This window comes from Dokdonella koreensis DS-123 (genome assembly GCF_001632775.1).
Classification (GTDB): domain Bacteria; phylum Pseudomonadota; class Gammaproteobacteria; order Xanthomonadales; family Rhodanobacteraceae; genus Dokdonella; species Dokdonella koreensis.
In genome coordinates this window covers 460,793-516,857 of sequence record NZ_CP015249.1, presented here as the reverse complement: position 1 = coordinate 516,857, position 56,065 = coordinate 460,793, and the positions used below count along the sequence as shown (strand labels likewise).

The following is a 56,065-nucleotide window of genomic DNA, read 5'->3' as shown; positions in this document are numbered from 1 at the left end:
CCAGGATCGCCAGCAGCGGCACGTGATGGCGCGCGCTGACGCGCCCGAACGCGGACGGCAGCCAGCCGTCGCGGCCGAGCGCGAACAGCAACCGCGACGAGCCGAGCAGGTTGCCCATCAGGAACCCCGCCATCGATACGCAGGCGGTCGCCAGCAGCAGGCCGTAGCCGGGCGTCCACAACGTACCGGCCGCCGCCGCGATCGGTGCCGTGCTGCCGGCCAGATCGCCGCCGAGCACGCCCTGGCAGACCACCTGGATGCCGACGTAGAGCAGCACCACCAGCACGATCGCGGCCAGTGTGGCGCGCGGCACGTGGCGCGCCGGATCGCGCACCTCGCCGGACGGGATCAAGGCCGTCTCCATGCCCGAGTACGCGAACATCACCAGCACCATCGACGTGCCGAGCGCGCTCCATGACGGAATCGCGATCCAGTCCACCCCGTCGACGCCGACCAGCAGCAGGCCGATCGCGGCCAGCACGAACAGCGGCGTCAGCTTGAGCGTGGCCAGCGCCAGGATCGCCCGTGCGCCCAGGCGGATGCCGAAGGCATTGAGCGCGACCAGCAGTCCGTAGACCAGCACCAGTACGGCCGCGCGCGGCACCGGCGCCGCCAGCGACGGCACGAAGTGCGCGAGCTGGCCGAGCAGCGCCGCGGCGACGCCGGCGCTGGAGGCGAGGTTGCAGATCCAGGCCAGCGCGCCGGCCAGGAAACCGGCGAACGGGCCGAAGGCGACGCCGACATAGGTATAGGGTCCGCCGGTCGCGAGCGCGCGGCTGCCGATCGCGGCGAAGCACAGCGCGATCGGCACGATCGCCACCGCGCCGGCCAGGAACGCCAGCGGCGCGGCGCTGCCCATCCGCGTGAACAGCAGGGCCGGCAGCATGAAGATGCCGGCGCCGACGATGATGTTGACGATCGCCGCGGTCAGCACGACCGGCCCCATCGCCCGGACCAGGGCGCCTTCGCCGTGCAGCGGACCGGGGGAACCGGGAGCGGATGCGGACATCGGCGAGGGACGTGCGGGACGGGCCGCTAGCGTCGCATGCGCCGGCACCGGTGACGAGGGGGACGGTCGGAACCGGCAGCGGGACTTACCAAGGCAGGCGCCAGGCGCTAGAATCCCCGCCCCGTACGCGGTGCGATTTCCTCCGGGGTCGTGCTTCGGCGGTGCCAAGGATGTTCCGTTTCATTGTCTCCAGGGTCTGCCGCCGTGAATGCCGTCTCCGTCCTGCGTGTCGAAACGACGCCGGGTTCCTCTCTGCAGCCGGCGCTGCGCGAATGTGTCGCGCGTGCCGTGCGACGCTACCTCTCCGATGTCGATGCCCAGCCCAGTGAAGGGCTGCACGAGCTGGTGCTGCGCGAGGTGGAGATTCCGCTGCTGCACGAGGTCATGGCCTGCTACGGCGGCAACCAGAGCAAGGCGGCCGCCGCGCTCGGCATCAACCGCGCGACCCTGCGCAAGAAGCTGCAGCAGTACGGCATGAGCTGAGCGGCCCTCGGGCCGCACGCAGCGGGAGACGCGCCGCTATAATGCGCGCCCCCTTTTCCGCCCGGGATGCTGCCGTGTCCGACCCTTCCGCCGCGCCCGTACGGCGCGCGCTGCTCAGCGTTTCCGACAAGACCGGCCTGATCGATCTCGCCCGCGGCCTGGCCGCGCGCGGCGTCGAGCTGCTGTCCACCGGCGGCACCGCCCGTGCGCTGCGCGAGGCGGGACTTGCGGTGCGCGACGTCAGCGAACTCACCGGCTTCCCGGAAATCATGGACGGCCGCGTCAAGACGCTGCACCCGAAAGTCCACGGCGGCCTGCTCGGACGCCGCGGCACCGACGATGCGGTGATGGCCGAGCACGGCATCGCCCCGATCGACCTGCTGGTGCTGAACCTCTATCCGTTCGAGCGCGTCTCGGCCGATCCGGCCAGCAGCTTCGAGACGGTCGTCGAGAACATCGACATCGGCGGCCCGGCGATGCTGCGCGCGGCGGCGAAGAACTTCGCGCACGTCGCGGTGGCCACCGACCCGGCGCAATACCCCGCCCTGCTCGCCGAACTCGACGCCGCCGGCGGCGCGCTGTCGGCCGGGACGCGCTTCGCGCTCGCGGTGGCTGCGTTCAATCGCGTCGCGCAGTACGACGCGGCGATCGCCAACCACCTGTCCTCGATCAACGAGGCCGGCGGCCGCGACGCCTTCCCGACGCAGCAGAACGGCAATTTCGTCAAGGTCATGGACCTGCGCTACGGCGAGAACCCGCACCAGCAGGCGGCGTTCTACCGCGACCTGTGGCCGGTGCCGGGCACGCTGGCGACGCTGCGGCAGCTGCAGGGCAAGGAACTGAGCTACAACAACCTCGCCGATGCCGACGCCGCCTGGGAATGCGTGCGCCAGTTCGAGGCGCCGGCCTGCGTCATCGTCAAGCACGCCAATCCCTGTGGCGTCGCCCAGGCGCCGTCGATCGGCGAGGCCTACGAACAGGCCTATGCCACCGACGCGACGTCCGCCTTCGGCGGCATCATCGCGTTCAACCGGCCGCTCGACGCAGCCACCGCCAAGACGATCCTCGACCGCCAGTTCGTCGAAGTGCTGATCGCGCCGGCGGTGGACGCCGCCGCGCTCGCGCTCTGCGCGAAGAAGCCGAACGTGCGCGTCATCACCATCGCCCACGGCGAGGGCCGCAACAACGTCGACGTCAAGCGCGTGGGCTCGGGCCTGCTGATGCAGACCGCCGACGTGCGCGAGGTGCAGCGCAGCGAGCTGCGCACGGTCACGCGGCGCGCGCCGACGGCGGCCGAGACCGACGACCTGCTGTTCGCCTGGCGCGTCGCCAAGTTCGTCAAGTCCAATGCGATCGTCTACGCGCGCGGGCAGCACACCGTCGGCATCGGCGCCGGCCAGATGAGCCGCGTCGTCAGCGCCCGCATCGCCGCGCTCAAGGCCGAGGAGGCCGGCATCGCGGTACCCGGCAGCGTCATGGCCAGCGATGCGTTCTTCCCGTTCCGCGACGGCATCGACGCCGCGGCCGCGGCCGGCATCGTGGCGGTGATCCAGCCGGGTGGCTCGATGCGCGACGAGGAAGTGATCGCCGCGGCCGACGAGGCCGGCATCGCGATGGTGTTCACCGGCGTGCGCCACTTCCGCCACTGACACTTCCGCCACTGCGGCGCGGCGCCCCGGCGAGGGGCGCCACGCACGCGGCGCCAGGTCCCGTGCGGCGCGAGCGATCCACGCGCACGTGAGAGCCCTGCGGCGGTAGCGCCGGCCGCACCATCACCGCCGCGGTGATCCGCGCCGTCGCGTATCGCCCGGCATTCCACCGCCGTCCCCGCGCGGGCGCATCGGTTACGCCGAATTTACGGCGCGGCGCCGGCACCGGCATGGTGCCTTTACGGGCCTCGCACCGACACTGACGCCGTGGCCATCCGGCCATGTCGACTGCGATCGGTCCATGTCCTTTTCTCTACTCCGGCGGCAGCGCGTACTGGCCGCCGTCCTGCTCGTCCCGGCGTCGGCCCCGGCCCTGGCCTTCACGTTCGGTGGCAACGCGGCGCTGACCAGCGACTACGTCTGGCGCGGAACCTCGCAGACCCAGGGCGACCCGGCCGTGCAGGCCGGCTTGCGCCTGGCCGGCGACGGCGGCTGGTACGCCTCGCTGTGGGGTTCCAACGTCGAGTTCGCCCCGGAAACCCATGCCAGCAGCGAGTTCGACGCCGTCGTCGGCTGGAGCGGCGCACTGGCCGCGGACTGGGCGCTGGACGTCAACCTGACCCACTACCGCTACCCCTCGACCACGCTCGACCTGAACTGGACCGAGGCCAATGCGACGCTGACCTGGCGCGGGATCGGGTGGCTGCAGGTGGCGCGCTCGAACGACGCGCTGGCGAGCGGCGACGCCGGCACCTACCTGCAGCTCGGCGCGCGCTGGCCGCTGGCCGAGACCTTCCGCCTGGAGGCGGCCGCGGGCTGGTACGACCTGGACGCCTACGACGACGGCTACGCGCACGGCCTGCTGAGCGCGGTGTGGGCGTTCAAGGCGCCGTTCGAGCTGCGCCTCAGCGCGCACGCCACCGACACGGCGGCCAAGCGCCTGTTTCCCGACCTTGCCGGCACGCGCATCGAAGCGGCCGTGCAGGCCACCTTCTGAAGGACACGACGATGGCCGACTGGCTGGCGGTTGTCTGCGGCATCGCGGTGATCCTGGCGGCGACCTATCTGCTGCTGGTGATCCTGCGACCCCACACGTTCTGAGCGAGATCCGATCATGATCGAAGCCCTGCTCGTCTTCGCGCTCGCGCTTGGCCTCGGCTGGCCGCTCGGGCGCTACCTCGCCGCCGTGATGCGCGGCGGCCCGCTGCCCGGCGACCGCGTGTTCGGCTGGATCGAGCGGCCGCTCTACGCGGCGCTCGGCACCGACCCGCGCCACGGTATGAGCTGGCGCGGCTACGCGCTCGCGTTCCTGGTCAGCAACCTGGCGGTCGGCCTGCCGACCTGGCTGATCTTCATGACCCAGGCGTGGCTGCCGCTCAACCCGGACGGCATTCCCAACCTGCGCTGGGACACGGCGCTGCACACGATGGTGTCGTTCCTGACCAACACCAACCAGCAGCACTACTCGGGCCAGGCGCAGCTGTCGTACCTGTCGCAGATGACCGGCATCGTCGGCCTGCAGGTGGTGACGCCGATGATGGGCCTGGCCCTGGTGGCGGCGACGCTGCGCGCCCTGTTCGGCGGCCGTGCGGCCGATGGCGCGGCGCGCGGCGGGAATGCCGGCGACCGTCCCGAGGTCGACGTCGGCAACTACTGGGCCGACGTGATCCGCCCGACGGTGCGCTTCATGCTGCCGCTGTGCCTGGCCTGGTCGCTGCTGCTGACCAGCCAGGGCGTGCCGTCGACCCTGGCGGCCGGGCCGGTCGCGACGCCGATCGACGCCAGCGCCGGCATGGCCGCCCAGAAGATACCGCTCGGCCCGGTGGCGCCGATGGTCGCCGCCAAGCAGCTCGGCTCCAACGGCGGCGGCTGGTACGGCCCCAACAGCGCGTTCCCGCTGGAGAACCCGACACCGCTGTCGAACCTGATCGAGCTGCTCGGCATCGTGCTGATCCCGGTCTCGATCGTCTTCATGGTCGGTCCGTTCACCGGCCGGCGGAAATTCACCGGCCTGGTGCTCGGCTGCATGCTGCTGATGTCGGCCGCCTCCACCGGCGCCGCGTTCTGGTCCGAGGCGCACTCGGCCACGCGCGCCGATGCCGCACTGATGGAAGGCAAGGAAACGCGGCTGGGCGCCGAATCCTCGGCGCTGTGGTCCACGCTGACGACCCAGGTCAACAACGGCTCGGTCGACGCCATGCACGACTCGCTGGCGCCGCTGACCGGGCTGGTGGCGCTGGCCAACATGCTGGTCAACGCGATCTGGGGCGGCGTCGGCTGCGGCCTGCAGCAGTTCCTGGTCTACCTGCTGCTCAGCGTGTTCCTGGCCGGCCTGATGACCGGGCGCACACCGGAGCTGTTCGGCCGCAAGATCGAGGCCGGCGAAGTCCGCCTGCTGGCGCTGCTGATCCTGCTGCAGCCGCTGGTGGTGCTCGGCCTGACCGCGCTGACGCTGGCGGTGCCGGCGATCACCGGCAATTCCAATCCCGGCTTCCACGGCGTCAGCCAGGTGCTCTACGAGTACGCCTCGGCGTTCGCCAACAACGGCTCGGGCTTCGAGGGCCTGGGCGATGCGACGCCCTGGTGGAACCTCAGCTGCGTGCTGGTGCTGCTGCTCGGCCGCTATCCGGCACTGATCGTGCCGCTGGTGGTGGCCGCCCGCCTCGCCCGCAAGCGGCCCTCGCCCGAGTCGGCCGGCACGCTGCAGGTGGAGACCCCCACCTTCGCGCTGACCGTGGTGGCGGTGATCGTCATTCTCACGCTGCTGCAGTTCATGCCGGCCCTGGTGCTGGGACCGATCGCCGACCACCTGGCGCTCGCCCCCGCCTGACCACGCCCGCAGCACGCCCCCCGAGCCCCTCATCCGTTACCGAGCCCCGCAGCCATGACCGGCCTTTCCTCCTCCGCCATACCTCCCCGCCGCCACCGGGCCCTGCTCGACGCGGCCGGCCTGCGCGCCGCCGTGCGTGATGCCTTCGTCAAGCTGTCGCCGCAGCACCTGGTCAGGAGCCCGGTGATGGCGATCGTCTTCGCCGGCACGCTGCTGGCGGCGCTGATCACGCTCGGCGGCCAGGCGACGCCCGGCTTCGGCTGGGCGGTGACCGCGATCCTGTTCGTCACGGTGCTGTTCGGCAACTTCGCCGAGGCGGTCGCCGAAGCACGCGGCCGCGGCCAGGCCGCCGCGCTGCGGCGCGCGCGCAGCGACCTGATCGCACGCCGCATCGGCCCGGCCGGCGAGGAGACACGCATCGCCGCCGCCGCGCTGCGGCCCGGCGATGCGGTGATCGTCAGCGCCGGCGAGTTCATCCCGGCCGACGGCGAGATCGTCGAGGGCGTCGCGACGATCAACGAATCGGCCGTCACCGGCGAATCGGCACCGGTACTGCGCGAGGCCGGCACCGACCGCTCGGGCGTGATCGGCGGCACCAAGGTGCTGTCCGACCGGATCGTCGTGCGCATCACCGCCGAGCCCGGCCACAGCTTCCTCGACCGCATGATCGCGCTGGTCGAGGGCGCCAACCGGCAGAAGACGCCGAACGAGGTCGCGCTGACGATGCTGCTGGCGGCGATGACGCTGACGTTCCTGATCGTCGTGGCCACCCTGCCGGCGATCGGCGCCTTCGTCGGCGTGAAGGTGGACGTGCTGCTGCTGATCGCGCTGCTGGTCTGCCTGATCCCGACCACGATCGGCGGCCTGCTGCCGGCCATCGGCATCGCCGGCATGAACCGGGCGCTGGCGGCCAACGTGCTGGCCAAGTCCGGCAAGGCGGTGGAGGTGGCCGGCGACGTCGACGTGCTGCTGCTCGACAAGACCGGCACGATCACCTTCGGCGACCGCCAGGCCACCGCGTTCCATCCGCTGGCCGGCGTGGAGCTGCGCACGCTGCGTGATGCGGCCCTGCTCGCCTCGCTGGCCGACCCGACGCCCGAGGGCAAGTCGATCGTGCGGCTGGCGCGCCAGCAGGGCAGCGCGATCGACGAACCGGCGCAGGCGCACTACCTCGCGTTCAGTGCGGCCACGCGCATGTCCGGCGTCGACATCGCCGGTGCCGACGGCGCGCGCGCGATCCGCAAGGGCGCCGCCGACGCGATCGCGCGCAACGTCGCCGCGTTCGGCGGCAGCGCGCCGAACGAACTGGACGCCCGCGTCGCGCAGGTCGCGCGTGGCGGCGCCACGCCGCTGGTCGTCTCCGAGGGCCGCCACGTGCTCGGCGTGGTCGAGCTGTCGGACGTGGTCAAGCACGGCATCCGCGAGCGCTTCGCCCAGCTGCGTGCGATGGGCGTGCGCACCGTCATGATCACCGGCGACAACCCGCTGACCGCGGCGGCGATCGCCGCCGAGGCCGGCGTCGACGACTTCATCGCCGAGGCGCGGCCGGAGGACAAGCTGGCGCGGATCCGTGCCGAGCAGGCCGCCGGGCGCCTGGTCGCGATGGTCGGCGACGGCACCAACGACGCGCCCGCGCTGGCGCAGGCGGACGTCGGCCTGGCGATGAACTCCGGCACGCAGGCGGCCAAGGAGGCCGGCAACATGGTCGATCTGGATTCCGATCCGGCCAAGCTGCTGGCCGTGGTCGAGGTCGGCAAGCAGCAGCTGATCACGCGCGGCGCGCTGACCACGTTCTCGCTCGCCAACGACGTCGCCAAGTATTTCGCGATCCTGCCGGCGCTGTTCGCCGCGGCGATCCCGCAGATGGCCGTGCTGGACGTCATGCGCCTGTCCAGCCCGGCCAACGCGGTGCTGGCCGCACTGATCTTCAACGCGCTGATCATCCCGGCGCTGATCCCGCTGGCGCTGCGCGGCGTGCGCTTCCATCCGGCCGGCGCCACCGCGCTGCTGCGCCGGAACCTGCTGATCTACGGTGCCGGCGGCGTGCTGCTGCCGTTCGCCGGCATCAAGCTGATCGACCTGCTGCTCGCCGCCACCGTCGGCGCCTGAGGATCCCACGATGAATGCCGCTTCCCCTACCGCCTTCCCAGCCGACCACGGCCTCGTCCGTGCCGGCGTGGTGCTCGCCGTCATCATCCTGCTCGGCCTGGGCCTGGCCTATGCGCTGGCCGGCGCGGCGCTCGGCCGCCTGGCGTTCCCCGAGGCCGCCGGCGGCAGCCCGGTCGTGCGTGACGGCCATGTCGTCGGCTCGGCACTGCTGGCGCAGCCGTTCGCCGACCCACGCTACTTCAGCCCGCGCCCGTCCGCTGCCGGCTACGACCCGATGGCCGCCGCCGGCAGCAACCAGGCGCGCACGAATCCGGACCTGCGCCGGCGCCTGGCCGAGGCCACCGCCGCCGTCGCGGCGCGCGAGGGCGTGGCCGCCGCCGAGGTGCCGCCGGAACTCGTGACCCAGTCCGGCAGCGGCCTGGACCCGCACATCAGCCCGGCAGCGGCGCGGATCCAGATGGCGCGCGTCGCCGCCGCGCGCGGCCTGGACCCGGCCATCGTCGCGCGCCTGCTCGCCGAACGGACCGAGGCGCCGCAGTTCGGCCTGCTCGGCCAGCCGCGGATCAACGTGCTGCAGCTGAACCTGGCCCTCGATGCCCTCCCGGCGCGCATACCCGCCGGCAGCGCGCCGCCACCGCGAAGCGGCGCACAATAGCCCGATGGGTGACCCGCGCAACCGACGCGCCGACGCGCTGATCGGCGAACTGCGCCGCGAAGGCGGCGGCCGGCTGACCGTGTTCCTGGGCGCGGCGCCCGGCGTCGGCAAGACCTACGCGATGCTGTCACGTGCGCGCGAACTGCGCCGGCGCGGCGTGGACCTGGTGGTCGGCCTGGTCGAGACGCACGGCCGCAGCGAGACCGCGGCGCTGACCGAAGGGCTGGAAGTGCTGCCGCGGCGGCAGGCCCCGTACCAGGGCCGGCTGATCGAGGAGATGGATCTGGACGCCCTGCTCGCGCGGCGGCCGCAGCTGGCCCTGGTCGACGAGCTGGCGCACCGCAACGCGCCGGGCAGCCGCCACGAGCGGCGCTGGCAGGACGTCGCCGAACTGCTCGACGCCGGCATCGACGTCTACACCACGGTCAACATCCAGCACCTGGAAAGCCTCAACGACCTGGTCCACGGCATCACCGGCGTGCGCGTCGCCGAGACCGTTCCCGATGCCGTGTTCGACCGCCTGCGCGACATCGTGCTGGTGGACCTGCCGCCGCGCGAGCTGATCGAGCGCCTCAAGCAGGGCAAGGTCTACGTGCCCGAGCAGGCGGCGCAGGCGCTGCAGGCGTTCTTCTCGCCGTCCAACCTGACTGCATTGCGCGAGCTGGCGATGCAGACCGCCGCCGACCGCGTCGACAGCGACCTGCGCGAGACGCAGGCGGCACGCGGCCTGCCCGGCATCGCGCTGCGCCGGCGCGTGCTGGTCGCGATCGACGGCCACGGCCGCTCCGAGTACCTGGTCCGCATCGGGCGCCGCCTGGCCGAACGCCGCGATGCGCCGTGGTCGGTCGTCAACGTGCAGGCCGGGCCGGTGGCCGATCCGGCGGTGCAGCTGGAGCTGGACCGCGCGTTCGCGCTGGCGCGCACGCTCGGCGCCGAGACCCAGGTGCTGCACGGGCCCGGCATCGTCGATGCCCTGCTCGACCATGCCGCGCACAACGGCGTGTCCTCGATCGTGCTGGGCCGCACGCGCGAGCGGCCGGTCGCGCGGCTGTTCAATCGCACGCTGACGCAACAGTTGCTGCAGCACGGCGCGCACTACGACCTGACCATCATCAATGCCCCAGGGGCACGCGCGCGTTCGCGCCGGCGCGCGCGGACGGCCGGCGCCGGTCTGGCCAGGACCGAGCCGCTGCTGGTCGCGATCGCGACCGCGCTGGCGGTGGCGATCGCCGCCGTCGCCGAGCGCTGGCTGGGCCTGGAAGACCTGTCGATGGTCTTCATCGTCGCCGTGGTGCTGGTCGCCTCGCGCACGCGGATGATCGCCGCGGTCGCCACCGCGGTGCTGTGCTTCCTCGCCTACAACCTGTTCTTCATCGAGCCGCGTTTCACGCTGTACATCGGCGCGCGCCAGGGCATCGTGACGGTGCTGCTGTTCCTCGGCGCCGCGCTGATCGCCGGCCGGCTGGCCTCGCGGCTGCGCATGCAGGTCCTGGCGCTGCGCGCCGCCAATGCGCATGCGACGGTGCTGCAGGCGTTCGGACGGCAGCTGGCGGCCGCCACCGACCTGGACGGCGTCGTGCGCGCCGGGCGCCAGGCACTGGAGAGCGCGTTCGACGGCACGGCCTGGATCGTCGTGGACGCCCCGCCCACCGGCGGCGCCAGCGCCGAGGCGCGCTCGCCGGAGGCTGCCATCGATGACCTGGACCGCGCGGCCGCGGAGTGGACGCGACGCCACCGGCAACCGGCCGGACGCCATACCGACACCCTGGCCGGCTCGGCCTGGTGGTTCCTGCCGATCGCCGCCGACCGCGCGCTGATCGGCGTGGCCGGCCTGCGCCTGGCGCCGGCGACGACGCGGCTCGGCGTGGAGCAGCGGCGGCTGGCCGAAGCGATGGTCGACGACCTCGGCCAGGCCGTGCTGCGCACGCGCCTGGGCGCCGATCTCGAGCAGGCACGCGTCGGCGCCGAGACCGAACGCCTGCGCTCGGCCCTGCTCAGCTCGGTCTCGCACGACCTGCGCTCGCCGCTCTCGGCGATGATCGGCGCCGCCGACAGCCTGGCCAGCTACGGCGAGGCGATCGGCGCCGGCGACCGTGCCGCGCTGCTGGAGACGATCCGCCTCGAAGGCGAACGCCTGGACCGCTACATCCAGAACCTGCTGGACATGACGCGCCTGGGCCACGCCGGGCTGCGCCTCAACCGCGACTGGATCGGCATCGACGAGCTGGTCGGATCGGCCACCGGGCGCCTGCAGCGCTACCAGCCGGACGTGCGCTTCGGCATCGACATCGCGCCGGACATCGGCCCGCTGTGGGTCCATCCGGCGCTGGTCGAGCAGGCGCTGTTCAACGTGATCGAGAACGCGGCGCGCTTCTCGCCGCCGGGCCAGGCCGTGACGATCGCCGCGGGTACCGATGCGGAAGGCCGCCTGCACATCGACATCGGCGACCGCGGCCCCGGCATCCCGGAAGCCGAGCGCACGCGCATCTTCGACATGTTCTACAGCGTCGAGCGCGGCGACCGCGGCCGCCAGGGCACCGGCCTGGGCCTGGCGATCAGCCAGGGCATCGTCGGTGCGCATGGCGGCAGCATCGAGGCCTTGCCGGGTGCCGATGGCGCCGGCACCACGATCCGCATTACGCTGCCGCGCAACGAACCGCCCGGTCCCACCGGTGAGCCCGACTGACGCCACGCCGCCTGCCTTCGACTCGGCACCGCCGCCGCGCGTGCTGGTGATCGACGACGAGCCGCAGATCCGCCGCTTCCTCGACATCAGCCTGCGTGCGCAGCGCTATCGCGTGCTGCTGGCGGCGACCGGCGCCGAAGGCCTGGCGCTGCTGGCCAGCCAGGGCGCGGAGCTGGTCGTGCTCGACCTCGGCCTGCCCGACCGCGACGGCCAGGACGTCCTGCGCGACCTGCGCCAGTGGTCGGCGGTGCCGGTGATCGTGCTGACCGTGCGCGCCGACGAAGCCGGCAAGGTCGCCGCGCTCGACGCCGGCGCCAACGACTACGTGACCAAGCCGTTCGGCATCCAGGAGCTGATGGCGCGCATCCGCGTACTGCTGCGCGGCCACGCCAGCGGCGGCGGCCCGGTGCCGGTGTTCGACGACGGCCGCCTGCGCATCGACCTGGCGCACCGCGACGTGCGCCTGGACGGCACCGCGCTCGCCCTCAGCCGCAAGGAATTCGCGCTGCTGGCGCTGCTGGTCGGCCACGCCGGCCGCGTCGTCACGCAGCCGCAGCTGCTGCGCGAGCTGTGGGGCCCGACACACCAGGACGACACGCACTACCTGCGCATCCTGGTCGGCAAGCTGCGCGCCAAGCTCGGCGACGACGCCAGTGCGCCACGCTACATCGCCACCGAGCCGGGCGTGGGCCTGCGCTTCGTCGGCGGCTGACCCACGCTCGCGGACGGCGGCCGGCGCGGCCTCGTCCCCGCCCTCGAACACCTGTCCAGGAGCACGCCGCATGCCCCCGCCCGATCACTACCACCTCCGGTACGCCGTTCCCGACGTCGCGACCTACCGCCATCTGCGTGCGGCCGCGGGCCTCAGCCCCAAGTCCGCCGAGGCGGCCGCGGCCGGCCTCGCGGGCAGCCTGTTCGCGGTCCAGGTCGTCCACGGCGAGGACGTCGTCGGCATGGGTCGCGTCATCGGCGACGGTGGCTGCTTCTACCAGGTGGTGGACATCGCCGTGCTGCCGGCCCACCAGGGACGCGGCCTCGGCAGGCGCATCGTGCAGGCGATCGCGGACTTCATCGATCGGGAAGTGCCCGCCAGCGCGTACGTCAGCCTGTTCGCCGACGGCACGGCGCAGCACCTCTACGCCCGCTTCGGGTTCGCGGTGACGGCGCCGGCCTCGATCGGCATGGCCCGCGTGAAGGCGGCATCGCCGGCAGCCCCGTAGCGCCCGCGCCGGGCCGCGCGGCGGTCAGCCGCGGGCCCGGCGCGGGCGACTGCGCCATCAATCGCGCTTGGCGTCCTTGGCCATCGCCTCGGCGTCGTCCAGCAGGCGCTTGGCCTGGGCCTTGGCGGCCTCGTGCGCCGCGTTCGCCTGATCCTTGCAGGCGCCCTGCTGGCCGGAGGCCAGCGTGTCGCAGCGTTCCTTGGCGACCTTCAGGTCGGCGTCGATCCTGGCGATCGCCAGGTCGTAGTCGGCCTTGGCCTGCGCCCGGATCGTGTCCGACTCGACGCCGGCGACGTCCTTGCCGGCCGCACGCGCCGCATCCATCGCGTCGCCCTGCGCGGCATTGATCTTCTCGTTGGCCTTGGCGTCCGCCTCGGCGACCTGGGCACGCGCCTCGGCCTGGGCGGCGTCGAGCTTGCGCTGCGCCTCGGCAGCCTGCGCGTCGGCCTGCTGCTGCGCCTTGGCGACCTCCTCGGCGGCCTGCTGGCGCGCCTGGTCGACCTTGCGCTGCGCCTCGGCGGCGGAATCCTGCTGGCTGCACGCACCGAGACCGAGCACCGCCGCCATCGCGGCGACAAGCAACGTATTCTTCATGGGTCGTTCTCCAGTTGGGGCGGCCCGCACCGGATCCGTTTCGGTTCCCTCGGGCCGTGCGGGCATTGGAGGGCGCCGGTCATGAACGCGCTGTGACGCCCGCCGCCGCCGTTCAGCGGCGAGCGGTATTCGGGCACGCCGCGCGGTTCAGCCGGCGAAGCCGCCCGCGTCGAGGAAGACCTGCTCCTCGGGCGTCGTGGTCCGCGCCAGCAGCGCGTTGCGGTGCGGGAACCGGCCGAAGCGGCGGACGATGTCGCGGTGGCCTTCGGCGTGTGCCAGCGGCTCGGCGCCGAGCGTGCGCATCAGCGCCACCGAGCGATCCTGGTCGGCCAGGTCTTCCGAATGCGCGAACGGCAGGTAGCAGAACAGGCGCAGCTCGGCGTCGATCGCCCGGTCCAGGCCCTGCGCGATGCCGTGGCCGGCCACCTGCCGCGCCAACGGATCGGTCGCATACATGTGCGCGCAGCCGCGGAACACGTTGCGCGGAAACTGGTCGAGCAGGATCAGCAGCGCGAGCACGCCGTCGGCCGTGGCCTTCCAGCCGTCGAACTCGCGCCGCGCCGCCGCGAAATGCGCATCGCCGAAGCGCGCGCCGAAGGCCGCGTCGAACGCGGCGTCCTTCTCGAACCAGCGTTCCGGCCCCGCATCGCGCCAGAAGCCGACGACGTCGGCGCTCGTGGCCGTCGCGGCGGTCGAGCCGCGGCTCATTGCGCCTCTTCCGCCGTCTCGCGCGTCACCGCGGCGGTCTCGGCGGTCAGCGGCCGGGCCTCGCGGCGCGGCGCGGTGAACGGCGTCGGCACCGGCCGCGGTGCATTGCCGAGCATCATCGACCGGCCGGCACGGACGTCGCCGGCGGCCACTTCCAGCTCGAAGCGCTCCGCGTCGCGGCGGCGGACCTCGGCGGCGGTCTCGGCCGCCTCTTCGGCCTCCACGCCGAGTGCGCGCAGCGCCGCCTCGCCGAAGCGCAGCGCCGACTCGAAGGTCTCGCGGATCTGGAAGTCGGCACCCGCGGCGACCAGCTTGGCCGCGTGCTCGCGGTCGTAGGCGCGCACCAGCACGCTGGCGTGCGGGAACTCCTCGCGCACCAGCTCGCAGATCAGCGAGGCCGATTCCTTGTTGTCGACGCAGACCGCGATCGCACGCGCGGTCGGCGCGCCGGACGCGCGCAGCACGTCCAGCCGCGTGCCGTCGCCGTAGTAGACGATGAAGCCGAAGTCGGCCGCGCTGCGGATCATCTCCACGTCGGTGTCGATGATCGTGACCTCGCAGCCGCGCGCCAGCAGGCATTGGCTCATGACCTGGCCGAAGCGCCCGAAGCCGATGACCAGCACCGTGCCGGAGAGGTTCTCGGCGACGTCGATGCCGTCCATCGACTCCACCTTCTTGGGAATCAGCGGACGGATCAGGATCACGAACAGCGGCGTCAGCGCCATCGACAGCACGACGATCGCGGTCAGGTTGGCGTTGACGGTCGCGTCGATCACGTGCGCGGCGGACGCCGCCGCGAACAGCACGAACGCGAACTCGCCGCCCTGCGCCATCAGCACCGCCCGGTCCAGCGCCTCGGCATGGCTGCTGCGCATCACCCGCGCCACGACGTAGATGCACAGCGCCTTGACCAGCATCATCGCCAGCACGCCGGACACGATCAGCGGCCAGTTGCGCGCGACCACGGCCAGGTCCAGCGACATGCCGACGGCGAGGAAGAACAGGCCGAGCAGGATGCCGCGGAACGGTTCGATGTCGGCCTCCAGCTGGTGACGGAACGTCGATTCGGACAGCAGCACACCGGCCAGGAAGGCGCCCATCGCCATCGAAAGGCCGCCCACCTGCATCAGCAGCGCCGCGCCGAGCACCACCAGCAGCGCGGCGGCGGTCATGACCTCGCGCGCCTTGGCCGCCGCCAGGATCCGGAACAGCGGGTTGAGCAGCCAGATGCCGGCGGCGATCAGCCCGGCCAGCGCCGCCACGCCGATGCCGACGCTGAGCCAGCGCGAATCGGCCGCCTGCTCGCGCATGTCCGGCGAGATGAACGCGACCAGGGCCAGCAGCGGCACGATCAGCAGGTCCTCGAACAGCAGGATCGAGACGATCTTCTGGCCGTTCGGCAGCGCGATGTCGCCGCGCTCGCCGAGCAGCTGCATCACGATCGCGGTCGAGGTCAGCACGAAGCCGGCGGCGCCGATGAACGACACCGGCAGCGGGAAGCCGAACGCCAGGCCCACGCCGGTCAGGGCCATCGTGCAGACCGCGATCTGCAGGCTGCCCAGGCCGAAGATCTCCTGGCGCAGGCTCCACAGGTGCGAAGGCCGCATCTCCAGGCCGATCACGAACAGGAACATCACCACGCCCAGTTCGGCCACGTGCAGGATCGCCTGCGGATCGGAGAACCAACCCAGGCCGAACGGGCCGATCAGCAGGCCCGCCGCGAGGTAGCCGAGCACCGAGCCCAGGCCGATGCGCCGGAAGATCGGCACCATGACGACGGCCGCGCCGAGCAGCGCGACCACGTTGACCAGCTCGCTACCCGAAGTCTCTGCCGCCATGACCCGTCACCTGCCGCCGTTGCCGGCGTCCATCGTACAGGGTCGATGGCGGGCCTCGGCAAGACCTGCGGAGCGGCCGGCTCACTTCTCCAGCAGCACGGCGATCTCCTGGAGGCTCTCCACGCGGCTGCAGACGATCTTCAGGCACACCAGCATCGGCACCGCCAGCAGCAGGCCGAGGATGCCCCACAGCCAGCCCCACAGCATCAGCCAGACGATGATCGCCAGCGGATTGAGGTTGACCGTGCGCCCGAGCACCAGCGGCGTGGCGACCTGGCTTTCCAGCGTGTGGAGGCCGAGGTAGCCGGCGGCCGGCAGCAGCGCGGCACCGAGCGCCGGGAACTGCGCCAGCCCGACCAGCGCCAGCACCGCCGCCATCACCAGCGGGCCGACGTAGGGCGTCAGGTTCAGCAGCGCGGCCACCGCGCCCCACAGCAAGGGCGTATCGACGCCCAGCGCCCACAGCAGGCCGGCGGTCGCCACGCCGAGCGCGATGCTGGTCGAGCAGACCGTCAGGAAATAGCGCGAGACGTCGTTCTGGATCGAGCGCACGATGTCCACGGTCAATCGCTTGGCCGCCCAGGTCGGGCGCAGCAGCAGCACCCGGCGCAGCAGGGTGTCGCCGTACAGCAGGAAGAAGTACGTCAGCAGCACCACCGCCAGCACGCTGGCCAGTGCCCGCGGCGTGGCCGCCAGCAGGTTGGCCCGCGCCGGCGCCTGCAGGACCACGCGCGACCGGCGCGCCTCGTCGTCGCCGGCGATCTCGCCGAGCGAGGCGGTCACCTTGCTCGCCTCCTGGAACGGGCGGGTCAGCGCCTTGATCCGCGGCATCGCCTCGCGCAGCACCTGCGGCGCCTGCCCGACCCATTCGGCCGCGGCCGGGTACAGCGCATTGCCGATGCCGCCGAGCACGCCGATGAACAGCGTGATCAGCGCCAGCGCGGCGATCCAGCGCGGCAGCCAGCGCTGCGCCAGGCGCTTCATCAGCGGATTCAGCAGCAGCGCGAAGAACGCCGCCAGCAGGATCGGCAGGATCAGCTCGCTGGCGAAATAGCAGGTGTAGAGGATGCCGCCGGCGACCAGCAGGCCGAGCTGGCGGTGGATGCGCACCCCAAGGTCGAGCTGCGCCTGGCGCGCCGCACGGGCGGCCGGTGCGGCGACAGGCTGCCGGGCTTCGGGAATCGGCTCGATCGTCGGATCCATGGGCGCGCCCCTGTGGCTGTGATCGCGCCATTCTGCGCCAGGAACCGGCACTCCCGGCGCGGCCCGCGGTGCCGGAACGTGTCCCGGTTCAGATACGGCCGTCCGCGCCCCGGCGTGGTTCGGGCGCGATTCGGGCAGGGCGGTATCTACTGGGGTTCCCCGCAGCGAGGAGCCCCCCATGCCGACCCTGCACCTGCGCCTGACCGGCGGCGACGACGACGCCCGCACGCTGATCAACCTGCTGACCTCGCTCGACGGCATCGAGCACGTCGAGGAAGTGGACGACCTGATGCCGCACATGGACGATGAGGATTCCAGTTCCGCCGGTCTGACCGACGACATCGGCCCCGGCTTCCACGCGATCGAGGTGGAGGCGCCCAACGACACCACCGCACGGCGCGCACGCGAAGCCGCCGAGGCGCTGGCGCGCGACCTGGGCGTGGCGCTGGAGATCGTCGACGAGCCCTGAGCGGAATCGGCGCATGCGCGCATCGCCGGCACCGCCCCGCACCGCAGCCGGTCGCGGCCGATGAAGGCCGGCCGCCGGCCGCTGCGCGGGCTGCTGCTGGCCCTGGCCGTCGCGATCGCGGCCCTGGCCTATGCGCTCGGGCAGGGGCACCTGCGCATCGAGGACCGCTGGAAGCCTTGGACGCCGCTGCGCATCGACGACCGGCCGAACCTGCTGACGCCGCTCAAGCTGCGCCGCCTCGCACACGACGCACCGCTGTGCCGCGCGGTGCTGGCGACTACCGGCTTTCGCTACACCGCCCTGCCCGACCGCGAGACCGGTCCCGGCTGCGGCTTCGACAACGCCGTGCAGATCCGCGCCACCGGCGTCGCCGTCGGCGCACCGTTCTCGCTGAGCTGCCGCGCCGCGGTGTCGCTGGCACTGTGGGAGCGCCACAGCCTGCAGCCCGAGGCCCGCGCGCGTCTCGGCCAGCCGGTCGCCCGCATCGAGCACTTCGGCAGCTACGCTTGCCGCAACGTCTACGGCCGGCCCGACGCGCGCCGCAGCCGCCATGCCACCGCCGACGCGTTCGACGTCGCCGGCTTCGTGCTCGCCGACGGCCGGCGCATCCGCGTACGCGGCGACTGGGACGGTGACTCGGCCGAGGCCCGGTTCCTGCACGCGGTCCATCGCGGCGCCTGCCGCTGGTTCGATACCGTGCTCGGGCCCGACTACAACGCGGCCCATGCCGATCACCTGCACCTGGACCGCGGCCGCTTCGGGCTGTGCCGCTGAACGGCCCGGCCTCAGTCGAAGTCGTGGCGGACGATGCGCTCGGGCCGGAACAGCCGCACCGTGGTCTCGACCAGGCCGGCCGCGCCGTTGCCGACACCACCGCTGGTGCGGCCCTGCACGCGCAGGAAGTACGGCTGACCGACCGGCGCCCGGAAACCCGGCAGCATCCAGCCGCCGGCCACGCGCTGCATCGGGCCGAGCGTGGCGTAGCTGGCGCCGCTGGTCGAGATCGACAGTTGCGGCGGTCCGCTCAGCTCCGGGCTCGCACCGCCGCGCCGCCAACGCACGACGCCGCCCTCGACGCCGAGCCGCTGCAGTGCCGCCGTGCGCTGGCCGGCACGCGCCAACCGCCGTGAGCCGTCGCCGCCGAAGACGTCGAACGCGAGCTTGCCGTCGGCCTGGATCGCCACCGCGTTGGACTCGGCGGACGGCGTGCCCGCGACGAAGCCCGGATCGACGCTGCCGTCAGCGCGCAGCACCACGACGTCGATCGCGCGGCTCTGTCCGGCCAGCACGAGGCGTCCGGCGACCGCGAGCCGGCCGTCGGCCTGCAGCGCGACCGAGGCGACGTAGCCTTCGGCGATCGCCGGCACGAAACCGGCGTCCAGGCTGCCGTCGGCGCGCAACCGCGCCAGCGTCGGGCGCGGCTGACCGTCGATGCGCAGGAAATCGCCGGCCACGATCAACGCGCCGTCGGGTGCCGCGACGAGCGTGGTCACCGCGCCGTCGCCGACCTGCGGCGCGAACGCGGCATCGAGCGTGCCGTCCGCGAGCACACGCGCCAGCCCGCTGCGCGGCTGGCCGTCGATCGTGTCGAAGAAGCCGCCGATGACCAGGCGGCCGTCCGGCTGTTCGGCGGCCGTGACCACCGCGCCGTCGGCCTGTGGCGCGAAACCGCCGATCAGGCCGCCGTTGGCGGCGAACCGCGCCAGGTCGCGGCGTGGATGGCCGGATGCCTCGGTGAAGCTGCCGCCGGCGAGCAGGCCGCCGTCGGCGAGCGGCACGCCGGTCGCGACATCGCCGCCGAGCGCGCAGCCGCTGAAGTTGACGTCGAGGCTGCCGTTGTCGCGCAGCCGCGCCAGGCGCCGGCAGTCCTGCCCGGCGATCACCTCGAAGCTGCCGAGGATGCGCGTGGCGGCGGCATCGACGACCGCACTGACCACGGCATTCTCGATGTTCGGTGCGTAGGCCAGATCAGGCGTGCCGTCCACGCCGATCCGCACCGGCGAACCGATCTGCTGGCCGGCGTAGCGGCGCGGTCCGCTGACCAGCAGGCGGCGGTCCGGCAGCGGCGCGATCGCGAACGTGCCCTGATCGATCGCGACGGCGAAGTCGTCGTCGAGCACACCGGCCGGATACAGGCGCGCCAGGCGCGATCGCGTCCAGACGCCGAACTGCCCGAACGGCCCGCCGACCAGCAATTGGCCGTCGGCGAACTCGGCCAGCAGCGTCACGTTGTTGCCGGGTTGCGGACGGAAATCGGCCTCCACGCTGCCGTCGACGGCGAGCCGGGCCAGGCGCGTACGCGCCTGGCCGTCGACCTGGCCGAAGCTGCCGCCGAGCAGCAGGCGGCCATCGGCTTGCAGCGCCAGCGTCAGCACACTGCTGTCGGCGTCGCGGCGAAAGGCCGGGTCGACCAAACCGTCCGCGCGCAGTCGCGCCAGGTGCCGCCGCGCGAGGCCGTCGATCGTGGTGAACGCGCCGCCGGCATAGATCAGGCCTTCGGCGGTGACGGCCAGTGCCTGCACGCTGCCGTCGGCCTGCGTGTCGAACGCCGCGTCACGCCGGCCATCCGGGCGCAGCCGCGCCAGGAACCGGTGCGGCTGCCCGTCCACGCGCTCGAACGCGCCGCCGATCACCAGCGCGCCATCCGGTTGAGGGACGGCCGCGAAGACGAAGCCGTCGGCAGCCGTCGTGAAGCTCGCATCGCGCATGCCGGCCGTGGTCAGGCGCGCCAGGCGCCCCTGCGGCACGCCGTCGATGCGGGTGAAGTGGCCGCCGATCAGCAGCCGCCCGTCGGCCTGGCGGTGGATCGTACGGACCACGTCGTCCGCCTGCGGCGCGAACGCCGGATCGAGCGCACCGTCGGCGCCGAGCCGCGCGATACGACCGCGCGCGACCCCGCCGATCGACGTGAAGCTGCCGCCGATCACCAGCCGGCCGTCGGGCTCCACCACGATCGCATGGACGCGTCCGGAATCAATGCCGGCCGCGAACGTCGTGTCGATGCGGCCGTCGGCGTGCAGGCGTGCCAGGCCGATCGCGGCGATGCCGTCGACGACCGTGAAATCGCCGCCGATCAGCACGCGGCCGTCGGCCAGCTGTACGGCGGTACGGACCTCGCCGTTCGGGTTCGGCTTGAAGCCGACGACCTGGGCGCCGGCCGGCGGCGCGGCGAGCGCGACCGCGGCGGCCAGGGCCGCCAGCACGTGGGCGAGGGGGCGGGGAACGTTCATGCGAATGGACCTCTCGGGGACTGATGTCGCGGGGTTGGGTGTCGTGGGACGTGAAAGGGTGGTACCGATGCCGGAGACGAGCGATGCCGGCGGCGGGGAAGGCCCGAGCGGCGCCGGCGGCGGCCACTGGGGGGGGACGCACGCGTTTGCGGTGCGGTGCGCCGCCGCGCCGTCGCTCACGCGCCTCGTGACGCCTGCCACCGCCCGCATGCGATCGGTTCCGCGCATCGCATCGCTATGCGGCCGCTACTCGAAGCGGTCCTCGAAGATCCGGTCGACCAGGGCTGTGCGCAGCGTCGAGCGGACCACGCTCATCGACGAGCCGCCCGCACTGCTGACGCGCCCCTCGGCGCGCAACCAGAACGACTGGCCCGGCGTGGCCTGCAACCCGCTGGCCTCCCAGGCGTCGCCGACGCGCTGCATCGTCCCAGCCGGTACGTAGGTGATGCCGTTGGCCGAGACGAACAGCTTCGGCGGCGCCGCCAGTTCCGGGCTTGTCCCGGAACGGCGCCAGCGCACGGTGCGGCCCTGCGTCTCGAGCCGCTGCACGGCCGCGTCGGCCAGGCTGTAGCGGACCACGCCGTGGCCGGCGCCGCCGCCGTCGGCGAGCAGGCCGGCGACCAGCAGCCGGCCGTCGCCCTGCAGCGCGAGCGCCGTCGACGGGGCCGCTATCGGTATCGAGAACGCTGCATCGCGCGAGCCGTCGGCGTGCAGGCGCACGACGCCGCGCAGCGCGTCGTCGACCACGAACAGGCCGCCGAGGACCAGGCCCCCGTCGGTCTGCAGCTCGATGCTCGCGGCGTCGCCGAAGTCCAGCTCGGCGTCGAACGTGGCATCGCGCGTACCATCCGCATGCAAGCGTGCGATGCCGGGCGCGGATACACCGTCGACCGTCGTGAAGCCGCCGCCGATCAGCAGCTTGCCGTCGGGCTGCTGGACCAGCGACTGGATCGCGGCGTCGACGACGACGGCGAAGCTCGCATCGGACTGTCCGTTCGGCAGCAGGCGGCCGATGAAACGGCGCGGCTGGCCCGCCAGAGCCGTGAACTCGCCGGCCAGTACCAGGCGCCCGTCGGCCTGCTCGATCGCGCGCGCGACCCAGCCGTCGGCGCCCGGCGCGAAACCGGCGATCAGCGTGCCGACCTCGGTCAGCCGCGCGATGCCGGCACGCGGCTGACCGGCCACCGAGGTGAAGTCGCCGACGATCAGCCAGTCGCCCCCGGCCAGCGGAACCTGACCGGTCACCGTGCCCGAGCGTACTGCGCAACCGCCGAATCCGGCATCCGGCAGGGCACCGGCGCCGAGCCGGGTCAGGCCGTCACAGGTCTGGCCGGCGATCTGCGAGAAGGCGCCGCCGACGGTCACGCGATCGTCGGCGGCGACGACCAGACTCGACACGACCTGATTCGGCGCGGGACTCAAGCCGAAGGCGGTCCTGCCGAACGAGGTCAGCCACGCCAGGTTCCAGCGCATCTCGCCACCGATCGACTCGAAGGTGCCGCCGACGGCGATGAGACCATCGGCATGCACCGCCAGCGTGTCGATGAAGCCGATGCCTTCGTTGGCGGCGATCACGAAATCATCGTCGGGCGTGCCGACCGGATCCATCCGCGCCAACCGCGCGCGCGGCAGCCCGTTGATCTTGGTGAAGGCGCCGCCGAGGACCACGCGGCCGTCGGGCTGGATCAGCAGCTGCCCGACCGTGGCATCGGCGGCCGGCAGGAAATCCATATCCAGACCGCCGCTGATGTCGAGGCGCGCCAGCCGCGTGCGCAGCTGGTTGCCGAGCAACGTGAACATGCCGCCGATCCACAGCTGGCCGTCCGGTGCCAGCGCCAGCGCGGTGACCGTATTGTTCGCGCCGACCGTGAAGCTCGGATCGGCCGTGCCGTCGGCGCGCAGGCGCGCCAGGCGTGCGCGGTCCACGCCGTTGACGCGTGAGAACGTACCGCCGATGTAGAGCAGACCACCCGGCAGCGGCGCGAAGGCCGAGACCACACCGTCGATGTCGGCACGGAAGCCCGGATCGAGCCGGCCGTTGGCGTCGAGCCGCGCGACGTGTTCGCGCAGCTGGCCGGCGACCGTGCTGAACAAGCCACCGATCAGGATCTTCCCATCCGGCTGCGCGGCGAGCTGATCGACGTGGACGCCGCTGACCGTGGTCGCGAACGATGCGTCGACGCGGCCGCCGGCGTCGAGCCGTGCCAGGCGCGCCTGCGGCAGGCCGCCGACGCTGGAAAAGCTGCCGCCGACCAGCAGGCGGCCATTGGCCTGGCGCAGGAGCGCTTCGACCGCGCCGTCGGCGCCCGGGTTGAAGCCGGGGTCGAGCACGCCGTCGGTGCCGAGCCGCGCCAGGCGCTGGCGTGGGCTGCCCGCTACCTGCGTGAACGTGCCGCCGATGACGATGCGCCCGCCCGGCTCCACCACGATCGCGGCGACCGAACCGGCCGCGATCCGCGCGTCGAAGCCGGTATCGACGCGGCCGTCGGCATGCAGGCGTGCCAATGCGGTACGCGCGACGCCGCCGATCGCGGTGAAGTTGCCGCCGATCAGCAGCTTGCCGTCCGCCTGTTCGGCCATCGCGTGCACCGGGCCGTTCGGCTCGGGCGCGAAGCGGCTCTCGCGTAGCTGTGCGGCGACCGGTGTCGCACTCAGCGCGAGCAGACAGGTGCCCAGCAAGGCGGCCAGACGAAGCGAGATGCGAGCGGTCATGGGGGACTCCCGGTCGGCTTTGACAGACGGCGATCGACCGGACCCGGGATGGACCCGTGATCGCCTGCTCATCCTCGGAAACCCGCAATCGCGTGCCGGCCCGCCAAAGACCCGCAGGTCACCACCGCCCGCCTACAATCGGGCACGCCATCCGGAGGTCCGCCGATGACCGACATCACGCTGCTGCTCGCCCAGGCCCGCACCGGCGACGCCCAGGCCTGGGAGCGCGCGGTCGGCCTGGTCTACGAGGACCTGAAGCGCATCGCCCGCGGCCTGCTCGGCGGCCACGGCAGCGCCACGTTCAACCCGACCGTGCTCGTGCACGACTGCTATCTGCGGCTGGCGCGCGGCGGCGCCGACGGCATCGTCGACCGCATGCATTTCCTCGCACTGGCCGCGCGGGCGATGCGCCAGCTGATGCTCAACCACGCGCGCGACCGCGTGGCGCTCAAGCGCGGCGGCGGCGCCTCGCACGTGGACGCCGACGCCCACGCCGACGCGATCGCCGAGGAGGCGCGCGGCCTGATCGAGCTCGACTCGGCGCTGATGCGCCTGGAAGCAGAGGACCCGCGCTGCGTACGCGTCGTCGAGTGCCGGATCTTCGCCGGCATGACCGAGCAGGAAACCGCCGATGCGCTCGACCTGCCGCTGCGCACCAGCCAGCGGCTGTGGCTGGAGGCGCGGCAGCGCCTGGCGGATCTGCTCGATGAGACCTGAGCGGCGCGCTGGCGGACCCTGCCGCCGGACCGGGTTAGCGTCGATGTCCCCGCCCCGGCCAGCCCGATTCCGATGACGCACCGTGCACGCGACCTGCTCGAACCCGGCGTCCTGCTCGGCGGCGCCCTGCTGCGCGATCTGCTCGCGCGCAGCGACACCGAAGCGCTGCCCGCCGGCACGCGGCTGGGCGCCTATCGCGTCGTGCGTGAGCTCGGCCGCGGCGGCATGGGCGTCGTGCACCTGGCCGAGCGCGCCGACGGCGAGTTCGCGCAGCAGGTCGCGCTCAAGTGCCTGGCCGAACGCGGCAGCGCGGCCGGCACCGAGCTGTTCCGGCGCGAGCGGCAGATCCTGGCCGGCCTGCGCCATCCGAACATCGCGCGCCTGCTCGACGGCGGCAGCGACGCCGAAGGCCTGCTCTGGTTCGCGATGGAATGGGTCGAGGGCGAGCGCATCGATCGCCATTGCCGCCGCCACGGGCTGTCCCTGGACGCGCGCCTGCGGCTGTGGCTCGGCGTGGCCGAGGCCGTGCAGTTCGCGCATGCGCGGTTGCTGATCCACCGCGACATCAAACCCGGCAACGTGCTCGTCGATGCGGACGGACGGCCGCGTCTGCTCGATTTCGGCATCGCCGTCCTGCTCGGCGACGGCGACAGCCCGCGCGCGTACTCACCCGGCCACGCCAGCCCCGAACAGCTCGCCGGCGAGGCGGTCGGCACCGCCTCGGACCAGTATCAGCTCGGCCGTCTGCTGGCCGGCCTGCTCGTGCGCGACGGCGACGGCGACGCAACGGCGACCGGCCTTGGCGACGGGACGCCGCCCGCCGCGGCGCCGCCGTCGCTGCATGCGGCGCACTGGATCGCGATGCCGGCCGTGCGGCGGCGCGAGCTGCTGGCCGTGCTCGGCCGTGCCTGCGCCGCCGATCCCGCGGCGCGCTATGGCTCGGTCACGGAACTGCGCGCCGACATCGAGCGCCTGCGCGAGCGCCGTCCGGTCGAGGCCCTGCGCGGCCGCTGGCCGTATGTGCTCGCCTGCGCGCTGCGGCGGCGTCCGGTCACCGCCATCGCGGTGACGCTGGCGGGCCTCGCGGCGATCGCGCTGGTGCTGGCGTTCAACGCACGCCTGGCACGCGAGCGTGACCTCGCGCGTGCCGAGGCCGCCAAGGTCCGCGCGATCAACGCCTTCGTCAGCGACGACCTGCTCGCCGCCGCCGATCCGTTCACGGCCAGCCAGCCGGACCTGCGCGTGCGCGAAGCGCTCGACCGGGCGCTGGCGCGCGTCGGCAGGCGTTTCGCCGACCAGCCGGCGATCGAGTCGGAGCTGCGCCGCACGCTGGGCGCGACCTACGCCGGTATCGGCGAACTGGGCCTGGCCGGCGAGCAGTTCGATCGCGCGTACGCGCTGCGCCGCCGGCTGGCGCCGGCCGACGATCCCGACGCGGTCGGCATCGTGCTGCAGCAGGCGCGCCGCGACCTCGCCGCCAGCGACTACGCGGCCGCGCAGCACCGGCTCGAAACGCTGATCGGCGTGCTCGAGGCACGGCGCGACGGCGGCGGCGATGCGCTGATCGCCGCGCGCATCGCCCTGCTCGACACGCTGAGCTGGGCCGGCCGGCTCGACGAGGCCGTCACGCTCGACGCGACGCTGGTGCAGGCGCTGCAGACCCGCCCCGACGACGACGCGCTGAAGCTCGACCACGCCGACACGCGCGGCCACCTGTGGCTGCTGCAGGGCCATGCCGAGCCCGCCGCCGCCCTGTTCGACGCCACTGCCGCCCGCCGCGCCGCGCGCGACGGCGCCGACGACTACCGCCGCCTGCGCAGCCTCGAAGGCAAGGCGCGCGCGCTGCGCGACGGCGGCCGCCAGGCCGAGGCGATCGCGGTACTGCGCGACCTCCACGCGCGGCGCCTGGCGGTATTCGGCACCGAGCATCCGGAGACCCTGCGCAACCACAACGAGCTCGCCGTCGCGCTCAGCCAGAGCGGCGATCGCGCCGCCGCGATCGCGATCTGGACCGGCGACCTCGCGATCAAGCAGCGCCGGCTCGGCCCCGGCCACGCCAGCACGCTCAGCACGCGCTACAACCTCGCCAACGAACTGCTCGCGAGCCGGCGCTACGCCGAAGCCGAAACCGCGTTCCGCGCCCTGCTCGAAGCCGAACGTGCCGCACGCGGCGCCGACGATCCCGGCGCCTGGATCACGCAGATGAGCCTGGCCAATGCGATCGGCCGGCAGGACCGGCCGGCCGAAGCGCTCGGCCTGCTCGACGCCCTGCTCGACGATCCGGCCGCGCTGGGCGGCCGGCCCGAACGCGCGATCGCCCTGGTCTACCGCAGCCGCACACGCACCGCACTCGGCCGCAGTGACGCGGCGCTTGCCGACGCCCGCGCGGCCGTCGCCGCATTCGAGGCGACGGTCGGTACCGACCACCGCCGCACGGCGCAGGCGCGCGAATGGCTGGCCTCGCTCGAAGCGCCCGCGGCACCGGACAGGACCGGATCGAGCGACGCGCGGACGCCGCGCGAGCGCTGACGGCACCTCACGAAGAACCGGGTATGCTCGGCGGACCGCCGGCTGCTCGTCCGCGGCCACGGAGGCCGAAGCCGTTGTCCGCGCGGCAACCGGCGTCCGGCAGTCCGAGCGTCGCTCAGGTCACCCGGCAGGCACGGCAGCGCGGCGAAGCGTGAACGCCGGGCGCCCGATCGAGCCGGCCCGTGCCAATCGACGTGCGCCTCGGCGCAGCGGTCACTCGCGCGGCGATTGCTCCGGCACGCTGCCTTGACCGGCCACACGGATCGCCTGCCGGCGGACGACCCATGCCGCCACGGCCGGCACGCCGAACAACACCAGATGGATACCAATCTCCTCGCCGAGCGAATAGCCGTGCGAGAGGCCGACCGCGAGATTGGCTGCGCAGACCACCAGCCAGAAGCCGATGAACACGAGCGCCGCCAGCGGCCGTCGCACCGGCCGGCTGAGTCCGGTCGCGAGTGCGAGTACCACCAGGCCGATCAGGATCAGTACGAGGGTGCGCATGTCGTCGGTTCTCCTCTGCGGTGCGGCCAGCCGGTTGCGGACGATCGCATCGCGGTCGCGGCGAATCCGCCACGACGCGCCCGATGGCCGGCGTGTCGTTGCCGTCGTGCATCGCTCGCATCGCCGGATCCGGCGCCGGTCGCCGCCGACTTTAGCAGGTCGCCGGAAGCCGGCCTGCCCGGCCGTTTTCGATTTGCCCCGTCGTGACGGAGCCACGCCATCCGTTGCGCGCAGCGCACACAATCCGCCGCGCGCCCCGGGAGTCGCGCCTCACGATCGAGACGGCGCGCTCCGCCGGTACGGGCCGGCGCGCCGCGGGCACGTGACCACGCGGCGCGCCGTCCCCTGTTGCGCGTCAGCGCGTGGTGTAGCCGCCGTTCGCGAAGATCGTCTGGCCGGTGATCCACCAGCCGTCGGTGACCAGGAAGCGCACGATCGGCGCGATGTCCTCGATGTCGGTCAGGCCCTTCTTCGAGTGCTTGCTGAGCGCCGCCGCCGAGCTGTGGTAGGCCACCGCCTCGGCGCTCTCCTGGCCGTAGAAGAACGGCGTGTCCATCGGGCCCGGGCCGATCGCGTTGACCGAGATGCCGCGCTCGCCGAACTCCTTGGATGCCGCGCGCGTGTAGTGCTCCACCGGCGCCTTGCTGCCCGGGTAGACCGCGTAGTACGGCGTATAGGCCGCCAGCAGCGAGCTGACCAGGGTGACGATGCTGCCGCCGTCGGCCAGCGTGCGGCCGGCCTGCTGGATGAAGAAGAACGCCGCCTTCGAGTTGGCCGCGAAGCTGCGCTCGTAGTCGTCCTCGGTGACCTCCAGGATCGGCTTCTTGATGACCAGGCCCACCGTGTTGATCGCGATGTCGATGCGGCCGAAGCGCGCCTTCGTCTCGTCGAACAGGCGCGCGACGTTGGCGACCTCCGACAGGTCGCCCTGGATCGCGAACGCCTCCGCGCCGAGTGCCTTGAGGTCCGCGACGGTCTTCTCCGCATCGGCCCGCGACGCGTCGCTGTGGTAGTGGACGGCGATGCCGCGTGCGCCGCCTTCGACGAACTGCCGCGCGATCAGCGCACCGAGGTTCTTGCCGCCGCCGGCGATGACGGCGACCTTGCCGGTCAGGGTATGGTCGGACATGAGGGTGTCTCCTTGTGGGGGGGTGTCCGCCGGCGTGGCGAATGTGTCATTTGGCAACGCATCGCGGCCGGGGCCGGCAGATCCTGGCTAAGATGACGCCAACCGAGCCCGGGGTGTTTTCATCGTGTCCGCACGACTGTCAAATTCTCCGCATCCGGATGACGACAACTGGCTGACCGCGCGCGGACCGGGCGAGCCCGCCGCGGCGTTCTCGGTCCTTTCCGAGCGCCAGTGGGACGGCGTCGCGTTCCTGGTGTGCCGCGAGGACATCCGGCAGCGCACTACCTGGGCGATCACGCAGCCGCGCCATACGCTGATCGTGCACCTGGGCGGCGCGATGCGCGAGCTGGACACCGAGATCGAAGGCATCGGCGCCACCCACGACCCGCCGTCGCCGGGTGACATCTGGCTGGTGCCGGCCGGCGGCCGCTACGTCAGCCAGGCGCGCGGCCAGGTCATCACCTACGCGGAGCTGCGCATCGCACCCGACGCCGCGGCCGAGCTGCCCGGCGACGGCAGCGGCCGCCTCGACACGCTGCGGCCGTGCATGGCCCATCGCGACGAGTTCCTCTACTACGCGGTGGCGCAGATGGCACGCCTGGCCGCGGCCGAGGACGACCTGGCGGCGATGATGGGCGAGCGGCTGCAACTGATGCTGCGCCAGCACCTGTTCCGCGACTACCGCCGCGGCGGTGCCTGCCGTCCGGCCGGCGTGCGCCGTGCCGCCTTCGACGCGAAGACCGCCCAGCGCATCAGCGACTACGTCGCCGACACCCTCGACCGGCGCATCACCCTGGCCGAGCTGGCCGCGATCGCGGACTTCAGCGTGCACCAGTTGCTGATCGCGTTCCGCCACAGCTTCGGCACCACCCCGGCGCAATACGTGCTGGCGGAGCGCCTGCGTCGCGCGCGCTGGCTGCTGCTCAACAGCGGCCAGGACATCGCCACCATCGCGCTGGCGACCGGCTTCGCCAGCCACAGCCATCTCAGCGCCGCCTTCAAGCGCCAGGCCGGTATCAGCCCGCGCCAGTTCCGCGAGGGCCTGCGCACCCTGCCGACCGGCCGCCACGGCGACTGAACGGCTACGGGCTGCGGCCCCGCCGCGCCGGTTGGTACCATGCACGCCCTTTGACGGCGGGAAACAGGCATGAAGGTACTGGTGATCGGTTCGGGCGGCCGCGAGCACGCGTTGGCCTGGCGCCTCCGGCAGTCGCCGCGCGTCACCGAGGTGATCGTCGCGCCCGGCAACCCCGGCACCGCGCGCGAGCCGGGCATCCGCAATGCCGCCGTCGCCGCCACCGACATCGACGGCCTGCTGCGCCTTGCGCAGGACGAGGACGTGGCGCTGACCGTGGTCGGTCCCGAGGCGCCGCTGGTCGCCGGCATCGTCGACCGCTTCACCAAGGCCGGGCTGCGCTGCTTCGGCCCCGGTCGCATCGCCGCCCAGCTGGAAGGCTCCAAGGCCTTCACCAAGGACTTCCTGGACCGCCACAACATCCCCACCGCGCGCTACGCGGTCTTCACCGAGCTCAAGCCGGCCCTGGCCCATGTGCGCCAGCACGGCGCGCCGATCGTCATCAAGGCCGACGGCCTGGCCGCCGGCAAGGGCGTGGTCGTCGCGCTGACGCTGGGCGACGCCGAGCAGGCCCTGCACGACATGCTCGGCGCGCATTCGCTCGGCGACGCCTCCGCACGGGTCGTCATCGAGGAATTCCTCGACGGCGAGGAAGCCAGCTACATCGTGATCGCCGACGGCCGCCAGGCGCTGCCGATGGCGACCAGCCAGGACCACAAGCGCGTCGGCGAAGCCGACACCGGCCCCAACACCGGCGGCATGGGCGCCTACTCCCCCGCGCCGGTCGTCACGCCGGCGGTCGAGCGGCGTATCCTGGACGAGGTGATCGGCCCGACCCTGGCCGGCATGGCCGCCGAAGGCGCACCGTTCACCGGCTTCCTCTACGCCGGGCTGATGATCGACCGCAGCGGCGCACCGAAGGTCATCGAGTTCAACGTGCGCTTCGGCGACCCGGAGACCCAGCCGATCATGCTGCGCCTGAAGTCCGACTTCGTCGCGCTGATCGACGCCGCACTGGACGGCCGCCTCGACCAGGTCCAGGCCGAGTGGGACCCGCGCCCGGCGATCGGCGTCGTCTACGCCGCGCACGGCTATCCCGGCAAGGTCCGCAGCGGCGACGCCATCCATGGCCTCGACGGCGACTTCGGCCCCGACGTCAAGGTGTTCCACGCCGGCACCCGCGAGGACGCCGGCCACATCGTCACCGCCGGCGGCCGCGTGCTGACCGTCTGCGCGCTCGGCACCGACATCGCCGACGCCCGCGAACAGGCCTACGCGGCAATCCGCACGATCGGCTTCGACGGCGGCTTCTACCGGCGCGACATCGCGCACCGGGCAATCGGGCGCAAGCCGGCGGGCTGAGCTACGCATGGGTTCGACACCCTTTTCCGAACACGACGCCTCCCACGGCTGGGAGCAGGTGGCAGATGCCTTCATCGCCGCCCGTGATCGGTCCGCGATCGGCGTCGACGTGGTGCGTGCCTGGGCACGCGATCTGCCCCGCGGCGCCGCGATACTTGATCTCGGCTGCGGTACCGGCGTGCCGATCGCGCAGGCGTTGATCGAAGATGGCTTCAACGTCTACGGCGTTGACGCCTCGCCCACGCTGCTGGCCGAGTTCCGGCGGCGCTTTCCGCAGATGCACGCGGCCTGCAAGCCGGTGGAAACGTCCGCGTTCTTCGGCAGGCGTTTCGATGGCGTCGTCGCGGTCGGCCTCGTGTTCCTGCTGCCGGCGGACGTGCAGCGGTCCCTGATCTTCCGGGTCGCCTCGGCGCTCGATCCCGGCGGCCGTTTCCTGTTCACGGCGCCGGCCCAGGCCTGCGCCTGGGCGGACCTTATGACGGGACGGGAATCGCGCTCGTTGGGCGCGGATGCGTATGTGGGACTGCTTGCCGAAGCGGGGCTGGCCCTGGCCGGCAATGCGACCGACGAGGGCGGTAACTATTACTTCCACGCGGTGAAGCCGCGGTAGCGAGAGCCCCGCATCGGGTCGAACGCCTGGCTCACTTGAGGGGCTGGATGGAACGCTCTTCCCTGCCCCGCGGCCATCACGCCGGCCGCACGCTCCGCGCCCTCACCCGCCGCACTGGAAATACAGCGTATCGACCCAGTCCGGGTCGTGCGCCTGCCCCAGGCTCACGATGCCGCTGCGTCGCAGGTGCGCGTCCTCGCGGTGCACGTGCTGTTCGTCGTCTTCGCCGATGCGCAGCCAGCTGCCGTTGGTGGAGCGGTCGGTCAGCACGAAATGCCCGCGCTTCCATTCGATCACCGCGTGCAGCCGCGAGACCCAGTCGGCCTCGATGACCAGCCGGTTGGTGGGGTCGCGCCCGATCGTGAAGGCCTCCGACAGCTCGTCGATCTCGAACACCTGGCTGCGGTGGCGCAGCAGCAGCCGCGCGCGCGGCGCTTCAGTGGCGGACTGCACGACGCGCTGCACGGTGGTGACGTCGCCGAGGTCGTCGTGCCAGACCACCTCGGCGATGCCGACCGGCTGCGCCTTGCCGGAAACGCGGGCGCTGCCGAGCGAACGCAGGCGCAGGCCGGCGACCTGGGTGATGCCGGCGGTCATCGCCTCGCTGGCGACGATCTGGTCGCGACCCGCCAGCGAAGCCATGCGGGCGGCGACGTTGACCGCGTCGCCGAAGACGTCGCCTTCCTCGAACAGCGCCTCGCCGTGGTGCAGGCCGATGCGGATGCCCAGGCTGTCGCGTACGAACTGGGCGTCGCCCTTGATGCGGCGCTGCATGTCGCTGGCCGCGAACAGGCCCTGGATCGCCGCGGGGAACGTGCACATGATCTCGTCGCCGATCGTCTTGACCAGGCTGCCGCCGTGGCGATGGGCGACTTCGAGCAGGGCCTGCAGCACGCCGGCGATCAGCGCGCGCGCGGTGACGTCTCCCCGTGTCTCGAACAGCTTGGTGCTGCCGGACACGTCCGCGAACAGGATGGTCGCTGCCTTGCGCTCGTTCATGGCGTGGCGATGATACAGGACCGGCTGCGGCGGCTGGGAGCGGCCGGCGCGTGTCCTCCGGAACGTCGGGGCGTCAGCGCCCGCGCGGCTTGGCGCGGTGGGTCGGCGGCGCGCTCCACGGGTCGTCGGGCCAGGGGTGCTTCGGGTAGCGGCCCTTCAGTTCCTTGCGCACGTCCGGGTAGGTGCGCTCCCAGAAGCTCTTGAGGTCGCCGGTCACCTGGATCGGCCGGCCGGCCGGCGACAGCAGGTGCAGCAGCAGCGGCACGCGGCCACCGGCGACGCGCGGCGTCTCGGCCAGGCCGAACAGCTCCTGCAGCTTGACCGCCAGCACCGGCGGCGCGTCCGCCGCATAGGTGATCGGGCGCTCCATGCCGCTGGGCACGCGGATCGTCGCCGGCGCCTCCGCGTCGAGCGTCTGGCGCAGGCGATGGTCGAGCCGGCCGGCGAGCGCCTCGGACAAGGTCGCGGCGCCGATCGCGTCGAGCCGGCGCACGCCGGTGAGGTACGGGGCCAGCCAGGTTTCGAGCGTCGCCAGCAGGGCCGGCTCGGAGAAGTCCGGCAGGCCCAGCTCCGGCCGCCAGGCACGCAGCGCCTCGACGCGCGCACGCAACGCCTGCGCTGTCGCACTCCACGGCAGTGCGTCCAGGCCGCGGGCGCGCACCGCCGCGAGCAGGGCCGGGACGCTGTCGGCCGCGGTGGCCGGCACGCTGCGCCGCTCCAGCACGATCGCGCCGAAGTGCCGCTCCTCGAAGGCGGCGACTGCGGCGGTCGCCTCGTTCCACTCGACCACGCGGCGCTGCCCGAACGCCTGCGGGAAATCGCGCGCCAGGCACGCCGGATCGAACGGGGCAGCGGCCAGGATCAGGCTGTCACGCGCATCGCGGCGCAGGTCGACGACGACCAGCCACGGCTCGCCGAACAGCGCGCTGTCCTCGTGCAGGCGCGCGCCGCGGCCGTTGGCGAGCTGGTAGCGCCGCGGGTTGGCCGGGTCCTGCCGGGCGATGCGATCGGGAAACGCGTGGATCAGCACGTCGCCGGCCGCGGTCGCCGCCGCACCCTCGGAGACCTGCGCGCGTGCCGGCGCGCCGGCACGCCGGCGCCAGGCCTCGGCGGCTTGCGCGATCGCCGCCAGCGCCGCGCCGTCGGCACCGGCGGCGCGCAGTGCCGCGGCATCCCGCGACCGCCAGGCGGCCAGGGCGGCGTGGCGCGGGCGCAGGTCGTCGCCGCGGGCGGCGGCGCCGCGCAACGGATTGCGGGCTTCGATCAGGGCGGCCAGGTCGCAGGCGAGCGCGCGTGCGGCCGGCGCGGCACGCAACACCGCGGCGCCCAGCCGCGGATGCGCGCCCAGCCGCAGCAGGTCGCGGCCGAGCGGCGCCAGGTGACCATCCGCGCCGAGCGCGCCGAGCGCGGCCAGCAGGTCGCGCGCCTGGGCCAGGGCGCCGGTCGGCGGCGGATCGAGCCAGTCGAGTGCGTCCGAGCCCCAGGCCGCCAGCTCCAGCGCCAGCCCGGACAATTCCACCTGGGCGATCTCCGGCGTGCGCGCCGGCTCCAGGCGGCGGCTCTCGGGCCACAGGCGCAGGCACAGGCCCGGACCGAGGCGGCCGGCACGGCCGGCGCGCTGGTCGGCCGAGGCCTGCGCGATCGTCACCGTCTCCAGCCGCGTGAAGCCGGAATTCGGGTCGAACCGGGGTTCGCGCGCGAGTCCGCAGTCGACCACCGCGCGGATGCCCGGCAGCGTGACGCTCGACTCGGCGACATTGGTGGCCAGCACCACGCGGCGGCCGCCGCCGGCGGCCGGTTGTAGCGCGGCCTGCTGCGCGGCCACCGCGAGCTCGCCGTGCAGCGGCACGGTCTCGGCGCCGGCCAGCCCGTCCGGATCGGCCGCCAGCACCTGGGCGATGCGATCGATCTCGCGCTTGCCCGGCAGGAACACCAGCACGTCGCCGGCGCTTTCGGCCAGGGCCTGCTGCGCCGCTCGGCGCACCTGGAACGGCCAGCCGGCCTCGCCGTACGCCTCGCCGGCGCGCGCCGGCGGATGGGCGAGGCGGACCGGATAGCTGCGGCCGGCGCTGGTCAGGCGCGGCGCGTCGAGCCAGCGGGCGATGCGCTCGCCGTCCAGCGTCGCGGACATCACCACCAGGCGCAGGTCCGGCCGCAGGTTGGCCTGGGCGTCGAGCGCCAGCGCCAGGCCGAGATCACCCTGCAGGTGGCGCTCGTGGAACTCGTCGAAGAGGATCGCGCCGATCCCGGTCAGTTCCGGATCGTCCTGGATCAGGCGCGTCAGGATGCCTTCGGTCACGACCTCGATGCGCGTGGCCGCCGACACGCGCGACTCGAAGCGGATGCGGTAGCCCACCGTCGCGCCCACCGGCTCGCCGTAGCGCGTAGCCATGAAGCCGGCGGCGGCGCGTGCGGCGATCCGGCGCGGCTCGAGTATCAGGATGCGGCGGTCGCCGAGCCAGTCCGCGCCGAGCAGGGCCGGCGGCACCTGGGTGGTCTTGCCGGCGCCCGGCGGCGCCTCCAGCACCAGGCGCGGATGCGCGGCGAGCTGCCGGAGGATCTCCGGCAGCAGCGTATCGATCGGGAAGCCGGCCGCAGCGGCCACGTCGGTCACCGCCGTGCCGGCCTTCAGTCGAAGCGGAACTCGAACGCGACCGCGTCGCGTCCGGGATCGACGACCTCGAACACCAGCGCCGCGCTGGCGCCGGCCGCCAGGCCCGCGGCGCGCTGCTGCGGATCGGTGAGGTACTCGGCCGGCTCGAAGCGGCGCATCGCGACGCGCCGCTCGTCGAGGTCGGACAGCACGATCTCGACCGCCGGGAACGCCTGCGCGAACGGCGCGTCGTTGCGCACCGTCGCCGAGATGATCAGGGCGCCGGCCACCGACGGATGCGGGCGGATGTCGCGTGAGCTCAAGGCCAGGCGGTCCAGGTCACGGCGCGGCGGCAGGCGGCAGCCCAGCGCTTCCAGGCGCGCGCACACCGCGTCGATGCGCGGGCGCCAGCCATCGCTTTCGAGCCAGCGCGCACGCTCGATCCAGGCCGCCTGCACCGCCAGCGCCGCCGCCAGCACGGCGCTGGCCAGGGCCCACGGCCAGGTCCGGTGCCGGCGCACCGCGCGGCGCGGCCGCGAGAACGCCGGCTTGCCGGGGCGCTCGGATGCGCGCGGACGCTCGTCCGGATCGAAGACCAGCATCGCCTGGCGGTTCTGCGGCCGGTAGACCGGCACGCCGAGCTGCGGCGGTGCGGCGGCGGAGGGGTGCGCGGGCAGGCTGTCGATCGGCTCCGGCGGCAGGGTCTCGGCCAGGGTCCGCAATGCATCGAACACGGCATTGCAGTGCCCGCAGCGCACGCTGGCGTTCGCCGCTGCCAGCTCGGCGGCAGCGAAGCGGAAGATGGTCCGGCATTCCGGGCACTGGGCGTACATGGGCGTGGACGTCGGCGAGCGAGCCGGCCGATTGTACGTGCCCGCCGCGGGAGCGGCACGCGACCTGCGTCCCGGTGCCGGCGTGCGCCGCGCCGAAACGCCGCACCGCCTGCGCGGCCGTACATGACGCCGATCAAGCCCGCCTGCGGCCGGCTGGCGCCAGACTGTGGCTCTGAGCGTTCGCAGAGGCGAGCGCCGCCAAAGGAGCCGCCATGCAGGTCGATATCGCCATCGTCGGTGCCGGTCCCGCCGGCCTGTGCCTGGCCCGTTCGCTGGCCGGCGGCGGCCTGTCGGTGACGCTGGTCGATCCGCAGCCGCGTGCGGCGCTGGCCGCGCCGGCGTTCGACGGCCGCGAGATCGCCCTGACCCATGCCTCGCGGCACCTGCTCGAGGACGCCGGCATCTGGGCCCGCCTCGACGTCGCGTCGATCGCGCCGCTGCGTGCGGCGCGGATCGTCAATGGCCGGTCCGCGCCGGCGCTGACGATCGACGCCCGCGACAGCGGCCACCCGCAACTCGGCTTCCTGGTGCCCAATCACCGGATCCGTCGCGCCGCGTTCGAGGCGGCCATCGCGACCGCCGGCGTCACGCTGCTGGACGGCTGTCGCGTGACCGCGGTCGATGCGGCCGGCGCGGACCGCACCGTGCTGGCGCTGTCTGACGGCCGCCGGATCCCGGCGCGGCTGGTCGTCGCCGCCGACGGCCGCTTCTCGGCCACGCGCCGCCTGCTCGGCATCGGCGCGCGCCAGCGCGATTTCGGCAAGACGATGCTGGTCTGCCGGATGACGCACGAACAGCCGCACGATGCAGTCGCGCTGGAGTGGTTCGACCACGGCCAGACCGTGGCCCTGCTGCCGCTGGCCGGGGCGTGTTCCTCGCTGGTGCTGACGCTGCCGCCGATCGAGACCGAGCGACTGATGGGCCTGGACGACACGGCGTTCGGCGCCGAGATCACGCTGCGCCTCGGCGGTCGCCTCGGCGCGATGCAGCCGGCCAGCAGCCGCCATGCCTATCCGCTGGTCGCGGTCCTCGCCGATCGCTTCGCCGGGCCACGCTGCGCGCTGATCGGCGACGCCGCGGTCGGCATGCACCCGGTGACCGCGCACGGCTTCAATTTCGGCCTGCTCGGCCAGGCGCGCCTGGCCGCTGCGATCCACGCCGCCACCCGCAGGCACAGCGACATCGCTGATCCGGGGCTGCTGTCGCGCTATGCGCTCGAGCACCGCCGCGCGACCGAACCGCTATATCGGACGACGAACCTGATCGCCTCGCTCTACACCGACGAGCGCGCCCCAGCGCGCTGGCTGCGCGCGGCAGCCCTCGGCGTGGCCGCCCGCCTGCCGCCGCTGCAGCGCGCGATCGCCGCCCACCTGACCGACGCACGCGCGCTGCCGCCGGCGCGGGGGTGAACGCTCGCGCCCAGCGGTCGCGCGCGCCGGGGCTTTCCTCCGCCACCGGCGTTCGTGCACCGATACGGCACGGCCCGCACGACCGACGTAACCGTCAGAACAGCGCCGCCTGCCCGCCACCGTAGACCGGCACATCACCGTCTAGCCGCGCCGGCTCGCGGAACGCATGTGGCGCGGTCGCGCCGGCGTCGAGGATGTGCACGACCTGCCAGCCGTGCAGCGCGAAATCGTCGGCGAGCATCGAGCGGTGACACTGCCACCACAGCCGCTCCGCGCACATCACGGCGCAGCGCTGGCGCGATGCCAGGCCGGCCAGCTCGGCGAACGCCCGGCGATAGGCCGCGCTCGCCATGTGGTCGGCGTAGCCGCGGAACGCCTCGCTGCGCCAGACGCCGTTGCGCGAATCGGGCAGCGGCCGGCGCCGCCCGCCGAGCGCCTCGAAGTGCCGGTAGCCGATGCCGGCTTCGGCGAGCGCGGCCGGCAGCGTCGGGCCGAACTGCGGATGGCGACGCGACCCCGGAAAGCGCCGCACGTCGGCGACGAGCGCGATCGCATGCGCGCGCAACAGCTGCACGAAGGCATCGAGCGGGTGCGTCGAATGGCCGATGGTCCAGAGCGTGTGCATCGCGAACGGCGGGTCGAAGGAACGGACGAGGTGTTCACGGCGCCGCCGGCGCGATCGCCGGTCGCCGGTCGCCGGTCGCCGGTCGCCGGTCGCCGGTCGCCGATGCTAGGCCGCGCCGCTGAACGGCGCCGTGCTGCCGCGTTTCAGCGGCGCCGGCCGCTGATCCGCACCCAGTCCTCGCGCACGGCGACGGCGAGATCCTCGAACCATTCGCCGTAGCGCGTCAGCAGGTCCTCGTGCTGGCCGTGCAGGATGCCCGACAGCGCCAGCACGCCGCCCGGCACGACACAGGCGGCGAAGCGCGGCGCGAGCTCGGCCAGCGGGCCGGCCAGGATGTTGGCGACGAAGACCTCGGCCGGGCGGTCGTCGAAGGCCTCCGGCAGGTACAGGTCCAGGTCCGCGGCGACGCCGTTGCGCTCGGCGTTGTCGCGGCTGGCGGTGATCGCCTGCGGGTCGTTGTCGATGCCGGCCACGTGCGCCGCGCCGAGCTTGAGCGCGGCGATCGCCAGCACGCCCGAGCCGCAGCCGAAGTCGATCACGCGGCGGCCGGCGAGGTCCTGCGCGTCGAGCCATTCCAGGCACAGCGCCGTGGTCGGGTGCGTGCCGGTGCCGAAGGCCAGGCCCGGATCAAGCCGCACGATCGCCAGCGCCGGGTCGGCCGGCGGTTCGATGTTCCACGGATAGATCCACAGCCGGCGACCGAACGGCATCGGCTTGAACTGGTCCATCCACACGCGCGTCCAGTCCTGGTCGGCCACCTCGCGGAACGCAACCTGGTCCGGCGCCAGTTGCGGCAGCAGCTCGCCCAGCACGTGCAGCAGGCCGCTGCGGTCGGCCGCCGCGTCGAACAGCGCCGACAGCTCGATCGTCGTCCACAGCGGCGTCTCGCCGACGCCGGGCTCGAAGATCGCCTGCTCGTCCGGCGTCTCGGCGTCGGCGTCGCGCAGCGTGATCGCCAGCGCGCCGACGTCCTCCAGTGCCGCCTCGACGGCGGGCTGGTCGGCCAGGTGCACCGTCAGGATGAGTTCGAGCCAGGACATGCGATGGGCCTGTGCGTGATCAGCCGAGGCCGATCGCCTTTTCCTTGGACTCGGCGATGCGCTTTTCGAGGTAGTGGATGTTCTGGCCGCCGGCGCGGAAGCCGCCGTCGGCCATGATCCGCTGCTGCAGCGGCACGTTGGTCTTGATGCCGTCCACGACCAGCTCCGACAGCGCGATGCGCATGCGCGCGATCGCCGTGTCGCGGTCGACGCCGTGGGCGATCAGCTTGCCGATCATCGAGTCGTAGTTGGGTGGGATGCGATAGCCGTCGTAGATGTGCGTGTCCACGCGGATGCCCGGCCCACCGGGCGCCTCGAAGGTCTTGACGGTGCCGGGGCTGGGCATGAACGTGTCCGGGTCCTCGGCGTTGATCCGGCATTCGATCGCGTGGCCGGTGAAGCGCACGTCCTCCTGGCGGATCGAGAGCCGGTGGCCGGCCGCGATCAGCAGCTGCTCGCGGACCAGGTCGATGCCGGTGATCATCTCGGTGACCGGATGCTCGACCTGGATGCGGGTGTTCATCTCGATGAAGTAGAAGCGGCCGTTCTCGTAGAGGAACTCGAACGTGCCGGCACCGCGGTAGCCGATGCGCAGGCAGGCGTCGACGCAGACCTTGCCGATCTCGGCGCGCTGCTCGGCGGTGATGCCGGGCGCCGGCGCTTCCTCGACCACCTTCTGGTGGCGGCGCTGCATCGAGCAGTCGCGCTCGCCGAGGTGGATCGCGCTGCCCTGCCCGTCGGCCAGCACCTGGATCTCGACGTGGCGCGGGTTCTCGAGGAATTTCTCCATGTAGACCTGGTCGTTGCCGAACGCGGCTCGCGCCTCGGTCTTGGTCATCGCGATCGCGTTGCCGAGGTGCGCTTCGGTGAACACCACGCGCATGCCGCGGCCGCCGCCGCCGCCGGCGGCCTTGATGATGACCGGGTAGCCGATCTCGCGCGCGATGCGCAGGTTCTCGGCGGTGTCCTCACCGAGCGGCCCGCCCGAGCCCGGCACGCAGGGCACGCCGGCGGCCTTCATTGCGCGGATCGCCTCAACCTTGTCACCCATCAGGCGGATCACGCCGGCGGTCGGGCCGATGAAGATGAAGCCGGACTGCTCGACGCGCTCGGCGAAGTCGGCGTTCTCGGACAGGAAGCCGTAGCCGGGATGGATCGCCTGCGCGTCGGTGACCTCGGCCGCGGCGATCAGCGCCGGGACGTTGAGGTAGCTCTCGGCCGCCGGCCCGGGGCCGATGCAGATCGACTCGTCGGCCATGCCGACGTGTTTGAGGTTGCGGTCCACCGTCGAGTGGACGGCGACCGTGCGGATGCCCAAGGCATGGCAGGCGCGCAGCACGCGCAAGGCGATCTCGCCGCGGTTGGCGATCAGGACTTTCTCGAGCATCGTGGGCTCCGTCTCAGCCGATCACGAACAGCGGTTCGTCGAACTCGACCGGCTTGCCGTTCTCGACCAGGATCGCCGTGACGGTGCCGGCCACGTCGGCCTCGATCTGGTTGAACATCTTCATCGCCTCGATGATGCCGAGCGTGTCGCCGGCCTTGACCTTCTGGCCGACCGCGATGAACGGCGGCGCGCCGGGGCTGGCCGAGGCGTAGTAGGTGCCGACCATCGGCGAGCGCACGACGTGCCCTTCGGGCAGGCCGGGCTTGGCCGGGGCAGCGGGCGCGGCGGCCGGTGCGGCCGGCGCCTCGACCGGCAGCGCCGGAGCCATCGGCAGCGAGGCCGACACCGCCTGGATACCCTTGGGGAACCGCGACAGGCGGACGATCTCCTCGCCCTCCTTGATCTCCAGTTCGGCCAGGTTCGACTCTTCGAGCAGGTCGATCAGCTTCTTGATCTTGCGCAGATCCATGGATTGGACTCGTGTCGGTTGGGGCCGCGACGACGCCGCGGCCGGTCAGGATGGGTCGGATGCGAGCCGGGCGAGGATCGCCTGCAGCCCGAGCCGGTAGCTGTCCACGCCGAGCCCGACGATGACGCCGGCGGCGATGTCCGACAGGACCGAGCGATGGCGGAACGCCTCGCGCGCGTGGACGTTGGACAGGTGCACCTCGATGAACGGGATCGCCACGCCGGCCAGCGCGTCGCGCAGCGCGATGCTGGTGTGCGTGAAGGCGGCCGGATTGATCAGGATCCAGGCCACGCCTTCCTCGCGTGCCGCCTGCACCCGGTCGATCAGCGCATGCTCGGCATTGGACTGGAAGCACGCCAGCGCGTGGCCGGCGGCCCCGGCGGCGGCGGCCAGCCCGGCGTCGATCTCGGCCAGCGTCGTGCGGCCGTAGACCTCGGGCTCGCGCGTGCCGAGCAGGTTGAGGTTGGGGCCATGCAGGACCAGGATCTTCGCCACGGGGCTTTTCGCGGATCGAACAAGCGCGCAAGTGTCCTCGAAGTCGGCAATCCTGTCCAGTTCGGCGACGTTTGACGAACTTTTTGCTGCGGCGCGCGCAGCGGCACGCCGATCAGCGGCCGCCGACCGCCAGCAGGCTGCGCAACTCGTCGTTTTCCGCGGGGCTCAGGCTCGATTCGGCCAGCTTGCGCTGCAGGTCGTCACGGCGCTGCAGGCGCGCCTGGCGATCCAACTGGGCCAGGGCGCCGGCGAATTCGGCCTGCCAGGCCTGCGTGTCGCCCGGGAACGGCATCACCGCCAGCTTCTGCAGCGCGGCGCGCTCTTCGCGTTCGCCGAAATGCTCGATCAGCGCACCGGTGGTGACGCCGGGCCGGCTGCGCGCCAGCCCGATCAGCTCGATCAGCAGCGGCACGCCCGGCTGGCGCAGCTCCGCGAAGGTCCACGGCGGCTCGATCGCCGCGCCGAGCGCCGGGTTCTGCACCAGCAGGGCCACCGCCGTGCGCACCAGCGAGCGCTGCGGCGGCCGCGAGGCACGCGCTTCGGCCGAGGCGCGCGCGATCAGCGGCGCGACGGCGGCCGGGGTGCCGCCGGGCATGCGCGTCCCGGACAGCCGCTCCAGCTCCCCCTCCATCAGGTCGCGGAACGCGCCTTCGGGAATCTGCGCGATCAGCGGCCGCGCACGCGCGGCCAGACGCGCCTTGCCCTCCAGGCTGGCCAGGTCCGATTCCTTGCCGACCTCGGCGAAGAAGAACGTGCTGAGCGGCGTGGCGGCCTTCAGGCGCTGCTCGAAGCCCGCCGCGCCTTCCTGGCGGACCAGCGAATCGGGGTCCTCGCCGTCGGGCAGGAACAGGAACCAGGCCTGGCGCCCGTCGCGCATGCGCGGCAGCACCGATTCCACCGCGCGCCAGGCCGCCTGGCGGCCGGCGCGGTCGCCGTCGAAGCAGAAGAACACGTCCGCCGCGTTGCGGAACAGGATCTCGGCGTGCTCGCGCGTGGTCGCCGTGCCGAGCGTCGCCACGGCCTGAGTGATACCGGCCTGGTGCAGCGCGATGACGTCCATGTAGCCCTCGACCACCAGCAGCCGGGTGATCTTCTGGTGCGCCTCGCGCACCTGCCACAGGCCGAACAGCTCCTGGCCCTTGTGGAACAGCGGCGTCTCGGGCGAATTGAGGTACTTGGGACCGTCGTCCTTGCCCATCACGCGGCCGCCGAACGCGATCGTGCGCCCGCGCCGGTCGAGGATCGGGAACATCACGCGGTCGCGGAAGCGGTCGTAGCGCTTGCCGCCCTCGCCGGCCAGCATGCCGGCCTTGTCCAGCAGCGCGATGCGCTGCGGCGTGCGGCCGAGCGCCTGCAGTATCCCGTCCCAGGCGTCCGGCGCGTAGCCGAGGCCGAAGCGCGTACGCGTGGCTTCGTCGACCCCGCGCCGCTCGAAGTACGCGCGCGCCTTCTCGCTCTGCGCCAGCGCGCGCCGGTAGAACCCGGCCGCCCCGTCGAGCAGCTCGAACAGCTCGCTGCTGTCCTCGCGGACCTCGCGGCGCCCGCCCTCGTACGGCACCTTCAGGCCGACCCGGGCCGCCAGTTCCTCCACCGCGTCGACGAACTCGAGCCGGTCGTAGTCCATCAGGAACTTGATCGCGCTGCCGTGCGCGCCGCAGCCGAAGCAGTGGTAGAACTGCTTGACCGGCGACACCGTGAACGAGGGCGAGCGCTCGTCGTGGAACGGGCAACGCGCGCTCCAGTCGCGGCCGGCCTTCTTCAACGGCACGCGCTGCTCGATCACGTCGACGATGTCGACACGGGCGAGGAGGTCGTCGATGAAGCTGTCGGGGATGCGGCCGCGCATGGCGCATAGGATATGCCACGCGGCCCGGCCGCCGGACCGGCGACGACGCGCCGCGGCGCCGATGCCGCGGCGCGCCGGGAAATCGCGGCTACGTGAACAGGTTGATGCCGAGCACGATGCCGAGGATCGCCAGCGCGACCAGCACCAGGAAGATGAAGAAGATGATCTTGGCGATGCCGGCCGAGGCACCGGCGATGCCGGTGAAGCCGAGCGCACCGGCGATCAGCGCGACCACCGCAAAGAAAAGGGCCAACTTGAGCATGGCGTCCTCCGGTCCGTAGGGGGCGATCGCGCGATCGGCGACCACGGCGCAGCCTGCCAGAGCCTCGCGCGCCGGGACCTGAACGGTCCGGGGGCGGATTTACGCCTCAGTCACCGCCGGCGAGCCCGAGCCAGCCTGCCAGCACCGCGCGCGCCTCGTCGACGCCGGTCTTGGCCAGCGACGAGAACAGCTGCGCGCTGGCCTGCGGCGCCCGCGCCTGGAGCTCCTTGCGCACCGCCAGCAGCGTGCGCATGCCTTCGCTGCGCGAGAGCTTGTCGGCCTTGGTCAGCAGGCAATGGACTTCGCGGCCGGTCGCCACCGCATACTCCAGCATCTGCTGGTCGAACTCGCGCAGCGGGTGGCGCACGTCCATGATCAGCACCAACCCCTTGAGCGCCTCGCGCGTGCGCAGGTAGGTGTCGATCAGCCCGCGCCAGTGCAGGCGCAGGTTCTCGGGCACCTTGGCGTAGCCGTAACCGGGCAGGTCGATCAGGCGGTGGGCGTCGTCGAGCGGGAACACCACCAGCTGCTGCGTGCGGCCCGGCGTCTTGCTGGTGCGCGCCAGGCCCTGCTGGTCGCAGATCGTGTTGAGCGCGCTGGACTTTCCGGCGTTGGAGCGCCCGGCGAACGCGGCCTCGGCGCCGCCGTCGGGCGGCAGGTCGCGCAGGTGGTGCGCACTGATCAGGTACTGGGCGTTGCGGAACGGATTCTTGGCCATGTCGGGGATCGGGTCGGAGGACGGTCCGCGCCGGCACGGCGGGGAAGCGGCGGCGCCCGGCGGCGCCGGCGCCCATTCTCGCCCAAGCGCGGCGCGGGCACACCCTCGGGCACGGCAATTGGGCTAGGCTCGCGGCCCCCGCCATCCTTCGCGCCGGAGTGCCGTCCCATGTGGACCCATACCGCCCCGATCCTGCTGCTGATCGCCTCGAACGTGTTCATGACGTTCGCCTGGTACGGGCACCTGAAGTTCACCGACCGGCCGCTGTTCGCGGTGATCCTGGTCGCCTGGGGCATCGCGTTCTTCGAGTACTGCCTGCAGGTGCCGGCCAACCGGATGGGCTACACGGTCTACAACGCGGCCCAGCTCAAGACGATCCAGGAGATCATCACCCTGGTGGTCTTCGTGGTGTTCTCGGTCACCTATCTCGGCGCGGCGATCAAGTGGAACCACCTGGTCGGCTTCGCGCTGATCGCGCTGGCGGCGTTCTTCATCTTCCTGGACTAGGGCGTGTCATCAATCCCCCGGCAGGTCGCGTTGGCCCTGGAAAGTCGTCAGGGGGTGTTGTGTGGCGCCGCGCCTGACTGGCCGTCAGGTCAAGCCGCGCAACGCACGCTGGCGGCTTTCCAGGGCCAACCCGTAGGGCCGTTCTTGCGTGCGCCCGGGACTGCGTCATCGCTCGGGCGTGGACCCACGTCCACTTCCTCCCTCTTCCTTGGCCCGGACGCACGCAAGAACGGCGCGGCCTACCGAGGGATTGATGACACGCCCTAGGGCACGTCATCCGTCCCCGGGCGGGTCGCGCCGGCCCGCCGTCACACGTGGCCGGGGGCGCGGGCCGTCGGGGGTCAGCGCGCGCGGCCCCTCTCACGAGGGGCCCGCAGGTGCGGCCTCCAAGACCGGTGCGGACCGCAACGGCCAAGGGCATCCCGCCGTGCTCCGCTCGCCCCACACGGCGAACCGGCCCGGCCGGTTCAGAACGCGCAGGTGCCGATGCCGTCGATCACGCGAAAGTAGTTGCGCGACAGCCAGGCGTTGTGCGACCCGTCGAACGTGCTGGGGTGATCGAAGTCGGCGATGCCGGAGGTCGTGGCGCCCCAGACCGCCGCGTTGTTGACCAGGTTGTCGCCACTGATGTTCGCAGGCCGGTTGTTGGTGTGGTATTCGACGTAGAGCGCCTGGTCGATGCACGTGGAGACCAGGCCGCGCGCCTCCTGCACGGCCAGCGAGGTGTAGCGATGATCGGAATGGTCGCCCGGATTCTTGCCGGCGTCCGTCTCGGCGATGTTGAGCCAGACCCCGGCCGATCCGCCGGCCTCGGCGCGTATCAGGCCCGCCAGCGTCGCGGTGAGATCGCTCCAGCTGCCATACGTCGCCGAGCCGTCCACCGCGTTGATCGGCGTGTTGCCGGTCTTGAGCTTCTGAAGGCTCTGCGAACCGGTCGTCGGGTAGCCGGTGCCGTTGGGATTGCCGTCCGGCAGCCGCAGGAAATACATCACCGCCCGGCCGTCGCCGGACGCGAACCGTGTGATGGAGCGGCCGTTTATCGTGCGCGCTCCCTGGTTGAGCACCTGTTGCCCGATGGCGCCGTTGGCCGACTTGCTGAAGCGCAGCGCGCGCAATGCGCCTTCTTCGCGCGCCAGGTAGTACGGGTGCTGCCGGCCGTTGGAGCCGATGCCCGCACCGGCATCGCCCGCGGTCGTGTGGACGATGACGGTCTTGTTGCTGGTGTTGCGGACGTCCTTGTACGCATTCGGATTCATGAACAGCTGCCAGTCGTCCGGATGCGCGACGACATAGAAGGTGGTGAACGGCGCCGCCGACACCGAGGTCGCGGCGGTGAGAAGCAGGCCGTACAGCAAGGATCGGACGTTCATGGGTGCTCCCTGGAAGCGACGCGGGAAGGCCGAGGGGACGCATGGTTCATGAAGACGGTCACCTCGCTCCCGGCGCGGGACGCTGACGGGTGCGCCGCGACGCCAGGCAACGTGCGCCTTCGCTCCTTGGAAACGTCGGTTCCGCGGCCGCCCCTACCCGGCGATTCGATCGCGCGTCCAGTATCCCGAACGCCGGCATCGCGTTCCCGCAGTCCAAGCGAGATCCCGGGGCGATGGCCACGGGAGGCACGCCGGCCGCAACCGGGCGGCGTCGGTCCGGACGTGGCGCGGCCGGCTACGACGGGGTCGTAGCGTCGTCCTGCACGTCGACCACCGCGCGGCCGCGCGTCAGGTCGCGCAGCCAGCCGGTGAACGCCACCACGCGATCGCGCGGCAGCGCCAGGCGCAGCCGCGCACCGTCCGCGTCGAAGCCTTCGTCGAGCTTCTCGGCCGAGAACTCGGGCAGGCGCGCATGCAGCGTCGGCAGGTTCGGGAAATCGCAGCTCACCTCGATCGTCGCCCGATCCACGATCGGCAGGCGCGCCGCCAGGCGCAGGCATTCCGCAGCGCAGCCGCCATAGGCGCGGACCAGCCCGCCGGCGCCGAGCTTGGTGCCGCCGAACCAGCGCGTGACGACGACGATGACCCGGTCCAGCCCCTGGCCGTCGATCGCCTGCAGGATCGGCCGGCCGGCGGTACCGCCGGGCTCGCCGTCGTCGGAGAAGCGATAGTGCTGGCCGAAGCGGTAGGCCCAGCAGTTGTGCGTCGCGGCCGGATCGGCGACCTGCGCGACGAACGCCAATGCCGCGTCGACCGCGTCCAGCGGCGCCGCCTGGGCCAGGAACCGGCTCTTCTTGATCTCCTGCTGCAGGCGGGCTGCGCCGGCCAGGGTCTCCATGCTCGCCATCGCCGCATTGTAGGCCGCGGGCCGCTCCGGCCGCTCGCACGGCCGCGCCGCAGCGCGACCTCAGTCGTCCAACAGCGGCTGCAGGTCGGCGGGAATCGCCTGGCGCGGATGGACGCGCCGGAACAGGCGCAGGTTCTCGCCGGCCCAATGGCGCTGGCCTTCGCGGTCGAGCCGGCGGATCTCGTCGAGCCAGCGGGCCGGTGGCAGCCGCATGTTGCGGCGCAGTTCCGTCGAGGTGATCGGTGCCGGGCTGAGACCCGGAGCGGCACGCGGGGGCGTGGCTTCGGCCGGGGCCGGCACGGCCGGCGCGGCGGCCTTCTCCGCTTCCTGGCGCTGCGCTGCCGCCGCCGACTCCGCCACCGGCGCCTCGCGCGCATCGGCCGCGGGCGCGGCGGCCGGCGGCGCCGGCCGGGCCTGGGCCTTCTGTTCGATCGCCGGTGGCGAAGCCGTGCGCGCGCGCGGGGGCGATGCGGACGGGGCCGGCGCTGCCTCGACCGCTGGCGGGGCCGGCGGCGGCGGCGAAGGGGCCGGCGGTGGCGCCAGGATCGGCTCGACCGGGATCACGCCGGCCGGCGTGGTCTGCTGCGGAGCCGGTGCGGAACCGGCCGCCGGCACACCACGCTCGGGCATCGCCTGCCAGGCGATGCCGGCCGCCAGGACCATGCCCGCGACCGATCCGAGACCCAGCAGCCAGCGCTGGCGCCGGGGCGGGCGGTCGCCCGCGCCGCGGACAGCCCGCGCTGCCTCGGCCAGGACCGCGCGGTCGAGCCGGCGCGGCGGCTCGGCCTGCGGCAGCCGGCGGTAGAGCGTGCCGAGTTCGCCGCCGCCCGGTCCCAGCAGCGCGTCGAGATCGCGGTCGAGGCGATCGCCGCTCATGACTGGAACCTCGCGCGGATCCGCGCCAGCGCATAGCGCAGGCGCGACTTGACGGTCTCGCGGCCGGCGCCGGTCAGCTCGCCGATCTCCTCCAGCCCCAGGCCTCCTTCGATGCGCAGCAGGAACGCCAGGCGTTGTTCCTCGGGCAGGTCCTCCAGCGCCAGTTGCAGCTTGCGGCGCTGCTCGAACTCGCTGAGGACGCGGTCGGGCTGCTCGGTCTCGGGGGCGTCGAGCTGGCGGAACACCGCCTCGGCCTCCTCGTCCGACGCCGCGGGCCGCTGGCGCCGGAAGCGATCGACGATCAGGTTGTGGGCGATCTGCAACAGCCAGGTCGTGAACTTGGCATCGGGCCGGTAGCGCGCCCGCGCGGCGATCAGGCGGCTCCAGGTCTCCTGGAACACCTCGTCCGCATCGGCGCGGTTGTGCAGCGCGCGCATCGCGAACCGGTAGACCGTGCCGCGGTGGCGTCGATAGAGCATCTCGAAGGCGACGGTATCGCCCTCGGCATAAGCCGACATCAGTTCTTCGTCCGTTCGTTCGACCCCCATGCCGGTGAGGGTAAGGCAATCGGCGGGAGTCGTCATCGACATGGCGCCTTGCTGGAACGCGCGAACCGGCGCACCAGGGTTAGGAGCGGCGCCGCGCGGCACGCAAGGACCCGCGCTGCGGGCAGACAGCGAACCCGCCGCCGGGCGATCATGAGGGCCGATCAGCGGACAGGACAGCGGACATGGGCACGCACGGCAACGACCGGCAGATCGACTACATCGAGTTCAACGTCGCCGACATCGCGCGCAGCAAGGCGTTCTACGGCGCGGCGTTCGGCTGGACCTTCACCGACTACGGTCCGGCCTACTGCGAGTTCCGCGACGGGCGGCTGGCCGGCGGCTTCACGACCGCCGAGCCGGCGCGGCCCGGCGGGCCGCTGGTCATCCTCTACGCCGACGACCTGGCCGCCACCCAGCAGCGCCTGGAACAGGCCGGCGCAGGCATCAGCCGGCCGATCTTCGCGTTCCCGGGCGGGCGGCGCTTCCATTTCGTCGATCCCGACGGCTACGAACTGGCGGTGTGGTCGGTGGACTAGCCGATGGCGGGAGCCTGGGGGCTGCCACGCCCTCGATCGCAGGGCCCCGCGCTGTGCACGACCGCCGGCCAGGCATCGAGCGCACGCTCGATGCCTGCGCCACGAGCCGTGGTCACCCGCGCGCACTGTTTCCCGCTACGCCGCTAGCCGCGCGTGCCGATCAGCTTGCTCATCGCCTCCAGGTAGGCGGCGAATGCGCGCCGCCCCTCGGACGTGATGCGGATGCGCGTCAGCGGCTTGCGCTCGACGAAGCGTTTGTCGATCGCGACGTAGCCGGCCTCCTCCAGTTTCTTCAGGTGGACCGACAGATTGCCCTGGGTGGCGTTCAGCGCGTTCTTCAACTCGGTGAAATCGGCCACCTCGGCATCGGCGAGGTAGACCATCACGCCCAGCCGCAGGCGGCCGTGGATGATCTCGTCGATGCCGCCGAGGTCTGCCAGGCCCATCGGTGCGTCAGGCTCCCGCCTGTGTGCGCGCCTCGCGGAGCATGATCCAGCCCGGCAGCGCCATCAGCCCGAACAGCGCCGCCGTACAGACCATCAGGTAGTACGGGGTGCCGTTCAACAGGCCCAGCGCGACCGCCGCGAGCAGCCAGCCGATCGCCGTGGCCAGCATCCAGGCACGCCGCTGCAGCATGTGCATGACGTACCAGACCGCCCCCTGCAGCGCGAACACCACGGCCGGGTACAGCAGCCAGACCTGGAAGCTCTGCAGCCGCGCGGCATTGACGCCGAAGACCACGACCATCGCCAGGTTGGCCAGGCCGGCGCCGCCGAAGGTCGCGTTCAGCGCGCGATTGGCGGTCGAGCCGCGGAAGCCGGCGTCGCGATCGTGCCGGATCGCGGCGACCAGCACGATCAGGAATGTCGTCGTGATGCCGACGACGAAGGCCAGGCTGGCCCAGCCGGGCCAGCGGATCAGTCCTTCGGCCTGGCCCCAGTGGAACAGGCACTGCAGGCCGTAGAGCAGGCCGCCGGCCATGTAGGCGACACCACCGGCCATCCGCGTCCGGCCGGCACCGTCCACGATCGAGCGCAGGAAGGCCAGGTTCTCTTCGGGCGAGTGCGAGGGCGGTTCGGCGGACATGGCAGTTCCTGTTCCTATGGCATCGTCGGGAAAGGGCGTTCCCGCCCTTGGCCGACTCACACGGTCGCGGCAGCGCCGCGCCACCTGTTCCGCGCATCGACGGCACCGGCCGTCGATGCGCGAGCGATCCGTCCTCGCGATCGCGCCGGCCGGCCGCTTCCCGACAGCCGGCCGGCCGATTGTCACCCGCGGCCCGCCGGCAGCCGCGACGACCGGCCGATCCGCCGGTCATCGCGTGGCAGGCGATGGTAGCCGGCTTCATTGGCCGGTGACCAAGGGCGGCGGCACCGGCGCCGGCGCCGGGCCGCGGCGCGCGACCCGGCGGCCGTTGAGCCACAGGCCCATGAAGCTGTGGCGGATCAGTCCCTCGTAGCTCGCCAGGGCGATCGCCATCGTCCCCACGACCACCGCCGCCAGCTTGAGCCACCACGGCCATGCCAGGCCCTGCACCAGCACCTGGCCCGCCATCACCAGCGGCAGGTGGACGATGTAGACCCAGTACGAGGCATCGGCCAGGTAGCGCCGCAGCGCGCTGTAACCGGCGGCGAACCGCAGCGCCAGCGCGAGGGCGGCGAAGCTCGACGCATAGACCGCCAGCGCGTAGACGGCCGCCGCGGCCGCCTTCGGCCCGGGTGCGGTCAGCGGCACCAGGCGCGGCCCGGGCCCGCCTGCCAGCACCAGGGCGCCGGCGGTCACCGCCAGCGCCAGACCCAGGTACAGCGGCCACCCCGCCGCAATACGGACCAGCAGGTCGCGACGCCGTGCCAGCAGGATGCCAAACCCGAACGCGACACCGAACGCGGTGAGGGCTGCCGGGTTCGGGATCAGTGCCTGGTCCGGCGTCGGCACGCCGAAGAACGCGATCCATTTCGGCGTGCGGTAGAGCGCCAGTGCCAGCGGCACGGCCAGCACGAACGGCCCCAGCGGCCCGGCCAGGGCGCCGGCCAGGCGGTCGCCGGCACGCGCCCAGGTGCCGGTGTGGTCATAGCGGACCAGCGGCAGGCGCAGCGCCAGAAACGCGACATAGAACAACAGCAGCACCCAGAGGAACCACAGGTGGGTCAGCGGGAAGTCGTCCGGCGTGAATTTCGGCCCCGGCGGCGCTTCCGACGGCAGGTTGCCGCCAGTCTGGATCCAGGCATTCCAGACGATGACCGCCACGATGCACCCCAGGACCAGCCACCAGAACGCGAGCAGCGGACCGGCGATCCGGAGCAGCCGGTCCTTCACGAAGCCGGCCACGCCGCGCCGCTGCAGCAGCAGGTGGGCGAACAGGCCGGCGATCACGAAGAAGGTCGCCATCCGGAACACGTGGATCGCGAAGAACAGGACACCGGCCACCGGCGAGGTGGCCGGATCGGTGACCAGCCAGACCGGCGTCGGGAAGAACGCCAGCGCGGCGTGCAGCACCACGCCGAGCAGCAGCGCGCCGCCGCGCAGCGCGTCGAGGCCGTGCAGGCGTTCGGATCGATCGGTTTCGAGGGTCGACATCGCAGCGCTCCGGGATCGGGAGCGAAGCATACATAAACTGGTTTGTATTTCAAACATCAGATATCCACTGGTTCATCCGCCGTTGCCGACCACCTGCGGCCCGCCAGGCTACGATCCGCCGCCACGCGGCCGCCGCGACGCAACCCCGCGGCCGCGACACGCATCCAAGCCGCTCCCTCGACCGCCCCCGGACACCGATGAGCCCGCACCACCCGCCCCGCCTGCCGCGCGCCCGCACCCTGCGACTGGCCGGCCTGGCCCTGCTCGCCCTCGCGTCGTCGGCGCAGGCCACGTTCTCGATCGTCGCCTGCGACCGCGACGGCCGCTGCGGTGTCGCCGTCGCCACCAACAACCGGGCCGTCGGCGCCAGCGTGCCGTATGCCCAGGCCGGCGTCGGCGCCCTCGTTTCGCAGTTCGAGACCAACCCCGGCTACGGGCCCAAGGGCCTGGCGCTGCTGGCGGCCGGCCGCTCGCCCGAGGCGACGCTGCAGGCCCTGCTCGACGGCGACGGTGGTTTCGACGGCACCACGATCGCCGAGCGCCAGGTCGGCATCGTCGACGCCCAGGGCCGCTCGGCGACCTATACCGGTGCTCAGGCGCGCACATCGGCCTGGGCCGGCGCCCTGCACGGCGACGGCTATGCGGTCCAGGGCAACGGCCTGGCCGGCGAGGCGGTGGCGATCGCGATGAAGCAGGCCTTCCTCGCCGGCCGCGGCACCCTGGCCGAGCGCCTGATGGCCAGCCTCGAAGCCGGCCAGGCCGCCGGCGGCCAGACCATCGGCAAGCGCTCCGCCGCCCTGCTCGTGCGCACGCCCGACGGCGCCTGGCAGGACATCGACCTGTGCGTGGATGGCGCGGCCGAGCCGATCGTGGACCTGCGCCGCCTGCTGGAGCAGCACTATGCGCTGCAGGCGATCATCCGTGCCGAGCGGCTGGCGCGGCAGGACAAGCCCGCCGAAGCCCGCACCGCGATCGCCGAGGCCTTGCGCCGCAGCTACGGCTGGGACCGCATCTGGCGCCGCGCGGGCAGGCTGGCGATGACGATGGGCGACCGCGAGCGTACGCTCGACTACCTCGGTGTCTTCCTGTCGGTCAACCCGGTCTGGGCGCGGCAGGAGCTGGACGACCCGTTGTACCAGCCGCTGCACGGCCAGGCACTGTTCGAGGCATGGCGCCGCTGAGCGCCCCGGCACCCGTGGACACCGGCGGTCGCGGCCGCGTGGCGGTGCCCCAGCCGTACGCGCAAAGGGCGGGATCGATCGGCCCCGGGGCTCGCGACGCCCTGCAATTGGCCCGCCGCATCACGGCACGGTGTATTGGACGTACTCGACCTTGACGTCTCGCAACGCGCCTTTGACGTAGTGGAACGTCGTCGTCTGCATCCAGTGCGTCTTACCGCTCGTGTACGGCTGCGACTGCGACACGCTACCCGACGCTCCGGCCGAGGGCGGCGACGCCGAACCATCTCCCGGCGTCCCGGTCGCTGACACGAAGGTGGACAGCGGGATCGGCTGTCCCCTGCCTTTGATCAGGGCATGGGTATCGGTCTTGACCAACTCACCGTCGGCCCCGTGGACATGGGTCACGATCACATTGCCCTGGCGCTCGGTGCGAATGCACAGACCGGTGCAGCGCGCGCCATCGTGCAGGCCCCACAACAAGGTATCGCCGTCGTCGAACGGCCGCGACCCCGGCTTGCTCGAATCCAGCGTCGCGGCAGCCACGACGGTGCTGCCGATCAAGCCCATGAAGAAGACAACATGACGCTTCATTGGTGACGTCCTCCGGCCAGCCGGCACCGTACCGGTACGCCGTTCTATCGACGAATGCTCGCGGCATCAACCCGGACTGGCCCGATACGCACCGACCGTTCAGTTCACGGGGCCCATCGTTCACGCAAAGGCCTCGGCCGAGCGATCGTCGACCCTGCCTACGCAGGGCTCGATCAGCGGCTCGTTCACCTGCCTCGAACCCTTGGACCCTTCAAGGACTCCGCCCATCCGAGCGCACGCCTTAAACTCCGCGCCATGACCGGTAAAGCCCCCTCTCCCGCCCGCCGCGCCGCCGAACTGCGCGAACGCATCGAAGACGCCAATCACCGCTACCACGTCCTCGACGATCCGGACATCCCGGACGCCGAGTACGACCGCCTGATGCGCGAGCTGGAAGCGCTGGAAGCCGAGCACCCGGAACTGGCGACCGACGACTCGCCGACCCGCCGCGTCGGTGCCACACCGTCGCGCACGTTCGCCGAGGTGCGCCACGAGATCCGCATGCTGTCGCTGGCCAACGCGTTCAGCGACGAGGAGATCCACGACTTCGTGCGACGCATCGTCGAGCGCACCGACGTGGCCGACCCGCTGTTCTCGGTCGAACCGAAATTCGACGGCCTGGCGATCAGCCTGCGCTACGAGGACGGCCGCTTCGTGCGCGGCGCCACGCGCGGCGACGGCGAGACCGGCGAGGACGTCACCGCCAACCTGCGCATGGTCAAGGCGGTGCCGCTGCGGCTGCGCGGCCACGGCTGGCCGCGCGTGCTGGAAGTGCGCGGCGAGGTCTACATGCCGCGCGCCGCGTTCGAGGCCTACAACGAGCGCGCGCGGCGCGACGGCGGCAAGGTGCTGGCCAACCCGCGCAACGGCGCGGCCGGCTCGCTGCGCCAGCTCGACCCGCGCATCACCGCGGCGCGGCCGCTGGCGTTCTACGCCTATGCGCTCGGCGTCGTCGAAGGCGGCGACCTGCCCGAGACCCATTCGGCCGTGCTGGCGCGCCTGCGCGACTGGGGCCTGCCGGTCAGCACCCTGGTCGAGACCGCGCGCGGCGCCGAGGGCTGCCTGACCTACTACCGGCGCATCGGCGCCAGGCGCGACACGCTGCCGTTCGACATCGACGGCGTCGTCTACAAGCTCGACGACCTCGCCGGCCAGCGCGAGCTCGGCTTCGTCGGCCGCACGCCGCGCTGGGCGATCGCGCACAAGTTCCCGGCGCAGGAGCAGGCCACCCGCGTCGTCTCGATCGACATCAACATCGGCCGCACCGGCGCGGCCACGCCGGCCGCCAAGCTCGAGCCGGTGCAGGTCGGCGGCGTGACCGTGACCAACGCGACGCTGCACAACGCCGACCAGGTCGCACGGCTGGACGTGCGCATCGGCGACACCGTGATCGTGCGCCGCGCCGGCGACGTGATTCCCGAGGTCGTGCGCGTCGTCCCCGATGCGCGGCCGCCCGGCACCGTGCCGTGGGCGATGCCGACCCGCTGCCCGGTCTGCGGATCGGAAATCGTGCGCGAGGAAGGCGAGGTGGTCTGGCGCTGCTCCGGCGAGCTGGTCTGCCCGGCCCAGCGCAAGGAGGCGGTGTTCCACTTCGCCGCGCGCCGCGCGATGGACATCGAGGGCCTCGGCGAGCGGCTGATCGACGACCTCACCACGCTCGGCTTCGTCGGTTCGGTCGCCGACCTCTACCGGCTGACGCTGGACGACCTGATCGAGATGAGGCGGCAGGCCGACGCGCGCGACGGCACCACGCCCGAGACGGTCAAGGCCGGCAAGATCGCCACCAAATGGGCCGAGAACCTGGTCGAGGCGATCGAGCGCAGCCGCGCCACCACGCTCGAGCGCTTCCTCTACGCGCTCGGCATCGAGCACGTCGGCGAGAGCACCGCCAAGGCGCTGGCGACCTGGTTCGGCCGCCTGGAGGCGATCCGCCACCTGCCCTGGCCGCTGCTGACGCGCGTGCCGGACATCGGCGGCGAAGTGGCGCGCGCGATCGGCCACTTCTTCGAGCAGGCCGGCAACCAGCAGGTCATCGACGACCTGCTCGCGCGCGGCGTCGCGATCGGCGACGAGCATCCGCCTTCGCCGAAGCTGCGCAAGGCGCTCGATGCCGCCGCCGTGCTCGCCGCCCTGGCGATCCCGAAGCTCACCGACAAGCGCGCCGGCCAGCTCGCCGCCGCGTTCGACGGCGCCGCCGCGATCCTGGCCGCGCCCGAGCACCAGCTGGTCACGGCCGGCCTGCCGGCCGAGACCGCCGCCGCGTTCGTCGCCTGGCGGACCGACCCGGCCCACGCCGCACTGCTGCGCGACAGCTTCGCCGCCCGTGCGCACCTGCTCGCCGCCCTCGATGCCGCTGGCGCCGAGGACGCATCGGCGGCCCCGCTCGACGGCCAGACCGTCGTGCTCACCGGCACGCTGGCGTCACTGACGCGCGACCAGGCGCGCACACGCCTGGAAGCGCTCGGCGCCAAGGTTGCCGGCAGCGTGTCGAAGAAGACCGCCTTCGTCGTCGCCGGCAGCGAGGCCGGCTCCAAGCTCGACAAGGCGACCGAGCTCGGCGTCGAGGTCTGGGACGAGGATCGGCTGCTGGCGTTCCTGGCCGGCTACGAAGGCTGACACCGGCCGCCCGGCCGGCTACGGGCGCGAGGCGCAGTCCTGCAGGGCCGCGCCGGCATCCAGGTCCACGACGAACGAGTCGAGCCGGCCGTCGAAGCTGCCCCAGCCGGCCAGGCGCCGGCCGTCGCCGCTGACCGCGGTCAGTACCGACGGCTTCCAGTTCGCCGGCAGCGGGATCGCGTGCTCGGCCAGCACCTGCGCCAGGGTCAGCAGCGAGCGCCCCTCGATCCAGACGACCGCCTCGCGCCGCTCGCCGGTGCCGGTGCCGCCCACGGCGATGCGGCCATCGTCGCTGGCGGCGAACAGCATCGGCTGCGCCTGCAGGCCGTCCTCCACCAGTACGCGCGCGCCGTCAGCCG

At 72.6% G+C, this 56,065-nt stretch carries 51 protein-coding genes (2 of these 51 cut by a window edge); 22 read left to right on the top strand and 29 right to left on the bottom strand.

Translation table 11 applies throughout. The features are described 5' to 3' along the window. Positions 1-1,009: the 5' portion of an APC family permease gene (locus I596_RS02020; protein WP_083965300.1), read on the bottom strand. 320 nt of this gene lie to the left of the window's left edge; the window shows 1,009 of its 1,329 coding nt (coding positions 1-1,009); it begins with the start codon at positions 1,007-1,009; its stop codon lies off the left edge, out of view. A gap of 204 nt (positions 1,010-1,213) precedes the next feature. Between I596_RS02020 and I596_RS02015 the strand changes: the two genes are divergently transcribed. The 10 genes from I596_RS02015 (at position 1,214) to I596_RS01970 (ending at position 12,641) form a co-directional block, all read left to right on the top strand. Next, entirely contained in the window at positions 1,214-1,492 is a 279-nt protein-coding gene (locus I596_RS02015; RefSeq protein WP_067643448.1) for a helix-turn-helix domain-containing protein, read from the top strand. A gap of 74 nt (positions 1,493-1,566) precedes the next feature. Beyond that, positions 1,567-3,141, top strand: coding sequence for a bifunctional phosphoribosylaminoimidazolecarboxamide formyltransferase/IMP cyclohydrolase (gene purH / locus I596_RS02010; RefSeq protein ID WP_223303899.1), 1,575 nt, complete (start codon positions 1,567-1,569; stop codon positions 3,139-3,141). 301 nt (positions 3,142-3,442) lie between these two features. Further along, on the top strand, positions 3,443-4,138 hold the full coding sequence (locus I596_RS02005) for a TorF family putative porin (protein WP_067643442.1): 696 nt from the start codon (positions 3,443-3,445) through the stop codon (positions 4,136-4,138). An 11-nt stretch (positions 4,139-4,149) separates the two neighbouring features. Continuing rightward, a complete protein-coding gene (locus tag I596_RS02000) occupies positions 4,150-4,242 on the top strand; it encodes a potassium-transporting system small peptide KdpF (RefSeq protein WP_067643439.1) in 93 nt (30 codons plus the stop codon). Between the two features lie 13 nt (positions 4,243-4,255). Next, on the top strand, positions 4,256-5,971 hold the full coding sequence (kdpA, locus tag I596_RS01995) for a potassium-transporting ATPase subunit KdpA (RefSeq protein ID WP_067643436.1): 1,716 nt from the start codon (positions 4,256-4,258) through the stop codon (positions 5,969-5,971). Between the two features lie 54 nt (positions 5,972-6,025). Then, positions 6,026-8,080 carry a potassium-transporting ATPase subunit KdpB gene (gene kdpB / locus I596_RS01990; RefSeq protein WP_067643433.1) on the top strand — a complete coding sequence of 685 codons (2,055 nt, stop codon included), beginning with the start codon at positions 6,026-6,028 and terminating at the stop codon, positions 8,078-8,080. Between the two features lie 10 nt (positions 8,081-8,090). Then, a complete protein-coding gene (gene kdpC / locus I596_RS01985) occupies positions 8,091-8,735 on the top strand; it encodes a potassium-transporting ATPase subunit KdpC (RefSeq protein WP_067643431.1) in 645 nt (214 codons plus the stop codon). A 4-nt stretch (positions 8,736-8,739) separates the two neighbouring features. Next, the gene (locus tag I596_RS01980; protein ID WP_067643427.1) at positions 8,740-11,421 is read left to right on the top strand and encodes a sensor histidine kinase; all 2,682 of its coding nucleotides are present in this window, start codon (positions 8,740-8,742) and stop codon (positions 11,419-11,421) included. Then, positions 11,408-12,133 (top strand): response regulator, encoded by a 726-nt coding sequence (locus I596_RS01975; RefSeq protein ID WP_067643424.1) that lies wholly within the window; start codon positions 11,408-11,410, stop codon positions 12,131-12,133. Before I596_RS01980 ends, I596_RS01975 begins: the two co-directional genes overlap by 14 nt. Positions 12,134-12,203: 70 nt before the next feature. Beyond that, entirely contained in the window at positions 12,204-12,641 is a 438-nt protein-coding gene (locus tag I596_RS01970) for a GNAT family N-acetyltransferase (RefSeq protein ID WP_067643421.1), read from the top strand. Positions 12,642-12,698: 57 nt separating this feature from the next. Here I596_RS01970 and I596_RS01965 read toward each other — a convergent pair whose 3' ends face one another. From I596_RS01965 to I596_RS01950, 4 genes are all read right to left on the bottom strand, one after another. Then, on the bottom strand, positions 12,699-13,235 hold the full coding sequence (locus I596_RS01965; RefSeq protein WP_067643418.1) for a hypothetical protein: 537 nt from the start codon (positions 13,233-13,235) through the stop codon (positions 12,699-12,701). Positions 13,236-13,382: 147 nt separating this feature from the next. Next, a complete protein-coding gene (locus I596_RS01960) occupies positions 13,383-13,943 on the bottom strand; it encodes a DUF924 family protein (RefSeq protein ID WP_067643415.1) in 561 nt (186 codons plus the stop codon). Then, complete coding sequence (locus tag I596_RS01955; RefSeq protein ID WP_067643412.1) at positions 13,940-15,781, bottom strand: monovalent cation:proton antiporter-2 (CPA2) family protein; 1,842 nt, start codon at positions 15,779-15,781, stop codon at positions 13,940-13,942. The genes I596_RS01960 and I596_RS01955 overlap by 4 nt, the downstream gene beginning before the upstream one ends. 81 nt (positions 15,782-15,862) lie before the next feature. Next, the gene (locus I596_RS01950) at positions 15,863-16,984 is read right to left on the bottom strand and encodes an AI-2E family transporter (RefSeq protein WP_190278962.1); all 1,122 of its coding nucleotides are present in this window, start codon (positions 16,982-16,984) and stop codon (positions 15,863-15,865) included. A gap of 178 nt (positions 16,985-17,162) precedes the next feature. Here I596_RS01950 and I596_RS01945 point away from each other — a divergent pair, with 178 nt between their 5' ends. After that, complete coding sequence (locus I596_RS01945; protein WP_067643409.1) at positions 17,163-17,453, top strand: hypothetical protein; 291 nt, start codon at positions 17,163-17,165, stop codon at positions 17,451-17,453. A gap of 60 nt (positions 17,454-17,513) precedes the next feature. Further along, positions 17,514-18,227 carry an extensin-like domain-containing protein gene (locus tag I596_RS01940; protein WP_067643406.1) on the top strand — a complete coding sequence of 238 codons (714 nt, stop codon included), beginning with the start codon at positions 17,514-17,516 and terminating at the stop codon, positions 18,225-18,227. Between the two features lie 11 nt (positions 18,228-18,238). Here the strand turns inward: I596_RS01940 and I596_RS01935 are convergent, their stop codons facing one another. Next, positions 18,239-20,683: a delta-60 repeat domain-containing protein gene (locus I596_RS01935; RefSeq protein ID WP_150131969.1), complete on the bottom strand. Its 2,445-nt coding sequence runs from the start codon at positions 20,681-20,683 to the stop codon at positions 18,239-18,241. A gap of 246 nt (positions 20,684-20,929) precedes the next feature. Further along, on the bottom strand, positions 20,930-23,395 hold the full coding sequence (locus tag I596_RS01930; RefSeq protein ID WP_067643400.1) for a delta-60 repeat domain-containing protein: 2,466 nt from the start codon (positions 23,393-23,395) through the stop codon (positions 20,930-20,932). 165 nt (positions 23,396-23,560) lie between these two features. Between I596_RS01930 and I596_RS01925 the strand changes: the two genes are divergently transcribed. Both I596_RS01925 and I596_RS01920 read left to right on the top strand, forming a co-directional pair. Then, the gene (locus I596_RS01925; RefSeq protein WP_067643397.1) at positions 23,561-24,112 is read left to right on the top strand and encodes an ECF-type sigma factor; all 552 of its coding nucleotides are present in this window, start codon (positions 23,561-23,563) and stop codon (positions 24,110-24,112) included. A gap of 72 nt (positions 24,113-24,184) precedes the next feature. Then, the gene (locus tag I596_RS01920) at positions 24,185-26,641 is read left to right on the top strand and encodes a serine/threonine-protein kinase (RefSeq protein ID WP_067643394.1); all 2,457 of its coding nucleotides are present in this window, start codon (positions 24,185-24,187) and stop codon (positions 26,639-26,641) included. 213 nt (positions 26,642-26,854) lie between these two features. On the opposite strand, the gene I596_RS01915 is transcribed toward I596_RS01920, so the two are convergent. Both I596_RS01915 and I596_RS01910 read right to left on the bottom strand, forming a co-directional pair. Further along, positions 26,855-27,145 (bottom strand): hypothetical protein, encoded by a 291-nt coding sequence (locus I596_RS01915; RefSeq protein ID WP_067643391.1) that lies wholly within the window; start codon positions 27,143-27,145, stop codon positions 26,855-26,857. A 355-nt stretch (positions 27,146-27,500) separates the two neighbouring features. Then, complete coding sequence (locus tag I596_RS01910; protein ID WP_067643388.1) at positions 27,501-28,274, bottom strand: SDR family oxidoreductase; 774 nt, start codon at positions 28,272-28,274, stop codon at positions 27,501-27,503. Between the two features lie 124 nt (positions 28,275-28,398). On the opposite strand from I596_RS01910, the gene I596_RS01905 reads away from it, so the two are divergent. From I596_RS01905 to I596_RS01895, 3 genes are all read left to right on the top strand, one after another. Beyond that, positions 28,399-29,352: a helix-turn-helix transcriptional regulator gene (locus I596_RS01905; protein WP_067643384.1), complete on the top strand. Its 954-nt coding sequence runs from the start codon at positions 28,399-28,401 to the stop codon at positions 29,350-29,352. A 69-nt stretch (positions 29,353-29,421) separates the two neighbouring features. Beyond that, on the top strand, positions 29,422-30,711 hold the full coding sequence (gene purD / locus I596_RS01900; protein WP_067643381.1) for a phosphoribosylamine--glycine ligase: 1,290 nt from the start codon (positions 29,422-29,424) through the stop codon (positions 30,709-30,711). Between the two features lie 7 nt (positions 30,712-30,718). Beyond that, on the top strand, positions 30,719-31,321 hold the full coding sequence (locus tag I596_RS01895) for a class I SAM-dependent methyltransferase (RefSeq protein WP_067643378.1): 603 nt from the start codon (positions 30,719-30,721) through the stop codon (positions 31,319-31,321). Between the two features lie 102 nt (positions 31,322-31,423). Here the strand turns inward: I596_RS01895 and I596_RS01890 are convergent, their stop codons facing one another. The 3 genes from I596_RS01890 to I596_RS01880 all read right to left on the bottom strand — a co-directional run bounded on the left by I596_RS01890 (position 31,424) and on the right by I596_RS01880 (position 35,746). Then, positions 31,424-32,320: an adenylate/guanylate cyclase domain-containing protein gene (locus tag I596_RS01890; protein ID WP_067643375.1), complete on the bottom strand. Its 897-nt coding sequence runs from the start codon at positions 32,318-32,320 to the stop codon at positions 31,424-31,426. Positions 32,321-32,393: 73 nt separating this feature from the next. Beyond that, a complete protein-coding gene (hrpB, locus tag I596_RS01885; RefSeq protein ID WP_067651281.1) occupies positions 32,394-34,925 on the bottom strand; it encodes an ATP-dependent helicase HrpB in 2,532 nt (843 codons plus the stop codon). A 23-nt stretch (positions 34,926-34,948) separates the two neighbouring features. Continuing rightward, positions 34,949-35,746 carry a zinc-ribbon and DUF3426 domain-containing protein gene (locus tag I596_RS01880; RefSeq protein WP_067643372.1) on the bottom strand — a complete coding sequence of 266 codons (798 nt, stop codon included), beginning with the start codon at positions 35,744-35,746 and terminating at the stop codon, positions 34,949-34,951. Positions 35,747-35,958: 212 nt separating this feature from the next. Between I596_RS01880 and ubiM the strand changes: the two genes are divergently transcribed. Then, complete coding sequence (gene ubiM / locus I596_RS01875) at positions 35,959-37,155, top strand: 5-demethoxyubiquinol-8 5-hydroxylase UbiM (RefSeq protein ID WP_067643369.1); 1,197 nt, start codon at positions 35,959-35,961, stop codon at positions 37,153-37,155. A 94-nt stretch (positions 37,156-37,249) separates the two neighbouring features. Here ubiM and I596_RS01870 read toward each other — a convergent pair whose 3' ends face one another. The 8 genes from I596_RS01870 to yihA form a co-directional block, all read right to left on the bottom strand. Further along, a complete protein-coding gene (locus tag I596_RS01870) occupies positions 37,250-37,780 on the bottom strand; it encodes a DUF488 domain-containing protein (protein WP_067643366.1) in 531 nt (176 codons plus the stop codon). 143 nt (positions 37,781-37,923) lie between these two features. Further along, the gene (gene prmA / locus I596_RS01865; RefSeq protein ID WP_067643363.1) at positions 37,924-38,820 is read right to left on the bottom strand and encodes a 50S ribosomal protein L11 methyltransferase; all 897 of its coding nucleotides are present in this window, start codon (positions 38,818-38,820) and stop codon (positions 37,924-37,926) included. Between the two features lie 19 nt (positions 38,821-38,839). After that, positions 38,840-40,207, bottom strand: coding sequence for an acetyl-CoA carboxylase biotin carboxylase subunit (gene accC, locus I596_RS01860; protein WP_067643360.1), 1,368 nt, complete (start codon positions 40,205-40,207; stop codon positions 38,840-38,842). 13 nt (positions 40,208-40,220) lie between these two features. Then, on the bottom strand, positions 40,221-40,676 hold the full coding sequence (gene accB, locus I596_RS01855) for an acetyl-CoA carboxylase biotin carboxyl carrier protein (RefSeq protein WP_067643357.1): 456 nt from the start codon (positions 40,674-40,676) through the stop codon (positions 40,221-40,223). Positions 40,677-40,721: 45 nt separating this feature from the next. Next, entirely contained in the window at positions 40,722-41,171 is a 450-nt protein-coding gene (gene aroQ, locus I596_RS01850) for a type II 3-dehydroquinate dehydratase (protein ID WP_067643354.1), read from the bottom strand. Positions 41,172-41,283: 112 nt separating this feature from the next. Further along, positions 41,284-43,017, bottom strand: coding sequence for a DNA primase (gene dnaG, locus I596_RS01845; protein WP_067643351.1), 1,734 nt, complete (start codon positions 43,015-43,017; stop codon positions 41,284-41,286). Positions 43,018-43,105: 88 nt separating this feature from the next. Next, positions 43,106-43,279, bottom strand: a complete 174-nt coding sequence (locus tag I596_RS01840; protein ID WP_083965721.1) for a DUF1328 domain-containing protein — start codon at positions 43,277-43,279, stop codon at positions 43,106-43,108. 106 nt (positions 43,280-43,385) lie between these two features. Continuing rightward, a complete protein-coding gene (gene yihA, locus I596_RS01835; protein WP_067643344.1) occupies positions 43,386-43,997 on the bottom strand; it encodes a ribosome biogenesis GTP-binding protein YihA/YsxC in 612 nt (203 codons plus the stop codon). A 168-nt stretch (positions 43,998-44,165) separates the two neighbouring features. Between yihA and I596_RS01830 the strand changes: the two genes are divergently transcribed. Then, entirely contained in the window at positions 44,166-44,504 is a 339-nt protein-coding gene (locus I596_RS01830) for a DMT family protein (protein WP_067643341.1), read from the top strand. A gap of 467 nt (positions 44,505-44,971) precedes the next feature. Here the strand turns inward: I596_RS01830 and I596_RS01825 are convergent, their stop codons facing one another. The 4 genes from I596_RS01825 to I596_RS01810 form a co-directional block, all read right to left on the bottom strand. After that, entirely contained in the window at positions 44,972-45,874 is a 903-nt protein-coding gene (locus tag I596_RS01825) for a PIG-L family deacetylase (protein ID WP_067643337.1), read from the bottom strand. 295 nt (positions 45,875-46,169) lie between these two features. Further along, complete coding sequence (locus I596_RS01820; RefSeq protein ID WP_150131968.1) at positions 46,170-46,772, bottom strand: IMPACT family protein; 603 nt, start codon at positions 46,770-46,772, stop codon at positions 46,170-46,172. Positions 46,773-46,841: 69 nt separating this feature from the next. Further along, the gene (locus I596_RS01815; RefSeq protein WP_067643331.1) at positions 46,842-47,657 is read right to left on the bottom strand and encodes a hypothetical protein; all 816 of its coding nucleotides are present in this window, start codon (positions 47,655-47,657) and stop codon (positions 46,842-46,844) included. Beyond that, complete coding sequence (locus I596_RS01810) at positions 47,654-48,205, bottom strand: RNA polymerase sigma factor (protein ID WP_067643328.1); 552 nt, start codon at positions 48,203-48,205, stop codon at positions 47,654-47,656. Before I596_RS01810 ends, I596_RS01815 begins: the two co-directional genes overlap by 4 nt. 182 nt (positions 48,206-48,387) lie before the next feature. On the opposite strand from I596_RS01810, the gene I596_RS01805 reads away from it, so the two are divergent. Next, positions 48,388-48,741, top strand: coding sequence for a VOC family protein (locus I596_RS01805; protein WP_067643326.1), 354 nt, complete (start codon positions 48,388-48,390; stop codon positions 48,739-48,741). Positions 48,742-48,884: 143 nt separating this feature from the next. On the opposite strand, the gene I596_RS01800 is transcribed toward I596_RS01805, so the two are convergent. The 3 genes from I596_RS01800 to I596_RS01790 form a co-directional block, all read right to left on the bottom strand. Continuing rightward, a complete protein-coding gene (locus I596_RS01800) occupies positions 48,885-49,187 on the bottom strand; it encodes a winged helix-turn-helix domain-containing protein (RefSeq protein ID WP_067643323.1) in 303 nt (100 codons plus the stop codon). 7 nt (positions 49,188-49,194) lie between these two features. After that, entirely contained in the window at positions 49,195-49,827 is a 633-nt protein-coding gene (locus I596_RS01795; protein WP_067643320.1) for a hypothetical protein, read from the bottom strand. A gap of 258 nt (positions 49,828-50,085) precedes the next feature. Further along, on the bottom strand, positions 50,086-51,318 hold the full coding sequence (locus tag I596_RS01790; RefSeq protein ID WP_067643317.1) for an acyltransferase family protein: 1,233 nt from the start codon (positions 51,316-51,318) through the stop codon (positions 50,086-50,088). Between the two features lie 197 nt (positions 51,319-51,515). Between I596_RS01790 and I596_RS01785 the strand changes: the two genes are divergently transcribed. Next, on the top strand, positions 51,516-52,499 hold the full coding sequence (locus tag I596_RS01785; RefSeq protein ID WP_067643313.1) for a DUF1028 domain-containing protein: 984 nt from the start codon (positions 51,516-51,518) through the stop codon (positions 52,497-52,499). A 120-nt stretch (positions 52,500-52,619) separates the two neighbouring features. Here I596_RS01785 and I596_RS01780 read toward each other — a convergent pair whose 3' ends face one another. Continuing rightward, positions 52,620-53,090: a hypothetical protein gene (locus tag I596_RS01780; RefSeq protein WP_067643311.1), complete on the bottom strand. Its 471-nt coding sequence runs from the start codon at positions 53,088-53,090 to the stop codon at positions 52,620-52,622. 255 nt (positions 53,091-53,345) lie between these two features. Between I596_RS01780 and ligA the strand changes: the two genes are divergently transcribed. After that, positions 53,346-55,706 (top strand): NAD-dependent DNA ligase LigA, encoded by a 2,361-nt coding sequence (ligA, locus tag I596_RS01775; protein ID WP_067643308.1) that lies wholly within the window; start codon positions 53,346-53,348, stop codon positions 55,704-55,706. 18 nt (positions 55,707-55,724) lie between these two features. Here ligA and I596_RS01770 read toward each other — a convergent pair whose 3' ends face one another. Beyond that, positions 55,725-56,065, bottom strand: the final stretch of a protein-coding gene (locus tag I596_RS01770) for a hypothetical protein (RefSeq protein WP_067643305.1). 697 nt of this gene lie beyond the right edge of the window; 341 of the gene's 1,038 nt are visible here — the last part of the coding sequence; its start codon lies off the right edge, out of view; its stop codon occupies positions 55,725-55,727.

What these genes read in the sequence shown, in the direction of transcription:
- ubiM (WP_067643369.1), top strand. Translation starts at nt 35,959, where the DNA reads ATGCAGGTCGATATCGCCATCGTCGGTGCCGGTCCCGCCGGCCTGTGC.
- kdpA (WP_067643436.1), top strand. Translation starts at nt 4,256, where the DNA reads ATGATCGAAGCCCTGCTCGTCTTCGCGCTCGCGCTTGGCCTCGGCTGG.
- I596_RS01785 (WP_067643313.1), top strand. Translation starts at nt 51,516, where the DNA reads ATGAGCCCGCACCACCCGCCCCGCCTGCCGCGCGCCCGCACCCTGCGA.
- I596_RS01830 (WP_067643341.1), top strand. Translation starts at nt 44,166, where the DNA reads ATGTGGACCCATACCGCCCCGATCCTGCTGCTGATCGCCTCGAACGTG.
- I596_RS01950 (WP_190278962.1), bottom strand. Translation starts at nt 16,984, where the DNA reads ATGGATCCGACGATCGAGCCGATTCCCGAAGCCCGGCAGCCTGTCGCC.
- dnaG (WP_067643351.1), bottom strand. Translation starts at nt 43,017, where the DNA reads ATGCGCGGCCGCATCCCCGACAGCTTCATCGACGACCTCCTCGCCCGT.
- I596_RS01880 (WP_067643372.1), bottom strand. Translation starts at nt 35,746, where the DNA reads ATGTACGCCCAGTGCCCGGAATGCCGGACCATCTTCCGCTTCGCTGCC.
- purD (WP_067643381.1), top strand. Translation starts at nt 29,422, where the DNA reads ATGAAGGTACTGGTGATCGGTTCGGGCGGCCGCGAGCACGCGTTGGCC.
- I596_RS01925 (WP_067643397.1), top strand. Translation starts at nt 23,561, where the DNA reads ATGACCGACATCACGCTGCTGCTCGCCCAGGCCCGCACCGGCGACGCC.
- I596_RS01800 (WP_067643323.1), bottom strand. Translation starts at nt 49,187, where the DNA reads ATGGGCCTGGCAGACCTCGGCGGCATCGACGAGATCATCCACGGCCGC.
- I596_RS01780 (WP_067643311.1), bottom strand. Translation starts at nt 53,090, where the DNA reads ATGAAGCGTCATGTTGTCTTCTTCATGGGCTTGATCGGCAGCACCGTC.
- I596_RS01805 (WP_067643326.1), top strand. Translation starts at nt 48,388, where the DNA reads ATGGGCACGCACGGCAACGACCGGCAGATCGACTACATCGAGTTCAAC.
- I596_RS01930 (WP_067643400.1), bottom strand. Translation starts at nt 23,395, where the DNA reads ATGACCGCTCGCATCTCGCTTCGTCTGGCCGCCTTGCTGGGCACCTGT.
- I596_RS01870 (WP_067643366.1), bottom strand. Translation starts at nt 37,780, where the DNA reads ATGCACACGCTCTGGACCATCGGCCATTCGACGCACCCGCTCGATGCC.
- I596_RS02005 (WP_067643442.1), top strand. Translation starts at nt 3,443, where the DNA reads ATGTCCTTTTCTCTACTCCGGCGGCAGCGCGTACTGGCCGCCGTCCTG.
- I596_RS01840 (WP_083965721.1), bottom strand. Translation starts at nt 43,279, where the DNA reads ATGCTCAAGTTGGCCCTTTTCTTTGCGGTGGTCGCGCTGATCGCCGGT.
- I596_RS01815 (WP_067643331.1), bottom strand. Translation starts at nt 47,657, where the DNA reads ATGAGCGGCGATCGCCTCGACCGCGATCTCGACGCGCTGCTGGGACCG.
- prmA (WP_067643363.1), bottom strand. Translation starts at nt 38,820, where the DNA reads ATGTCCTGGCTCGAACTCATCCTGACGGTGCACCTGGCCGACCAGCCC.
- I596_RS01935 (WP_150131969.1), bottom strand. Translation starts at nt 20,683, where the DNA reads ATGAACGTTCCCCGCCCCCTCGCCCACGTGCTGGCGGCCCTGGCCGCC.
- I596_RS01945 (WP_067643409.1), top strand. Translation starts at nt 17,163, where the DNA reads ATGCCGACCCTGCACCTGCGCCTGACCGGCGGCGACGACGACGCCCGC.
- I596_RS01980 (WP_067643427.1), top strand. Translation starts at nt 8,740, where the DNA reads ATGGGTGACCCGCGCAACCGACGCGCCGACGCGCTGATCGGCGAACTG.
- kdpB (WP_067643433.1), top strand. Translation starts at nt 6,026, where the DNA reads ATGACCGGCCTTTCCTCCTCCGCCATACCTCCCCGCCGCCACCGGGCC.
- I596_RS01820 (WP_150131968.1), bottom strand. Translation starts at nt 46,772, where the DNA reads ATGGAGACCCTGGCCGGCGCAGCCCGCCTGCAGCAGGAGATCAAGAAG.
- I596_RS01970 (WP_067643421.1), top strand. Translation starts at nt 12,204, where the DNA reads ATGCCCCCGCCCGATCACTACCACCTCCGGTACGCCGTTCCCGACGTC.
- yihA (WP_067643344.1), bottom strand. Translation starts at nt 43,997, where the DNA reads ATGGCCAAGAATCCGTTCCGCAACGCCCAGTACCTGATCAGTGCGCAC.
- I596_RS01960 (WP_067643415.1), bottom strand. Translation starts at nt 13,943, where the DNA reads ATGAGCCGCGGCTCGACCGCCGCGACGGCCACGAGCGCCGACGTCGTC.
- I596_RS01940 (WP_067643406.1), top strand. Translation starts at nt 17,514, where the DNA reads ATGAAGGCCGGCCGCCGGCCGCTGCGCGGGCTGCTGCTGGCCCTGGCC.
- kdpC (WP_067643431.1), top strand. Translation starts at nt 8,091, where the DNA reads ATGAATGCCGCTTCCCCTACCGCCTTCCCAGCCGACCACGGCCTCGTC.
- I596_RS01920 (WP_067643394.1), top strand. Translation starts at nt 24,185, where the DNA reads ATGACGCACCGTGCACGCGACCTGCTCGAACCCGGCGTCCTGCTCGGC.
- accB (WP_067643357.1), bottom strand. Translation starts at nt 40,676, where the DNA reads ATGGATCTGCGCAAGATCAAGAAGCTGATCGACCTGCTCGAAGAGTCG.
- I596_RS01910 (WP_067643388.1), bottom strand. Translation starts at nt 28,274, where the DNA reads ATGTCCGACCATACCCTGACCGGCAAGGTCGCCGTCATCGCCGGCGGC.
- I596_RS01965 (WP_067643418.1), bottom strand. Translation starts at nt 13,235, where the DNA reads ATGAAGAATACGTTGCTTGTCGCCGCGATGGCGGCGGTGCTCGGTCTC.
- I596_RS01810 (WP_067643328.1), bottom strand. Translation starts at nt 48,205, where the DNA reads ATGGGGGTCGAACGAACGGACGAAGAACTGATGTCGGCTTATGCCGAG.
- accC (WP_067643360.1), bottom strand. Translation starts at nt 40,207, where the DNA reads ATGCTCGAGAAAGTCCTGATCGCCAACCGCGGCGAGATCGCCTTGCGC.
- I596_RS01895 (WP_067643378.1), top strand. Translation starts at nt 30,719, where the DNA reads ATGGGTTCGACACCCTTTTCCGAACACGACGCCTCCCACGGCTGGGAG.
- I596_RS01915 (WP_067643391.1), bottom strand. Translation starts at nt 27,145, where the DNA reads ATGCGCACCCTCGTACTGATCCTGATCGGCCTGGTGGTACTCGCACTC.
- ligA (WP_067643308.1), top strand. Translation starts at nt 53,346, where the DNA reads ATGACCGGTAAAGCCCCCTCTCCCGCCCGCCGCGCCGCCGAACTGCGC.
- I596_RS02000 (WP_067643439.1), top strand. Translation starts at nt 4,150, where the DNA reads ATGGCCGACTGGCTGGCGGTTGTCTGCGGCATCGCGGTGATCCTGGCG.
- I596_RS01795 (WP_067643320.1), bottom strand. Translation starts at nt 49,827, where the DNA reads ATGTCCGCCGAACCGCCCTCGCACTCGCCCGAAGAGAACCTGGCCTTC.
- I596_RS01890 (WP_067643375.1), bottom strand. Translation starts at nt 32,320, where the DNA reads ATGAACGAGCGCAAGGCAGCGACCATCCTGTTCGCGGACGTGTCCGGC.
- I596_RS01790 (WP_067643317.1), bottom strand. Translation starts at nt 51,318, where the DNA reads ATGTCGACCCTCGAAACCGATCGATCCGAACGCCTGCACGGCCTCGAC.
- I596_RS01825 (WP_067643337.1), bottom strand. Translation starts at nt 45,874, where the DNA reads ATGAACGTCCGATCCTTGCTGTACGGCCTGCTTCTCACCGCCGCGACC.
- I596_RS01955 (WP_067643412.1), bottom strand. Translation starts at nt 15,781, where the DNA reads ATGGCGGCAGAGACTTCGGGTAGCGAGCTGGTCAACGTGGTCGCGCTG.